Source organism: Nocardioides sp. 31GB23 (assembly GCF_040012395.1).
Classification (GTDB): domain Bacteria; phylum Actinomycetota; class Actinomycetes; order Propionibacteriales; family Nocardioidaceae; genus Nocardioides; species Nocardioides salarius.
Map to the genome: position 1 here is coordinate 56,800 of NZ_JBDYKJ010000005.1, position 45,035 is coordinate 101,834.

Genomic DNA, 45,035 nt, shown 5'->3' on the forward strand with positions numbered 1-45,035 from the left:
CGCGAGGCCAGGGCGTTGGCGTTGCCCAGGGCGTCGCCGGTGCCGCCACCGAGGCCGTAGGGCCGCGCGCCGCGGTCGCCGGCGACCTGGAGGCTGCCCCAGCGGGCGTCGAAGGCGATGCCGGCGTCGCGCACGGCATCGATCGCCGCCTGCATCGCCTCGACCACCTGCGGGTTGTCGGTGTCGAGGTCGCGCGGGGTGCTCAGCGGCTCCTCGGGGTCGAAGGGCGTGCGCCACACGGTCTCGACCAGGTCGAGGGGCACCGTCGGCAGCCGCGTCACGAACTCCTCGAAGAGGTGCACGCCGCGCGAGCCCTTGTCGGAGCGTCCGTCCCAGGCCGACAGGGCGGCGCAGGCCTCGGTCTCCCCCGTCTGCGCGCAGACGTCGTCGAGGGCACCGTCGGCGCGCATCACCTCGGCGGCCATCACCCGGTTCTCGTGCTGGTGGCCACGGAAGCTGCGCGGGGTCTCCTTGCGCCCGGCCGCCAGGCGGTCGGCGACGTAGGCGGAGACGACACGGGTGCGCATGGTCCGCTCGCAGCGCTCGCAGCCGATGATCGCGGCGTACCCCTCGAGGCGCACCTCGTCGTTGGGCAGCCAGTAGGAGTCGTTGGCGTTCATCACCCAGTCGCGGCGCACCACCGACGGCAGGTTCTCGGGCCCGAAGATGCCGGGGCGCTGCGCGTCGGCGTCGCTGCCCCACGCACAGGACGAGGAGGCGCGCGTGCCGTCGAGGCCGGGCAGGCCGGCCACCTGCTCGAGCACCCGGCCCACCGGGGTCATGCACTGCTGGGCGAGCGCGTCGGGCACGTTGGGCACCACCGAGTGGTCGGCGTAGAGCACCCGGCCGTCGCGGTCGGCGGCGGTGGTGTTGACCCACGGGATCCCGGCCCCTGCGTCCTGGCGGCGCAGCAGGTCGCGCACGCCGGCGGCCCTGCCCATGTCGAAGAAGGTGTCGATGGTGCGCAGGTGCTCGGCGTTGGCGTCGCGTATCGCCCAGACCGAGGCGGCGCCCCAGGGCATCAGGGTGTCGGGCGAGTCGACGACGTACCCCTCGGCGGTGCGGTAGAGGTCCTCGGTCACGGTGCTGACCCGGCCGTCCTCGCCGAGCACCTCGACCTCCACCTCGCGGCGCTCGATCGGCTGCGGGCCGGTGTCGGTGAGGTACGTCGACGGGCCGAGCGTGAGGTACTCGTAGGGCGTGAAGCGGTAGGCCGTCGAGACGGTGTGGCTCCACGCCACGTCCTTGTTGAAGCCGATGTTGACCGCCGGCGAGCCGACCAGGGAGGCGCCGGCGACGTCGTAGCGTCCCGGGATCGTGAGGTGCTGCTGGGTGAAGTGGTAGCGACCGCGCCACGGGAAGTGCGGGTTGCCCAGCAGCATCCCGCGACCCGTGGAGGTGGCGGCCGAGCCGGCGGCCGTGGCGTTGGAGCCGAACGGCGCCTCCGGGTCGCGGCCCAGCGCGGTGAGCAGCGCGTCGCGGTCGACGTCGGCGGCGCGCACCGGCAGCGAGGGCAGGCCGGGGTCGCCCGGGCCCGGCGGCGCGGCGTCGGCGATCTGCGGCACGAAGACGCCCGTGGAGGCGAGCAGGTTGGCCAGGTAGACGCCGTACCAGAGGTCGAGGGTGGTGACGTCGGGGCGCACGTACGCCGCACCACGGCAGGCCGCGTCGCGCACGTCGTTCTCGCGCACCCACTCGTTGACGCCCGCCACGTAGCCCTTCACCAGCGCCCGCGCCTCGCGGCCGGGGCCGCGCTCGTCGTCGGCCAGCAGGGTCTCGACGACCTTGCGGTCGCGCAGGTCGGTGACCAGCGTGTCGACCTGCAGGTTGGTGGCGTCGAGGGTCACCTGGTCGTCGTAGCGCGCCTCGGGGCCGAACCAGCGCGAGCGCTCGCCGCGGCCGGTGACCAGGGTGTCGAAGAGGGTGCAGGCGGTCATCTCGGTGGCGGCGTACCCGCTGCCGAAGCCGAGCGAGGTGACGTTGCGGGCCTCGATGTGCGGGATGCCGTGCTTGGTCCAGGTGATCTCGGCCCGCAGGCCGGCCCCGCCCCGCGCCTGCTGGGCTGCCTGGCCCCGCGCCTGCTGGGGCTCCTGCTGGGGCGCCTGCTGGGCGGCGCCGCTGAGGGAGACGGTGGCCAGCGGTGCGAGCACCGCGGCGGTGAGGGTGGCGACGAGCCGGGTGCGCCGGCGGGTGGGGGGCATGCCTGCCCTAACGCAGGGCAGTGACGTGCGTTACGCCGGCCCGCCTAGCGGGGGTCGATGTCCTGGTGCAGCCGCAGCTCGGCGTGCAGCGCGTAGGGCACCGGCAGCCGGCGCTGCTCGAGCTCGTGCACCAGCGCCTCCAGCGAGCGGCGCAGCTCGAGGTGCGCACGGCCAAGGTCGTCGCGCCGGCCGGGGTCCTGGCGTCGCAGGGCGACCTCGTCGCGTGCCGATCGCACCCGCTCCCGCAGCATGCTCAGCGCCAGGTCGTTGCCGGTCTCGTGCACGTGTCCCCCTGTCGGGCCGGCTCGGCCCTGTGGTCGTGCTGCCAGACTACGCGGCTCGCGTGGGCCCGGGGCCGGCTCACAGGTAGAGGCCGGTGGCCTGGTCGCCCACCCGCTCGGCGGCCACGGCGTGCACGTCGCGCTCGCGCATCACCACGTAGGTCTCGCCGTGCACCTCGACCTCGGCCTTGTCCTCGGGCCCGAAGAGCACCCGGTCACCGACCTCGACGGCACGGGCCTGCGGACCCACCCCGACGACGCGGGCCCACGCCAGGCGCTGGGCGCCCATCGCGGCGGTGGCGGGGATGACGATGCCGCCCGAGGATCGGCGCTCGCCGGCCTCGGCGTCGAGCTCGACCAGCACTCGGTCGTGCAGCATCTTGATGGGGGTCTTCTCGCTCATGCGCTGCCGGTCGCTCGGGGTGCTGGGGTGCCGGGTGTGCTGTGGCTGCTCAGGACGTGATCTTGCGGACCACGACGAACGCGGCGACGACGCCGACCACGGCCCCGACGGTCTTGAGGATGTTGTCGGTGCGCGGCTCGCCGGTCTGCGGGTCGACGTAGTGGGCCTTGAGGCTCCAGATCTCGCGGCCGACGATCGTCTTGGGGCTCGCGCGGTGCAGCAGCTGGTCGATGGTGCCCGCCAGTCGCTCGCGGGTCTCCTCGATCTCACGCTCGAGGGCGCTGGGGTCCGTGGTCACGTCGTCACGCTATCAACCCCGGGCCCGCCGCCGTGACCACCCCGGGAGGCGGCGGGCGGCGCACCGACCGTGCGGGGGTCGAAGCCGAAGGGCAGCTCGAGGCGGTGGGCCCGCATCAGCGCGTCGTCGGTGAGCACGTCGTAGGTGGCCCCGTCGGCGACCACCTGGCCGTCGTGCAGCACCACCGAGCGCGGGCACAGCTCGAGCGCGTAGGGCAGGTCGTGGGTGACCATCAGCACCGTCACGTCGAGCGAGCGCAGCACGTCGGCCAGCTCGCGGCGCGAGGCCGGGTCGAGGTTCGAGGACGGCTCGTCGAGCACCAGCACCTCGGGCTCCATCGCCAGCACGGTGGCCACCGCCACGCGCCGACGCTGGCCGAAGGAGAGGTGGTGCGGCGGCCGGTCGGCGTACGCCGCCATCCCGACCTGCTCGAGCGCGGTCATCACCCGGGCCTCGAGCGCCGCACCGCGCAGGCCGAGGTTGTGCGGGCCGAACGCGACGTCGGCGCGGACGCTGCCCATGAACAGCTGGTCGTCGGGGTCCTGGAAGACGATCCCGACCCGGCGGCGCACCTCCTGCAGGTGCTCCCTGCCGACCGGCAGGCCGCTGACGCTGACCGAGCCGGCCCCGGCGGTGTGGATGCCGTTGAGGTGCAGCACCAGCGTGGTCTTGCCCGCTCCGTTGGGCCCCAGCAGCGCCACCCGCTCGCCGCGGTGCACCTGCAGGTCGACGCCGTAGAGCGCCTGGTGGCCGTCGGGGTAGACGTAGGCGAGCCCGCGCACGTCGAGGACGGGCGGCTCCGGGTGGCCGGGGCTCACCGGTGCGCCCCCTGCTCCGGCATGGTGCCGGTGTAGCCGCGCGAGAGCATCGCGAGGTGCACCCGCTCGCCGCGCTCGTAGGAGCGGATGAACAGGGCACCGGTGGAGCGGGCGATGACCGGCCACTGGCGCGGGTCGCGGGCGCTGAACCCGCGCGACTCGCGCGCGACCCGCATCCGCTGCATCTCGCCGGTGACCACGTCGAGGTAGCGCACCATGAACGCCATGATCTGCACCAGCAGGCTCGGCACCCGCAGCCGCTGCAGGCCGGCGAGCAGCGCCTGGGGCTCGGTGGTGGCGGCCAGGGTCAGCGAGGCCAGCACGCCCAGGGTGGCGGTGGCGAGGATCCCGAAGGCGGCCAGCAGCCCGGGACGGCTCAGCGAGAGGCCCAGGACCTCGACCTGCTCGCCGTAGGCCACGAAGGGCAGCACCAGTGCGAAGACCACGAACGGCACCTCGACGACCATCCGCTTGAGCAGGTAGGTGGGCGGCACCTGCGAGAGCGCCACGACCGCGAGGAGCACCAGCAGGTAGGCGCCGAAGGCGGCGAACCAGTGGTCGGGGGTGGCCACGACGACCAGCATGAAGCCCAGCAGGCCCAGCAGCTTCAGGTGCGCCGGGGCGCGGTGCAGCGGCGAGTGCCCGTGGTAGTGCAGGCGGTGCCCGTGCCCGGCGCCCACCCCTCAGCCCCGCGGCTCGTCGGCGCCGGGGCGGCGGCGTACGACGGCGGTGAGGGCGGTGCCCAGCACCAGGACGACCAGCACCCCCGCGACCCCGGCGACGGCGCCGCCCAGGTCGCCGTCGAGGAACCCGGCGTCGTAGCCGGCGAACGGGCCGTCGCCCGCGCCGTGCTCGGTCTCGGTGTCGGCGAAGCCCTGCTCCTGCGAGACCTTGGTGAGCCCGTCGGGGGTGGAGGCGGCGTAGAGGCTCACGACCCCGGCCAGCAGCAGCGAGACCAGCAGGACGCCCACGACGACGGCGCGGGTGCTCACGGCACGGCGCCCGGCGCTCATGCGGGGGCTCCGGTGGTCTCGGTGCGGATCTCGAGGGTGCGCTCGGCCAGCACGGGGCGGGCGCCGCGCACCAGGTCGGGGCGCACCGCGATGATGCCGGCGACGGCCAGGAAGGTGATCAGGCCCTCGCCGACGCCGATGAGCGAGTGCACCCCCACCATCGCCGTGGTCAGGGTGTCGAGCGGCACCGGAGCGGCGCCGCCGACGGCGTACAGGGCCACGAAGAGCAGCGAGGCGACCGGAACCGAGACGAACGCACCGATGCCGGCCAGCACCGGCACCAGGGCCAGCCGCTTGGGCAGCACCGCCTGCAGGCCGCGGAAGACGCCGTAGCCGACGACGACGGTCGCCAGCCCCATCACGGTGATGTTGGTGCCGATCGCGGTGATGCCGCCGTCGGCGAACATCAGGGTCTGCACGACGAAGACGACGCTGGTGGCCAGCACGGCGGTCCACGGGCCGACGAGCACGGCCGCGACCGCACCGCCCATCAGGTGCCCGCTCGTGCCGGCCCCCACCGGGAAGTTGAGCATCTGCGCGGCGAAGACGAAGGCGGCCACCAGGCCGGCCATCGGCGCGGTGCGGTCGTCGAGCTCGCGGCGCGCCCCACGCAGCGAGACCCCGATGGCGGCGACGGCCACGACCCCGGTGGCGATGGAGGTGGGGGCGTCGAAGAACCCGTCGGGCACGTGCATGGCCGCTCCTGCTCAGGTCTCGGGGTGGGGCTAGGTTGGACGCCGGTCGGGCGTCCCCGCCCACCCTACGTTGTTGCAAACTGTTCGCAACAAGCCCCCGGACCGGATTGCCACCCAGGAGGATCCCCTTGAGCACGACGCCCGCCCCGCGCCTGTCCCCCGGCGACCCGGCCCCCGACTTCACCCTGCTCGACGACGCCGGCGCCGAGGTCTCGTTGTCGTCGCTGCGCGGGCGCAAGGTCGTCGTGTACTTCTACCCCGCCGCGATGACGCCCGGGTGCACCAAGCAGGCCTGCGACTTCACCGCCACCCAGGACGCCTTCCGCGAGGAGGGCTACGAGGTGCTGGGCATCTCGCCCGACAAGCCCGAGAAGCTGGCCCGCTTCCGCGACAAGGAGGCGCTGGGCATCCGGCTGCTCTCCGACCCCGACAAGGCCGTGATGAGCGCCTGGGGCGCCTTCGGCGAGAAGAAGATGTACGGCAAGGTCGTGCAGGGCGTGATCCGCTCCACCTTCGTCGTCGACGAGCAGGGCGTGGTCGAGGTGGCGCAGTACAACGTCAAGGCCACCGGCCACGTCGCCAAGCTGCGCCGCGACCTGTCGCTCTAGTCGTCGGTGACCAGCCGGGCGTGCAGGTGCTCGTCGTGGCGGCGGCCGTCGGCGTAGCGGAACGACTGGCGCAGCGTGCCCTCCAGCGCGAAGCCGGCGCGCCGCGCCACCGCGCACGACGCGGTGTTCTCCACGGCGTGGAAGAGGTAGGCGCGGTGCAGGCCCAGCCGCTCGAAGCCGTACGCCGCCGCTGCCGCGGCCGCCGCGGCGCCCACCCCGCGCCGCCGGGCCCAGGGCGCCACCCAGTAGCCGACCTCGGCGTCGCCCTGGTCGCGGTCGATCTTGTGCAGCGACACCGAGCCCAGCAGCCGTCCCGCCGGGCCCGGGCCGGCGCCCGCGTCGGTGACCGCCCACGAGGCGTGGGTGCCGGCGCTCCAGTCGTTGCGCTCGCGCATGAAGGCCAGCGCGCCCTCGGGCGGGCCGGGGTTCCAGGTCACGATCTCGGGGTCGGCGAAGACCTCCGCCAGGTCGGGCTCGTCGCTCCACTCGAAGGCGCGCAGCACGACGCCGGCACCGGTCCACGGCTCGGGCCCCGCCGACGCTGCCGGCCCCGGATCGGGGGTCACAGGCCGCAGCTCTCGCGCACGAACGCGACCGCCGAGGCGCTCACCCGGTCGTCCATGCGCACCAGCAGCTGACCCGGCTCGCCGTCGAGGCGCAGCCCGACCCGGAAGGCCGTCGACCCTCCGCCCTCCATGAAGACGTGGTCGTCGCAGCGGGCGGCCCGGGCCTCGAGCCGCACCCGCACCACCGGTCCGTCGCTGACCACCCGCACCCCGGGCGACCAGTGCGCGGCCCCGGCGGCGCCCAGGAGCGGCGTACCGCTGACGGAGTCGAGGTCCACCACGTGGCCGGGCGTGCCGCTGGGGCGGGCCTCGAGCACCATCGTGGCGGTGCTGCCCCGGCGGCCGTCGTGGCGCACCGCCAGCCAGCGCAGCTCGACGGCCCGGTCGACGGCGCGCTCGAGGCAGCGGGCGGCCAGGTGGCGCCCCAGCACGTCGGTCTCGTCGTCGACCGGCGCGCTCCACCGGCCCCCGTCGGCCCGCACCCGCACCTCCTGGCGTCCGAGCCGCGAGGCGGCCGGTCCGCAGCCGGGTCGCTGCGGCAGGGCCAGCACGAAGCCGAACCGCGCCCCGTCGGGGACCTCCCGCAGCCGCTCGCCCACCAGCGGCCCGGGGAGCCGGTCGTCGACGTAGCGCACCGACGTGGGCAGCAGCGCCGCCCCGGTGCGGTTCTCGACCCAGACCTGCATCTGCCCGCGCGCCACGTCGAGGGACGACTGGCGCAGCTCGGCCGCCAGCCCCGGCTCCCCTGGCTCCCGCGGTCCGGCGCTCGGCGAGGGGACGGGTGCAGGGGTGGGTGCAGCAGCGTCCTGCCCGGGTCCGGTGCAGCCGCCCCCGAGCAGCACCGGCGCGAGCAGCAGGCCCGCCAGACGCGTGCGCCCCATCGCCCTAGACTCCCACCTGCAGCCGGAGTGGTGGAACAGGCAGACACGCAGGTTTTAGGTACCTGTGCCCCAGGGCGTGCGGGTTCAAGTCCCGCCTCCGGCACGAGCAGTCACTTTCGCACCATCGACCGGTCGGTGAGGTCAGGCCGGGCCCTCCTCCTTGAGGCGGGGCTCGGTGGTCAGCTCGGGCTTGAGGCCGGTCTTGTCGGCGTAGAACTCGCGGATGCGGTCCATGTCGGCCGACACGTCGCCGCTGAGCGGGAAGGTCGGGCCCCAGCCGACGCGGCGGGTGGGCTTGTCGACGAAGGCCAGCGTGATCGGCAGCCCGGTCTGCTGGGAGATCCGGTAGAAGCCGGACTTCCAGTACTCCCCCTTGCTGCGGGTGCCCTCGGCGGCGATGCCGAGCAGGAACGTCTCGTCGGTCGCGGCGTCGGCGATCAGCTCGCGGATGGTGCCGCCGGGGTTGGCGCGGTCCAGCGGCACCGCGCCGGTCGAGCGCAGCACCCAGCCGATCGGGCCCTTGAAGAACTCCTTCTTGACCAGCAGCCGGATGGTGACCCTGCTGTCCCAGGCGAGGAGCAGGGTCAGCACCCAGTCCCAGTTGGAGGTGTGCGGCGCGCCGACGAGGACGCCCTTGCTGGGCACCTCCCCCACGGTGCGCCAGCGCACCAGGCGCAGCAGCAGTCGGGCGAGCGGGCGACGCAGCAGGAAGGGACGGGTCACGGGGGCAGCCTCTCAGACGGGTGCGTCGAGGCGGGCCGCGACGAGCGGGGCGATCTCGCGCAGCGCGCGACCGCGGTGGGAGACCCGGTCCTTCTCGGCCGGGTCGAGCTCGGCGCTGGTGCGCTCGGGCTCGCTGTGCTCGTCGGCCACGAAGAGCACGTCGTAGCCGAAGCCGCCCGCGCCGCGCAGCTCGTCGATCACGGTGCCGTCCATCCGGCCCTCGACGACGAGCTGGCCGCGCTCGCCCGGCCCGTCGACGTAGGCCACGGCGCAGGCGAAGTGGGCGCCGCGGCGCACCTCGGGGACGTCGGCGAGCTGGGCGAGCAGCAGCGCGTTGTTGGCCGCGTCGTCCTTGGCCGGCCCCGCCCAGCGCGCCGACAGCACGCCCGGCATGCCGTTGAGGGCGTCGACGCACAGACCCGAGTCGTCGGCCAGCGTCGGCAGGCCCGTGGCCTGGTGACCGGCGCGGGCCTTGAGCAGCGCGTTGCCGGCGAAGGTGGGCTGGTCCTCGACCGGCTCGTCGTACGCCGCCACGTCATCGAGGCCGACCACCTCGAGGTCGGGCGCGTGCTCGCGCAGGATGCGCTGCATCTCGGCGATCTTCTTGGCGTTGCGCGAGGCCAGGTGGATGCGTGGCCGCCCGGTGCTCATCGTGCCAGCGCCTCCTGCTGCATCCGGGTCAGGTCGACGCAGCCCTTGCCGGCCAGGTCGAGCAGCGCGTCGAGCTCGGCCCGGTCGAAGGCGGCGCCCTCGGCGGTGCCCTGCACCTCGACGAAGGAGCCGGCACCGGTCATCACGACGTTCATGTCGGTCTCGGCGCGCACGTCCTCGACGTAGGGCAGGTCCAGGCGCGGGGTGCCGTCGATGATGCCGACCGAGACCGCTGCCACCGAGCCGGTCAGCGGCTCGCCCTTGAGCGCGCCGGTGGAGCGCAGGTGGGAGACCGCGTCGGCCAGCGCGACGTACGCGCCGGTGATCGCGGCGGTGCGGGTGCCGCCGTCGGCCTGCAGCACGTCGCAGTCGAGCTGGATGGTGTTCTCGCCGAGCGCCTCGTAGTCGACCACCGCGCGCAGCGAGCGCCCGATGAGCCGGCTGATCTCGTGGGTGCGGCCGCCGATGCGGCCCTTGACCGACTCGCGGTCGGAGCGGGTGTTGGTCGCGGCGGGAAGCATCGCGTACTCGGCGGTCACCCAGCCCAGGCCCGAGCCCTTGCGCCAGCGCGGCACGCCCTCGGAGGCGGAGGCGGCGCAGAGCACCTTGGTGCGGCCGAACTCCACCAGCACCGAGCCGGCGGCGTGGTCGAGCCAGTGGCGGGTGATCGTGATCGGGCGGAGCTCGTCGTCGGCGCGGCCGTCCTCGCGTGCAGTCATGGCCGCGAGGCTACTGGCCGGCGCGCACGGGCAGCGCCCGGGCCTCGTGCCAGGCGGTGCGCACCGCCCACGGGCCCAGGTCGCGCGCGCGTCGTCCGATCCACGGCGCCCCCTCGGCCACGCACCAGCGCAGGTCGCTGCGCCACGATCCCGGCACCCCGCCCCCGGGCACCGTCGAGACCGGGGTGGAGACCAGGCCCTCGGCCGCGAGCAGGTCGCCGAAGCCGCGCGCCAGCACCCGGTGGCCCAGCTCGGAGGGGTGCAGCCGGTCGACCGACCAGAAGGAGCGGTCGAGCACCTCGGGGCGCAGCGCCAGGTCGACGCGCAGCCCGCCGTAGGTGGCGTGCACCTCGTCGTAGACGGTGTTGACCGCCGCGATCCGAGCGGCCAGCGGCCGGCGCAGCACCGCAGGCAGGCCCAGGACCCGTCCGTGGTCGTGGAAGCGGGCGGCGAGCAGCAGGGCCCCGGTGCCGTGCAGCGCCTCGGCGGCACCCATCAGGTCCTCGCGCAGCCGGACGGGATCCCACGTGGAGCGCATCGTGTCGTTGATGCCGACGACCAGCGAGGCCACGTCGGGCCGGTGCGCCACCGCGTCGTCGAGCTGGCCGGTCACCACGCAGCGCGAGGTCGAGCCGCTGACCGCCAGGTTGCAGAAGCTCACGTCGTACGACGTCGCGAGCGCATCGGCAAGGAGCCTGGCCCAGCCGCGCCACCCGGTGGGCGAGACGCTCGGGGCCACCGGGTCGCCCAGCCCGAAGGTCGAGCTGTCCCCCAGCGCCGCGAAGCGCAGGTAGCGGGTGCCGCAGCGGTCCGCGGACGGGGTGGGAGCAGCCACGGCCCCAGGCTCCCCGGACGGGGAACGCTGGGGCCGCGGCAGGTCGACGTGTCGGCGACGACCGGGTGAAGTCCCGGGTCGGCTACTTCGGCTCGGCGCGCAGCAGGCGCAGCAGCCCGAGCACGAACGGCAGCACCAGCCAGATCAGGCCCGAGGTGACCAGCTGGGCCGCCTCCTCGCCGGTCGGCACGTAGTCGCCCTCGAAGAGGGTCGCCTGGGCGGTGTTGAACTCGATCCACGGCGCCAGGTCGGCGAACCACTCCTGGAAGGCGCTGAGGATCGCGACGGCCGTCGGCAGCACCAGCGTGTAGATGAAGTAGGTGACGATCGCCGCGGGCGTGTTCATCAGCAGCATCGCGATGGCGAAGCCGAGCACGATGCCGATCAGGTTGGCCACCACGAAGCCGTTGACCAGCAGCCCCGTCTCGACGCTCCACTCGGCACCCGCCAGGACCGCGCCCAGGGCCGCGATCGCGGCGGCGAGCACGATCAGGGCGCCGCCGAGGACCAGGCCGGCCAGGAACTTGGCTCCGACCACGCGGGGCCGGTGCGGCTCGAGGGTGAAGGTGACCAGCCCGGTGCGCTGGCTCCACTCGCTGGTGACCATCAAGATGATCAGGATCGGCAGGAAGTAGCCGAGCACGCTGCCCGAGGCGAGCAGGAAGTCGCCGTAGGTGAGGCCGACGCCGTCGGCGACCAGCGCGAAGATCACCACGATGACCAGGCACAGGGCCACGATCGACCCGGTGAACCAGCGCCCGGCGCGGGTGTCGAGGCTCTTGCGCAGCTCGACCGAGACCAGGCGGCCCAGGGGGACGCGCGGGGTGGAGCTGATGTCGAGGGCGCCGGGGGTGCCGGGCGCGGGTGCGGTGGTGCTCATGCGGTGACTCCCTGCTGGCTGGACTGCTGGGTGGCGGCCTCGGGGTGGCCCTCGCGCTGGGTGCCGGCGGTGAGCTCGAGGAAGAGGTCCTCGAGCCCGGCCGAGCCGCTGCGCAGGTCGGTGAGCACGATGCCGTGCTCGGCGGCGGCGCGGCCCACGTCGACGGTGGCGCACTCCGCGCGCAGCCCCTCCCCCGACACCGTGACGCCGACGCCCTGGTCGCGCAGCACCTGGGCCAGGCGGTCGTTGTCGGTGGCGGTGACCAGGGCGGCGGCCGCCTGGCCCTGCAGCAGGGTCTTCTTGTCGCCCTGGGCGACCACGCGGCCGCGGCCGATGAGGATCATCTCGTCGGCGATCTGCTCGACCTCGTGCAGCAGGTGGCTGGAGAGCAGCACCGTGCCGCCGCGGTCGGCGTACCCCTTGAGCAGCCCGCGCATCCACCGGATGCCCGCGGGGTCGAGGCCGTTGGCGGGCTCGTCGAGGATCAGCACCGACGGGTCGCCCAGCAGCGCGTGGGCGATGCCGAGGCGCTGGCGCATGCCCAGCGAGTAGTTGCGGATCCGGCGCTTGGACTCCGCGCCGGTCAGCGAGACCAGCTCGAGCATCTCGTCGACGCGGCTGTCGGGCAGGCCCATGGTGCGCGCCCCGATGGTCAGCACCTCGCGGCCCGTCCGACCGGCGTGCTGCGCGGAGGCGTCGAGGAGCACGCCGACGTGGCGGCCCGGGTTGGGGATGTCCTGGTAGGCGTGGCCGCCGATCGTCACCGACCCGCTGGTGGCCGGGGTCAGCCCGACCATGACCCGCATGGTGGTGGTCTTGCCGGCGCCGTTGGGGCCGAGGAACCCGGTGACCCGGCCCGGCTGCGCGGTGAAGCTGACGTCGTCGACGGCGGCGAACGCGCCGTACTTCCTGGTGAGGTGATCCACGATGATCATGGCTCTCACCCTGCCCGACCGAGGGGCTGCTCCGCACGTCGACCCGGCGAAAGGTGCATGAATCCCCGGCCGGCCGGGGACTCCGTCGCTTGTCAGGTGTTGCAACCCCTGACAAGCGCATGAGTCCCCGGTCAGCCGGGGACTCATGCAGGCCGGCGGGTCAGAGCTCGTAGACCGCCCCGGCGACGGCCAGCTCGGTGGGGCCGTCGAAGACGGCGACGGCCTCGGCCAGGGCGTCGGCCGGGTCGAACCAGGGCGGGACGTGGGTCAGGACCAGGCGGCCCACGCCGGCGCGGGCGGCGGCCTCGCCGCAGTCGGTGCCGGTGAGGTGGATGTGGGGCGGGTTGTCGTCGCCGGCGCGGAACGACGCCTCGGCCAGCAGCAGGTCGACGCCGTCGGCGACCGCGTCGAGGCCGGCGCAGGGGGCGGTGTCGCCGGAGTAGCCGATGGTCACCCCGCCGACGGTGATCCGCACCCCGAAGGCGTCGACCGGGTGGTCGACGGGGATCGCCTCGACGTGGAAGGGGCCGATCCGCACCGGCTCGCCCCAGATCCGGAAGTCGAACTCCTCGCGCATCCCGGGGTCGGGGTCGAGGTCGTAGCCGCGCGCCAGCCGGTCGGCGGTCTCGGCCGGCCCGTGCACCGGCAGCAGCGGCTGCGGGCCGGAGGGGTGGTAGCGGCGCAGCACGTGGTAGCCGCACATGTCGAGGCAGTGGTCTGCGTGCAGGTGGCTGAGCAGCACCGCGTCGATGGACAGCGGGTCGGCGTAGCGCTGCAGCGCACCCAGCGCCCCGTTGCCGAGGTCGAGGACCACCCGCCAGGTGCGTGGGCCGGTGCCGTCGTCGTGCTCGGCCTCCAGCAGGTAGCAGGACGCCGGCGAGTCGGGCCCCGGGTAGGAGCCCGAGCAGCCGACCACGGTGAGCCGCAGCGACGTGCCGGTGCCCGGGTCCGTGCTCATGCGAGGCTCTCGAGGCGCGGGGCGAGGCTGGTGGCCGCCACCATCTCGGGACCCAGGAAGCGCCGCCCCACGGCGGCGAACTCCTCGGGCTCGCCGGTGGTCAGGAACGTGTGCCGCGGCTCGCCGCCCTCGCGCAGCAGGTCGTTGACCACGAGCATCTTGAAGACGTCCTTGGCGCACTCCTCCGCCGAGCTCACCAGGGTCACGCCGTCGCCCATCACGTAGGAGATGATGCCGGTCAGCAGCGGGTAGTGGGTGCAGCCGAGGATCAGGGTGTCGACACCGGTCTCGATCAGCGGGTCGAGGTAGTCGTGGGCCGCCGCGAGGAGGTCGTCGCCCGCGGTGACGCCGGCCTCGACGAAGTCGACGAAGCGCGGGCAGGCGCGGGTGCTCAGCTCGAGGTGCGGCGCCGCGGCGAAGGCGTCGTCGTAGGCCATCGACTCGGCCGTGGCCCGGGTGCAGATCACCCCGATCCGCCCGTTGCGGCTGGCGGCCACGGCCCGACGGGTGGCCGGGTAGATCACCTCCACCACGGGTACGTCGTAGCGCTCGCGGGCGTCGCGCAGCATCGCGGCACTGGCGGAGTTGCAGGCGATCACCAGTGCCTTCACACCGGTCTCGACCAGGTGGTCGAGGCACTCCAGCGCGTACTCGCGCACCTGCCCGATCGGCCGGGGGCCGTAGGGCTGGCGGGCGGTGTCGCCGAGGTAGACCACCGACTCGTGCGGCAGCTGGTCGATCACCGAGCGGGCCACGGTCAGGCCACCGAACCCGGAGTCGAAGATCCCGATCGGGGCGTCCTTCGACGCGGTGGTGGACTCTGGCGGCACGGGTGAAGGGTAGGCGCAGAATCCTGCGCCCGCACGCATGCGCGAGCCAGGTCACGCCGTGGGGCCGGCCACAGGGGGCGGGTCCGGACCCGGCATACGCTGCTGTCGTGCTCGTACGCCGCCTGCTCGCGCTCCCCGTCGCCCTCGTGCTCGCGCTCGCACCGGCCGCGGCCTGCTCGCGGGCCGAGCCGGTGCCGCTCGACGCGCCCACGACCGGGGCGGCCGGCTCGGCGACGGAGCCGGCCCCCCGGGTGCTGGCCGTCTCGGTCGACGGGCTGCGCCCCGACGTCGTCGAGCGGCTCGGGGCCGAGGGCACCCCGGTGCTGCACCGGCTCCTCGCCGAGGGGGCCGGCACCCTCAACGCCCGCACGGCCCGCGAGCGCACCGAGACCCTGCCCGGCCACACCACCGAGGTGACCGGGCGCCGGGTGGACGCGGGTCGCGGTGGGCACGGCGTGACCTGGAACGAGCACCGTGGCGGCACCACGGTGCAACGAGCCGCCGGAGGTCCGGTGCGCTCGGTGCTCAGCGAGGTCCGCCGCTCCGGTGGCGGCTCGGCACTGTTCGTCGGCAAGCAGAAGCTCTCGCTCCTGCGTCGGTCGTGGCCCCGGGCAGTGGACCGCTTCGTGCTCGCGAGCGACCCCCGACGAGTCGTCGCGCGGGCCCGCCGCGACCTGGCCCGCCACGAGCGCGCCTTCACCTTCGTGCACCTCGCGAGCCCCGACACGGCCGGCCACGACCACGGCTTCGGCTCGGCGGCCTACCGCGACGCGGTGCGCGAGGCCGACCGCCTCGTGGGCCGGCTGGTGGCCCGGGTGGAGTCGACGCCGCGGCTGGCGAGCAGCGTGCGGGTGGTGCTGACCTCCGACCACGGCGGCACCGGCACGCGGCACGACGACGCCCGCCTGCTGGTCAACCACACGGTCCCCTTCGTCGTGTGGGGCCCGGGCGTCAGCGCGGGCGACCTCTACGACCTCAACCCCGACTACCGCGACCCCGGCGACGCCCGTCCTGGCTACCGGCGGGCTCGCCAACCGGTGCGCAACGGCGACCTGGCCAACCTCTCGCTCGACCTGCTGGGGCTGCCCGCGGTGCCGGGCTCGCAGATGAACCACGAGCAGGACCTCGACGTCACCGCTCCCTGACGGCAGGCACCGCGCGGGCGACGGCAGCGGCCATCAGACGCGCCCGCGCTCGCCCGCGACCGGCCACGGGTTGAACCGGCAGCCGCCCAGCCCCTTCGACTGCTGCTGCATCACCGGCGCCGGCCGCCCTGCCCCCGGGCAGGAGCCGTGCCCCAGCCCCAGCCAGTGACCGGTCTCGTGGTTGACGACCATGTGGCGGTAGTCGCGCAGGCTCCCGCCGGCGGCGTTCCAGGGCGGGGTCGCGGTGCGCCAGCGGTCCTGGTTGATGACCACGTAGCGGCCCACCCGGCAGCTGTACTGCGTCGAGCAGATCGGGTGGAACGACGGCAGCGTCGACGCCTGCGCCAGCACCAGCGTGAACGCGCCGCCCTCGGCCACCCGGCGGAACCCGACGCCGGCGCCGCGCCAGCCGCGCGGGTCGTCGTACGTCTGCTGGGCCAGGCGCGCGAAGTCGCGCACCTTGGTCGTGGTGCGACCGCGGGTGGTGATGCTGTAGCTGACGGTGCGGCGCAGGTCGACACGGTGGCGGACCGGGGCCGTGACGCGCGAGGTCGCCCTCGCGGGGCGGTGGCCCGGGGCGTCCACCCGCACCTGCACGCGCAGCCGGTGCCCGACGTCGTCGGGGGCCACGGCGCGGGCGCGACCACGCGCCCCGGTGACGGGCTCGCCGTCACGCAGCCACCGCCAGCGCACCGTCGTCGGCCGGGTGCTCCAGCGCCCGGCGTCGCCCCGCAGGACGTGCCCGAAGCGCTGCGTGCCGAGCACCCGCGGCGCGCTGCGCGGCGCGAGGTCGGCCCGGCGCACCGGCTCGGTCGCCGCCGAGAACGCCGTGGCCCGGGCGCCCTCGTCGTCGTGGGCGGTGACCTCGACGGCCAGCCGGTGGCGCAGGTCGTCGAGGCCGGGGCGGTAGGTGCGCTCGCGGGCTCCCCGCACGCGCTCGCCGTCGCGCAGCCAGCGGTAGGTGAAGCTCAGCCCGGCCTCGGGGTCGGCCGTGGTCCAGCTGCCGTGCTTGGCCCGCAGCCGCTCGTCGAAGACGGCCTCCCCCACCACCCGCGGCGGGCTCGTGCTCACCACCGGCGCCGGCTCGGGGGCCGGCTCCGGCTCCTCGGTCACGCCCGCCGCCGGCAGCGGAGCCAGCAGCAGGACACCGGCCACCACTCCGGCCAGGACGCCGGTCAGGGCGTGCCGGTGCGGACGACGGAGCTGCGGGCTCATCGCCCCAGGGTAGGAGATGAACGCCACCTCGTACGCCGCTTCGCTCGCGGCGGGCGGGCCGCTAGGCCCAGAGCTGGCCCTCGAGCCGGTCCTCCGCGTCGTCGACGGTGCCCTCGTAGGCGCCGGTGGACAGGTACTTCCAGCCGCCGTCGCAGACGATGAAGGCGATGTCGGCGCTCTCCCCGGCCTTGACGGCCTTGGCGGCCTGGCCCAGCGCCGCGTGCAGGATCGCGCCGGTGGAGACCCCGGCGAAGATGCCCTCGAGCTCGAGCAGCTCGCGCACCCGGCGCACCGCGTCGCGGGGGCCGACGGAGAAGCGGGAGTCGATCAGGTCGGCGTCGTAGAGCTCGGGCACGAAGCCCTCGTCGAGGTTGCGCAGCCCGTAGACGAGCTCGCCGTAGCGCGGCTCGGCAGCCACGATGCGCACCTCGGGCTTGGCCCGGCGGAAGAAGCGGCTGGTGCCCATCAGGGTGCCGGTGGTGCCGAGCCCGGCGACGAAGTGGGTGATCTCGGGCAGGTCGGCCAGCAGCTCGGGGCCGGTGGTGTCCTCGTGCGAGAGCGCGTTGGCCTCGTTGCCGTACTGGTAGAGCATCACCCAGTCGGGGTGCTCCTGCGCGGTCAGCTTGGCCACCCGCACGGCCTCGTTGGAGCCGCCGGCGGCGGGTGAGGAGATGATCTCGGCCCCCCACATCCGCAGCAGCTGGCGCCGCTCCTCGGAGGTGTTCTCGGGCATCACGCACACGATCCGGTAGCCCTTGAGCTTGGCGGCCATCGCCAGGGAGATGCCGGTGTTGCCGCTGGTCGGCTCGAGGATCGTGCAGCCCGGGCGCAGCGTGCCGTCGCGCTCGGCCTCCTCGATCATCCGCAGCGCCGGGCGGTCCTTGACCGAGCCGGTGGGGTTGCGGTCCTCGAGCTTGGCCCACAGGCGCACGTCGGGGCTCGGCGAGAGGCGCGGCAGCCCGATGAGCGGGGTGCCGCCGACGGAGGCGAGCAGGTTGTCGTAGCGCATGGTGTGGCGAAGGCTCCTCAGCGAAGGAAGTAGGCCGGGTCGAACTCCTCGAGCGGGATGATCCGCACCCGCGGCAGCGGGGAGAGGAAGGCCGCGACGTCGTCCTCGAGGTCGTGCACCTCGAGGCCCAGGCCGGTCAGGGCGGTGCTCATGAACTCGCGCAGGCCCAGCAGACCCACGCGGTGACCGGCGTCGAGCAGCGCACCCGCCTGCGGCGCGAAGTCGCCGTCGTGGCTGCACAGCAGCACGTCGACGGGGGCGTCGTCGCCGCGCTGGGCGATCGCCTCCAGCGTGCGCTGGATGCCGACGTCGACGACCTTGACGTCGTGCCCGCCCGACAGCGGGACGGGGCGGTAGCCCATCGCCAGCAGCGCCTGCACGAACGGCGTGTGCAGCTGGCCGCTGGAGGCGTTGAGGAAGAACAGCCCCTGGGTGGGCTGGCCCCACAGCTGCTCGGCGTACGTCGTCACGCGCTCCCAGCGCGGGCGCTCCTCGGGGGTCGGTCGACGCCCCAGGAGCGAGTTGCCGAGCGTCGCGTCGATGTTCTCGCCGTCGACGATGACGAAGGTGCGACGCTCGGTCACGTCCGCGCCGCTCAGCAGCCGCCGGCGACGGCCGGCAGCACGACGACCTGGTCGCCGTCGCTGAGCGGAGCCTCGAGGCCGCCGATGAAGCGCACGTCCTCGTCGTTGACGTAGATGTTGACGAAGCGGCGCAGGTCGTCCTTGCCGTTCTTGTCCTCGACGAGGCGGTCCTTGATGCCGGGGTGGTTGGCCTCGAGGTCGTCGATGAGGGCGCTCAGGCTGGCACCGTCACCGTTCACGGCCTTCTCGCCTCCGGTGTAGGTGCGCAGGATGGTCGGGATACGGACCTCGATGGACACAGGTGCTCCTAGCTCGTTCGGGGCTGGTTCGGGAACTGGTTCGGGGTTCTGCTGGTGGTGGGACTCGTGCGGGGACCGGCGCCGCGCTCAGGGGAGCGCGTCGAGGACGGCGACGTCCTCCTCGCTGACCTCGCCGTCGACGATCCTGTAGGACCTGAACTCCACAGGCCCCTCGTTATTCCCGTGCTCGCGGGTGCTGACGAGCACGTAGTGCGCCCCGGGCTCGCTCGCGAGCCCGATGTCGGTGCGCGAGGGGTAGGCCTCGGTGGCGGTGTGCGAGTGGTAGATCACCACCGGCTCCTCGTCGTTGTCCCACATCTGCTTGTAGAGCTCGAGCAGCTCGGTGGGGTCGAACTCGTAGAACGTCGGGCTGCCCGCGGCGTTGACCATCTCGACGTGGCGCTCGGGGCGGTCGCTGCCCTCGGGGCCGGCCACGATGCCGCAGGCCTCGTCGGGGTGGTCGCGCTTGGCGTGCGCGACGATCGCGTCGTACGTCGTCCGGTCGATGCTCAGCACCGGACCAGCCTAGGGGGTCAGGTCAGGAAGGCCGCCGCGGTCTCGTCGCTGAGCCCCGCCTCGATGCGGCGCAGCAGCCAGGGCGCCATCTCGGGCAGCGCGTCGACGGGCCACCAGCGCACCTCGGTGTTCTCGTCGTCGCCGACCGCGGCCTCTCCCCCGGTCCAGGTGCAGGCGAAGGTCAGGTCGAGGTAGATGCCCCGGTCGCCGTTGGGGTGGGTGATCGGCGGGCTGACGCTGACCGAGGCCAGCCGCTGCACCTCGATGTCGACGCACGCCTCCTCGCGCGCCTCGCGCACCGCGGCGAGCGCCGGCTCCTCGCCGGGGTCGAGGATGCCCGTCACCGGCGCCCAGCGGCCGTTGTCGGCGCGCAGGGTCAGCAGCACCTCGCGGCCCCCGGCCCGCTCGCGCACGACCACCGCCGTGACGGCGGGCAGCCACAGCTGGTGGGCGCCGACCATGCGGCGCAGCTCTTCGACGAAGGGAGGGATGGGCACCACCCCATGGTGGCGCACCGGTCTCCTAGGGTGCGGGCATGACCTCCCTCGATCCGGTCCTCGACGAGCACTACCAGACGGTCCTGGCGCGCAACCCCGGCGAGCGCGAGTTCCACCAGGCCGTGCTGGAGGTCCTCGAGACCCTCTCCCCCGTCGTGCGCCGCCACCCCGAGTACGCCGACCAGTCGGTCATCGAGCGCATCTGCGAGCCCGAGCGGCAGCTGATCTTCCGGGTGCCGTGGGTCGACGACCAGGGCGTGGTGCAGGTCAACCGGGCCTTCCGCGTCGAGTTCAACTCCGCGCTGGGCCCCTACAAGGGCGGGCTGCGCTTCCACCCCTCGGTCTACCTGGGCATCGTGAAGTTCCTCGGCTTCGAGCAGGTCTTCAAGAACGCGCTGACCGGCATGCCGATCGGTGGCGGCAAGGGCGGCTCCGACTTCGACCCCAAGGGCCGCAGCGACGGCGAGGTGATGCGCTTCTGCCAGTCGCTGATGACCGAGCTCTACCGCCACCTCGGCGAGTACACCGATGTGCCGGCCGGCGACATCGGTGTCGGCGAGCGCGAGATCGGCTACCTCTTCGGGCAGTACAAGCGCATCACCAACCGCTACGAGTCCGGCGTGCTGACGGGCAAGGGCCTGGCCTACGGCGGCTCGCAGGTGCGCAAGGAGGCCACCGGCTACGGCACCGTCTTCTTCACCGAGCAGATGCTGGCCGCGGCCGGCAAGGGCATCTCGGGGCGCCGGGTGGTGGTCTCGGGCTCGGGCAACGTGGCGATCTACGCCGCCGCGAAGGCGGCCGAGATGGGCGCCCAGGTCGTGGCCTGCTCCGACTCCTCGGGCTACGTCGTCGACGAGGCCGGTCTCGACATCGACCTGCTGCGCCGGGTCAAGGAGGTCGACCGGGCCCGCATCTCGGCGTACGCCGAGGAGCGCGAGGGGGCCCGCTTCGTCGAGGGCGGCGACGTGTGGGAGGTGGCCTGCGAGGTGGCGCTGCCCTGCGCGACCCAGAACGAGCTCGACGCCGAGGCGGCGACCACGCTGGTCGAGAACGGCGTGCTCTCGGTGGCCGAGGGCGCCAACATGCCCTGCACCCCCGAGGCGGTCGACGTCTTCCAGAAGGGCGGGGTGCTCTTCGCGCCCGGCAAGGCCGCCAACGCCGGCGGCGTGGCCACCAGTGCGCTGGAGATGCAGCAGAACGCCTCGCGCGACTCCTGGACCGCCCAGCACACCGAGGAGCGCCTGCACCAGATCATGGCCGGCATCCACGAGAGCTGCGCGACCAGCGCGGAGGAGTACGGCGTGCCCGGCGACTACGTGGCCGGCGCCAACATCGCCGGCTTCCGCAGGGTCGCCGACGCGATGCTGGCCCTCGGGGTCGTCTGACCCGCCGCGGCGCCCTGGCCCGAGCAGCCCGACGGGCTCACCGGCTCAGCGGCTCAGTGGCTCAGGGCGTCGACCAGGGTCTCCTGCAGGTAGCCGACCCACTCGTAGATGTCGTGGGCCTGCGAGCGCGGGTCGTCCTCGGGCAGCGAGAGCCAGTAGTCCTCGTCGTCCTCCTGGACGTCGAGGCGGGTCGCCAGCGCGAGGCGCAGGTCGGCGAAGGAGCGCAGCCAGGCGGTGGCGGTGACCTGCTCGAGCTCGACGTCGATCATCAGGCCGTCCTCGTCGAGCTCGGGCGGCAGCCCGGCCTCCTCGAGGGTGTCGATGATCGAGCAGGCCGCGGCGGCCTTGCTGTCGCGCAGGGCGCCCTCGGTGAAGCGGCGGAACTCGCCGGCCGCCTCCTCGTCGTCGGGGTAGGCGGTCGGGAAGAGCCGCGCGAGGACCGGGTCGTCGGGCGCCGTCGTGGGCCCCGAGAAGTCCATCATCGCCTCGAGCGGGTCGCGGTCGTCGTCGGGCACGGCCGCCTCGTTGCGCAGCAGCTCGACCAGCTGCGAGGCCAGCGAGCGCAGCAGGTCGGCCTCGAAGCCGGTGAAGGTGGCGATCACGCGCTTGCTGCGACGGTGACGGGCGAAGGCGCTCACGGCTCAGTCGTCCTTCTGCATGGTGGCCCACAGGCCGTACTCGTGCATGGCCTGCACGTCGCGCTCCATCTCCTCGCGGCTGCCCGCCGAGACCACCGAGCGGCCCTCCTCGTGCACCTGCATCATCAGCTTCTCGGCCTTCTTCTTGGAGTAGCCGAAGTAGGAGCGGAAGACGTAGGCGACGTAGCTCATCAGGTTGACCGGGTCGTTCCACACGATGGTCACCCACGGGGTCGCGGGGCTGAGGAGCTCGTCGGGGGTCGTGGTCGGCTCGACCTCGACCGGGCTGGGCGCGGACACGCCACCATGCTTGCACAGCGACGAGGGGTGATCCCTAGGGTGGGCACGTGACCGGGTCGACCGCGCTGCTCACCGACCACTACGAGCTGACGATGCTGCAGGCCGCCCTGGCCGCCGGCACCGCCGAGAGGCGGTGCGTCTTCGAGCTGTTCTCGCGCTCCCTGCCCGACGGACGGCGCTACGGCGTGCTCGCCGGGGTCGGCAGGGCGCTCGAGGCGCTGGAGCGGTTCCGCTTCGAGGAGGAGTCGCTGGCCGCGCTCGAGGGCGTCGTCGACGACCGCACGCTGTCGTGGCTGGCCTCCTACCGCTTCTCCGGCGACGTGCGCGGCTACGGCGAGGGCGAGACCTACTTCCCGGGTTCCCCGCTGCTGCAGGTCGAGTCGAGCTTCGCCGAGGCCGTGCTGCTCGAGACCCTGCTGCTCTCGATCTACAACCACGACTCCGCCATCGCCGCGGCGGCCTCGCGGATGACCCGCGCCGCCGGCGAGCGCCCGTGCATCGAGATGGGCTCGCGGCGCACCCACGAGGAGGCGGCGGTGGCCGCGGCGAGGGCGGCGTACGTCGCGGGGTTCGAGGCGACCTCGAACCTCGCCGCGCGGCACCGCTGGGGAGTGCCCTCGACGGGCACCTCGGCGCACAGCTTCACGCTGCTGCACGACAGCGAGGACGACGCGTTCCGCGCCCAGGTCGACTCGCTGGGCGTCGGCACGACCCTGCTGGTCGACACCTACGACGTCGCCGAGGCGGTGCGCCTGGGCGTCGAGGTCGCCGGGCCCGGTCTCGGCGCGGTGCGCCTGGACTCCGGCGACCTCGCGGTGCTCGCCCACCAGGTGCGCGCCCAGCTCGACTCCCTCGGCGCGCACGAGACCCGCATCGTGGTGACCAGCGACCTCGACGAGTACGCGATCGCGGCGCTGGGCGCCGCGCCGGTCGACGGGTACGGCGTGGGCACCCAGCTGGTCACCGGCAGCGGGCACCCCACCTGCGGGATGGTCTACAAGCTCGTGGCCCGCGAGGACCGGCACGGCGACCTGGAGCCGGTGGCCAAGCGCAGCAGCAAGAAGGCCTCCTTCGGTGGCCGCAAGTGGGCCCGGCGCCGCCTCGGCCCCGACGGGCGGGCCGAGGCCGAGGTGGTCGGCACCGGGGAGGCACCGGCCACCGGCGCCGGGAGCCGTGACCTGCTGGTCGACCTGGTGCGCGGTGGCGAGGTGGTGGGCCGCGAGCCGCTCGCCCGGGCCCGGGAGCGCCACCACGCCTCGCGCGAGGAGCTGCCGCTGGCCGCGCAGTCGCTGGGCCGCGGCCAGCCGGTGCTGCCCACCGAGCGGGTGGATGCCGCCGCGCCGGCGCGTGGCTAGGGTCGCGCCATGACCCGAGCACTCATCGTCGTGGACGTGCAGAACGACTTCTGCGAGGGCGGCTCGCTGCCCGTGACCGGGGGCGGCCAGGTGGCGCGCGACGTCGACGCCCTCCTCCGGCAGTGGACGGCGGGCGGGCCAGAGGCGCCCGGCTGGGACCACGTGGTGGCCACCAAGGACCACCACGTCGACCCCGGCGACCACTGGTCGAGCGAGCCCGACTTCGCCACCTCGTGGCCGGTGCACTGCGAGGTCGGCACCGCCGGCGAGCAGTTCCACCCCGACCTCGACCCGGCGCCCTTCGAGGCCGTCTTCCTCAAGGGCCGCCACGAGGCGGCGTACTCGGGCTTCGAGGGCCACGACGACGACGGCGCCACGCTGGCCGACTGGCTGCGCCGGCGCGGGGTCACCGAGGTCGACGTCTGCGGGCTGGCCACCGACCACTGCGTGCGCGCGACCGCCCTCGACGCCGTCGCGGCCGGGTTCGGCACCCGACTGCTGAGCCGGCTGTGCGCCGGCGTCGCCCCCGAGACCACCACCGCCGCCCTCAGCGAGCTCGAGGCCCACGGGGTGCAGGTTGCCTGAGCAGGGGTCCACGCCGCCGGTGCCCGGCCTGGTGGTCGACCTGGCCGACGGGGTGCTGACCGCGCGCTTCGACCGCCCCGAGGTCTTCAACGCCGTCTCCGGGGAGATGATGCTGGGCCTGGCCGACCTGCTCGAGTCGGTGCCGGCGCGCGACGACGTGCGCGTGGTGGTGCTCACCGGCACCGGGCCCGCCTTCTGCACCGGCGCCGACATCAGCGGCGAGGCCGCCCACGAGCGCTTCGACGTGCGGGCCATGGACGTGACCAACCGGGTCGTGCGCGCGGTCGTGGCCTGCGACCGGCCGGTGCTGGCGGCGGTCAACGGCATCGCCGCCGGGGTCGGGTGCTCGCTCGCGCTGGCCGCCGACCTCAGTGTCGCGGCGGCCTCGTCGTCGTACCTGCTGGCCTTCACGCGCATCGGCTTCATGCCCGACGGCGGCGCCTCGGCCACCGTCGCGGCGTCGATCGGCCGGGCCCGCGCGATGCGGATGGCGCTGCTCGCCGAGCCGCTCTCGGCCCAGGAGGCCTACGACGCCGGCCTGGTCTCCCACCTGGCCGCCGACGACGAGTTCGCCGACCTGGTCGCCACCCTGGCCCGCCGCCTGGCCTCCGGGCCACCGCTGGCCCTGGCCGCCACCAAGAAGGCCGTCAACGCCGCCACCCTCCTCCCCCTCGAGGACGCCCTCGAGCGCGAGCGCAGCGGCCAGAGCGTGCTGATGCGCACCGCCGACGTCGCCGAGGGCATGGCTGCCTTCTCCGAGCGCCGCCGCCCGGCCTTCCGCGGCGAGTAGGCACGAGCAGTCACTTTCGCACCGGTGCAGAAGTGACTGCTCGTCCGCGACTCCCCAATAAGTGCTTGACAGTCAGGAACGGCGAGGCGTCTACTACTGTCCAAGACTTCTTGGAGGGTGAGATGACGGACGAGATCGCGGCGATGCGGGCCATCGCCCACCCGGTGCGGCTGCGGATCCTCTCGCTGCTGACCGGTACGGCGATGAGCGCGGCCGAGGTGGCGCGCGAGCTGGGCCTGACCCACGCCAACGCCAGCTACCACCTGCGGCTGCTGGCCGACGCCGACGAGCTGGTGGTCGACGGCGAGGAGAAGATCCGCGGGGGCGTGGCCAAGCGCTACCGCTACCCCCACGAGCGCGACCTGGTGCCGGGCGAGCCGGGGGCCCAGCGCAGGCCGGGCACCCCCTCGCCGTACCTGCGCGCCCTGGGCAAGGAGCTCGAGCGCCGCAGCCGGTCGCGCGCGGCCTCCACCCCGAGCCTGAGCAGCGACCTGGAGGGCTGGGTCGACGAGGAGACCTGGGACGAGGTGCTCGAGCTGCTGGTGCGCGCCTCGCGCCTGGTGCACGAGCGCAACCGCCCACCCCGCACCGAGGGCACCGTGCACATCAGCGCGACCGCGCTGGCCTTCCGGATGGACGACGGGACCGACGACGAGGCAGACGACGGGGCAGACGACGGGGCACACGACGAGGCAGGGCGATGAGCACCACCGGAGCGCTCGCGCCGCTGCGCGAGCGCAACTTCCGCCTCTACTTCTCCTCGCGCATCGTCAACCTGATGGGCGCCCTGATGGCGCCGGTCGCGCTGGCGTTCGCGGTGCTGCAGATCAGCGACTCCCCCACCGCGCTGGGGGTGGTGCTGGCCGCGCACAGCATCCCGATGGTCGTCTTCCTGCTCGTCGGGGGCGTGCTCGCCGACCGGTTCGGACGCACCCTGGTCATCCAGACCTCCAACGTCGTGGCCGGCCTCAGCCAGCTCGCCATCGCCACCCTCGTGATCACCGGCGAGGCCCAGATCTGGCACGTCGTGCTGCTGACCGCGGTCAACGGCGTCGCGGCCGCAGCGGCGCTGCCCGCGCTGGCCGGGGTGCTGCCCCAGCTGGTGCCGCGCGCCCAGCTGCAGCCGGCCAACGTGCTGGTCTCGATGGCCGGGGGTGCGCTGGCGGTCGCGGGTCCGACCGTCTCGAGCCTGCTGGTCGTGGGGGTCGGGCCCGGCTGGGCGCTCGGGGTCGACGGGGTGACCTACCTGGGCGCCGCGGCGCTGCTCTCCCGCATCGACCTGCCGCGGCCGGTGCGCGCCGCCGGCTCCTCGGCCGTCGCCGACCTGCGCGAGGGGTGGACCTACTTCCGCACCACGCCGTGGCTGTGGGTGGTCGTCCTGGCCTTCAGCATGATCTGCGCGGTCCACCAGGGCGGCTTCTTCACCCTCGGTCCGGCGCTGGCCAAGGGCTCCGCGCTCGGTGAGCGCGGCTGGGGCCTGGTCCTGTCGGCCGAGGCCCTGGGCCTCCTCGTGGCCGGGCTGGTGCTGCTGCGGGTGCGACTGGAGCGTCCGCTCTTCTGGGGCATGCTCGGCACCGCCGTGTACGGCGCCCCGCTCGTCGCGCTCGGCCTCACCGACGACCTGGGCATCGCCCTGCTGGCGGCGCTGGCCGCCGGCGCCGGGATCGGCGTCTTCGAGCTGGCGTGGAACCTGGCGATGCAGGAGAACGTGCCGCCCGACATGTTGTCGCGGGCCTTCTCCTACGACGCGCTCGGGTCGTTCGCGGCGATCCCCCTGGGTCAGCTGCTGGCCGGACCGCTCGCGGTCGCCTTCGGGCTGCAGCGGGTGATGCTGGCGGCCGGTCTGCTGCTCACGGCGGTCGCCCTGCTGACCCTGCTCTCGCGCAGCGTCCGTGACCTGCCGCGTGAGCCGCAGGCGCAGGGCGCACCCGTGGCCCCCGCCTGAGGCGGGCCCCGGTCGCCCGCGTCAGCACCAGCGCTCCACCAGCGTCCGCAGCACCGTGGGGTTGCGGGTGGTGGCGACCGTGCCGAGGACCTTCTCGACGAGGTTGTTGCTGAGCCGCGTGCCGTGCACGCCGTCGGCGCCGACGAGCAGGTGCACGGCGCGGCCGCCGAGGACCACCCGCTCCCCCTCGCCCGCCCGGGCCTGCAGGGCGGCGAGCGCCTCGGGGGCGGGCCGTTCGCGCAGGAGCGCGACGTAGTGGTGGCCGTCGTGCTCGATCGCCGTGGCGGCGGCGTCGACCTCGCGCAGCTCGTCGGGGGTGAGCACGAGCGTGGGGACCTCGAAGCCGCGGTCGGCCAGGAACGCCGCCTCCAGGGCGGCCTCGATGCGCGCCGCGGAGCGCATCGAGGTCTCCAGCCGCACGTTGCCGGTGTTGAGGTGGGTCAGCACGCCGGTGAAGCCGGCGCCCTCGACCGCGGCCACGACGTCGTCGCGCGGGAACTTCCGCCTGGCCCCGAGGTTGATGGCGCGCAGGAACGCGATGCGGGTGCTCATGCCCGCGATCCTGCCCGATGACCGCCCCGACGGCAGCCCTCAGCCGGACGCGGTGTTGACGGTGATCTTGGCGATGCCGACGAGCAGCTGGTCGGTGACGGCCTTGGTGCCGTAGGTGTCGTTGAGCAGCCCGGCGGCCACGTCGGAGATGAAGACCTTGGTGCCCTCGAGCACCGCGAGCCTGCCGTCCTTGATGGTGGCGAGGTCCTTCAGCGTGCGGCCGTCGAGCCGGAAGAGGTAGGCGCTGGTGACCGCGGTCTGGCCGTTGACCGCCACGTCGCCGTACACCCGGGACACGCCGGGGTCGACGTTGAAGTTGCTGAGCCGCACGGTCGTGCCGCCGGCGGCCAGGGTGAGCCCCGAGCCCTCGTGCTGCAGCTGGCCGATGACGTACGGCGAGACCTCGCCCGGCGTGAAGACCGAGACGTTGCCGCCGCTGATCGGGAAGACCAGCGAGCCCTTGGCCAGCTTGGCACCACCGGTCACGCCGGGGGTCAGACCCAGCGAGCCGAGCGCGTCGGTGAAGCCCTTGTCGAGCTTGATGGCGGTGTTCTTGCCCTTGACGGCGGTGATCTCGGCGACGGGCTGCGGCGGTGCGTCGCTGGAGGCGTCGGCGTCGTCGCCGCAGGCCGACAGCGGCAGGGCGAGGGCGAGCACGGCAGCGCCGGCGGCGAGGCGGCGCAGAGGACGGGAGGGCGGGCGCAGGGCCATGACGGGATCCGTTCGGAGGGAGCAAGGGGGACGGTGACAGTTCGTCACCGTCCCCCCTCCCGGATGGGTCGAGCCGCTCAGGCGGGCAGGTCGACCGTGATCTCCGCGATGCCGACGAGCAGGCCGGCCTTGACCGCGTCGGTGCCGAACGTGTCGTTCAGCAGCCCGGCGGCGGGCTCCGAGATCTTGACCTCGGTGCCCTCGAGGATCGCCTGGTCACCCTGGACCTCGAGGGGGTTGAGCGTGCGGCCGTCGAGCTGGAAGAGGAAGGCGCTCTCGACGGCGACCTTGCCGTTGACCAGCACGTCGCCGTAGACGCGGGAGACGCCCGGGTCGACGTTGAGGTTCTCGAGCTGCACGGTGGTGTCGCCGGCGCTCAGCGAGAGCCCGGAGGAGACGTGCTGCAGCTGGCCGATGACGTACGGCGACACGGTGCCCGGCTCGAAGACGGTCACGTTGCCGCCGGTGATCGGGAAGCTGAGCTCGGCGCCCTCGAGGGTCGCCTCCCCGATCGTGCCCGGCGCCAGCTCGAGCTGGGTCAGTGCGTCGAGGAAGCCCTGGTCGAGGGTGATCTGGGTGTCCTCACCGGTCAGCGACTCGATGGCCGCGACCGGCTCGGGAGCGCCGGCCTCGGAGGACTCGGAGGACTCGGAGCTGGTGGCGGCGGCTGCGGCGTCACCGGCGTCCTCCTCGGTGCCGCAGGCGCTGATCGGCAGGGCGACCAGCGCGGTCGCCGCGAGGCCCCCCACGACGCGACGGACGCGACGGGTGCCGGTGGTGCGGTGGGTGCTGGTGGTCGAGCGCATGAGTGCTCTCCCTGTCTGTGTAGAGATTGTTGCTTCGTGTGACAGGGGTTCGCAGGGACGACGAGGAACGGATGGGTGCCAGGGGTGGTGAGGTGGGTCACCACCCCTGGCCCGGGGCTCAGAGGTTGCCGCGCAGCTCCTGCTCGCGCTCGATCGCCTGGAAGAGCGCCTTGAAGTTGCCCTTGCCGAAGCCGAGCGAGCCGTGCCGCTCGATGAGCTCGTAGAAGACCGTCGGCCGGTCGCCGATCGGCTTGGTGAAGATCTGCAGGAGGTAGCCGTCCTCGTCGCGGTCGACCAGGATGCCGCGCTTCTTCAGCTCCTCGATCGGCACCCGCACCTCGCCGATCCGCTCGCGCAGGGCCGGGTCGTCGTAGTAGGAGTCGGGCGTGTCGAGGAAGGCGATCCCGTTGGCGCGCAGGATGTCGACCGAGCGCAGGATGTCGCCGGTGGCCAGCGCGATGTGCTGGCAGCCGGCGCCGTCGTAGAACTCCAGGTACTCGTCGATCTGCGACTTCTTCTTCGCGATCGCGGGCTCGTTGAGCGGGAACTTCACGCGGTGGTTGCCGCTGGCCACCACCTTCGACATCAGCGCGGAGTAGTCGGTGGCGATGTCGTCGCCGATGAACTCGGCCATGTTCGTGAAGCCCATGACCTTGTTGTAGAAGGTGACCCACTCGTCCATCCGGCCGAGCTCGACGTTGCCGACGCAGTGGTCGACGGCCTGGAAGAGCCGGCGCGGGTGGCCCTCGCGGCGCGTCACCGCGGTCGTGCGCGCCTCGAAGCCGGGCAGGTAGGGGCCGGTGTAGCGTGAGCGGTCGACCAGGCTGTGGCGGGTCTCGCCGTACGTCGCGATGGCCGCCATCCGCACGGTGCCGTGCTCGTCGGAGATGTCGTAGGGCTCGTCGAGGATGGTCGCGCCGACCGAGCGGGCGTGCTCGATGCAGCGGTCGACGTCGGGCACCTCCAGGGCCAGGTCGACGACGCCGTCGCCGTGCTTGCGGTGGTGCTCGAGCAGCGGGCTGTCGGGCGTGACCCCGCCGGCGAAGACGAAGCGCGCGCTGCCCGAGCGCAGCACGTAGACCTTGGCGTCGCGCAGCCCGGTCTCGGGGCCGCGGTAGGCCTCGAGGTCCATGCCGAAGGCCAGCTGGTAGAAGGTCGCGGTCTGGGTGGCGTTGCCCACCACGAAGCACACGGCGTCCATCGCGGTGACCGGGAAGGGGTCGCTGCTGGCGTCGTACTCGACCAGGCCGACGAGCTGGCGCAGCTGGTCGAGGGTCAGGTCGGCCTTGAGCTCGTCCTCGGTGAGGGCGCCGCCGGTGGTGGGGGTCTCGTGCGTGGTGGTCATGGGCTCAGCGTGGCCAGGCAGGACAGAGTGTGCAACAGTACGCCGACACGCTGGTCAGGTTGCACAGTCAGGAGTCGCCGCGTGGACGGTCTGGACGTCAGGTTGATCGACCTCTTCAGCGCGGAGCCGCGCATCGGCGTGCTCGAGGCGTCGCGCCGGCTCGGCGTCGCCCGGGGCACCGTGCAGGCGCGGCTCGACAGGCTGGTCGAGCGCGGGGTGGTGACCGGGTGGGGCCCGGACCTGTCCCCCGCCGCACTGGGCTACCCCGTCACCGCCTTCCTGACCCTCGAGATCCGCCAGGACGTCGGCACCCCGGTCGCCGGCGAGGCGCCGGGCGCCAGCGGCCACGACCTGGTCGGCGAGCACCTCGCCCGGATCGCCGAGGTGCTGGAGGTGCACACCATCACCGGGGCCGGCGACCTGTTCGCGCGGGTGGTGGCCTGCTCCAACGCCGACCTGCAGCGCGTCATCGACCGGGTGCTGGCGCACCCCGCGATCACCCGGTCCTCCACGGTCATCGCGCTGGCCACCCAGGTCGGCTACCGCACCCTGCCGCTGGCCCGGGTGGCCGCGGCGGTGGGAGGCTGACCGGGGCGGCGGCCTCAGCCCTCGCGCCCCGAGAGGAGCGCCGCGACCTCGTCGGCGGCGGCGATGACCGCCTGGCTGACCGCCCGCTCGTCGAGGCTGCCCAGGGTGACGATGCCGACGCTGGCCTCGAGCCCGTCGACGTCGCGCACGGGCGCGGCCAGGCCGCGCGCGCCGGTCTGCAGCTCCCCCTCCGTCACCGAGTACGCCGCGCCCGCGCGCCCCCGGCGCGCCAGCAGCACGGCCCGGCCGGCGGCGCCCTGGGCCAGCGGGTGCCGGGTGCCGACGCGGTAGCCGACGTGGAAGTCGGTCCACGACGGCTCCACGACGGCGACGGCGAGCGCCTCGGCGCCCTCGGCGACGGTCAGGTGGGCGGTGCAGCCCACGGTCTCGGCCAGGCGGCGCAGCACCGGCCCGGCCAGGTCGCGCAGCACCGGCTGCACGGCCGAGGCCAGGTGCAGCACGCCGAGCCCGACGTGCAGGCGGCCGCGGGCGTCGCGGCGTACGAGCGTGTGCTGCTCGAGGGTGGCCACGAGCCGGTAGACCACGGTGCGGTTGACCCCCAGCTTGGCGGCCAGCTCGGTGACGGTGAGCCCACCGGCCGAGCCGGCGAGCGTCTCGAGGACCAGCAGCCCGCGGTCGAGGGTCTGGGAGGTCTCGGCCGGCACGGGTGGAGTCTAGGGCGTGCGGCCGGCCGGGCTCAGCCCGACTTGCGGGCCGCCCACTCGCGCACCCGGTCGATGCGCGCGCGCAGCTGCTCGGCGTTGGCGATGGCCGCGGCCGGCCCGCCGCACTCCTTGCGCAGCGCGGCGTGGGTGATGCCGTGGGCCTGGCCGGTGCGGTGGAACCACGCGGCCACCAGTCCGTTGAGCTCGCGGCGAAGCACGGCCAGCTGCTCGTGGGTGGAGACCTGCTCCACGCTGGGGGCCGGCGTCGCGGCCGCGGGGGCGGGCTTCTGCTTGCGGGCGCGGTCGGACTGGCGCTGGCGCAGCAGGTCGCGCATCTGGCCGGGCTCGAGGAGGCCGGGGATGCCGAGGAAGTCCATCTCCTCCTCGGAGCCGACCTGCACCTCCCCCTCGTGGCCGAAGGTGGCGCCGTCGTAGAGCACGTGGTCGAAGCGGGCCTCGGAGCCGATCGCCTCGAAGGAGAGCGACTGCTCCTCCGAGGAGGCCGACTCGCTGGCGTTGGCCTGGGCCAGCAGGTCGTCCTCGGCGGCGAAGATGTCGTCCTCGTCGGTGACCTTGCGGCCCAGCACGTGGTCGCGCTCGACCTCCATCTCGGAGGCGAAGGAGAGCAGCCGCGGCACCGAGGGCAGGAAGATCGAGGCGATCTCGCCGCGGGTCCGGGCCCGCACGAAGCGCCCGACCGCCTGGGCGAAGAAGAGCGGGGTCGAGGTGGTCGTGGCCCACACGCCGACGGCCAGGCGGGGCACGTCGACGCCCTCGGAGACCATCCGCACCGCGACCATCCAGCGTGAGTCGTCGGCGGCGAAGGCGCTGATCTTCTTCGAGGCCGCCTTCTCGTCGGAGAGCACGACCGTGGCGGCCTCGCCGGTGATCTTGCGCAGCGTCTTGGCGTAGGAGCGGGCGCTGTCCTGGTCGGTGGCGATCACCAGGCCGCCGGCGTCGGGGACGTGGCGGCGCACCTCGGAGAGCCGCTTGTCGGCCGCGGCGAGCACCGAGGGGATCCACGAGCCCTCGGGGTCGAGCGCGGTGCGCAGCGCCTGGTTGGTCAGGTCCTTGGTCAGTGGCTCGCCCAGGCGCGCGGCGACCTCGTCGCCGGCGCGGGTGCGCCAGCTCATCTCCCCCGAGTAGGCCAGGAACAGCACCGGGCGCACCACGTGGTCGGCCAGGGCGTGGGAGTAGCCGTAGGTGAAGTCGGCCGCGGAGCGCGGGATGCCGTCGGGGCCGGGGGCGTAGCTGACGAACGGGATCGGGTTGACGTCGGAGCGGAACGGCGTGCCGGTCAGGGCCAGGCGCCGCGCGGCGGGCTCGAAGGCCTCGCGCACGCCCTCGCCCCACGAGAGCGCGTCACCGGCGTGGTGCACCTCGTCGAGGATGACCAGCGTCTTGAAGCGCTCGGTGCGGATCCGCATCGCCAGCGGGTTGACCGCCACGCCGGCGTACGTCACCGCGATGCCGACGTAGTCCTGCGCGGTGCGGCCCTTGCCGGCGGCGTACGTCGGGTCGATGGGGATGCCGGCGCGCTCCGCGGCCTGCGCCCACTGGGTCTTGAGGTGCTCGGTCGGCGCCACGACCGTGACCCGGTCGATGAGCCGGCGCCCGAGCAGCTCGGCGGCCACCGAGAGCGCGAACGTGGTCTTGCCGGCGCCGGGCGTGGCCACGGCGAGGAAGTCGCGGGGCTGCTCGGAGAAGTACTTCTCCATCGCCGCTTGCTGCCAGGCGCGCAGCAGGGGGGCCGTGCCCCACGCGGCGCGCTCGGGCCAGGCGGGGGGCAGCGCGGGCGTCAGCGAGGGGCCGGACCCGTCGTCGAGGGGAAGGTCCGGCTGGTGGGAACCCGTCACGCGTCGGAACCGCCGGAGCCGCCGGAGCCGCCGTCGTTGAAGGAGTCCCAGACTTCCTTGCAGTCGGGGCAGACCGGGAACTTCTCCGGGGAGCGGCTGGGCACCCAGACCTTGCCGCACAGGGCGATGACGGGCGTGCCCATCACCATCGCCTCGGTCAGCTTGTCCTTGTCGACGTAGTGCGAGAAGCGCTCGTGGTCACCATCGTCGGTCGGGACCGTGCGACGGTCCTCGCGGACGTCCTCCTCGACGGCGGTGCCGGTCCCGAATCCGAAGCTGCTCACGAGAGACCACCCTACGCGAGAAGGTCGCTCAGTTCAGGTCGGGATCGGCGGGACGGGTGGAGTGCCAGGCCAGCTCGCCGGGCTGGCGGCGCATCACCTCGCGGCGCAGCTCGGTGGTCTCCTCGCGGAACACGTCGTCGTCGTGCGCGGGCACGACGTACCAGCTGCCCTCGGCGATCTCGTCGTCGAGCTGGCCGGCGCCCCAGCCGGCGTACCCCGCGAAGATCCGCAGCGCGTCGAGGTGCCCGGCGAGCTGCTCGACGGGCGTGTCGAGGTCGACCAGGCCCAGGGTCGGGGTCAGCGGCCGGTAGCCGGGCGCAGCGACCGGCTCGGCGCCCGGCGCGGCACCGGCCAGGTGGGCCACCGCCAGCGCACCCTCGGTGCTGACCGGTCCGCCCTGGAAGAGCACGTCGGGCTCGGCGACCACCGGGCTCCAGTCGGCCAGCACCTCCGCGACCGGCACCGGGGTCGGCCGGTTGAGGACGACCCCGAGCGCACCCTCGTCGTCGGCGTCGAGCAGCAGGATCACGGTGTCGGCGAAGTTGGGGTCCAGCAGCGCCGGACTGGCCACCAGCAGCATCCCGGCGCGCACCTCGCTCGACATGGCCCCATCATGGCCGAGCAGTCACTTCTGCACCATCGACCAGTCAGTTTCGCACCACCGACCGGTCGCTTTTGCACCATCGACCAGTCGCTTACGAACCGGGTAGATCGTCTCGAAAAAAGTTTCGATCTGCCTGTGGAAAACGGCTTCTGACCTGGTGCTTTGTCGGTGGGCCCTGAGATACTTTACTCATGTCCACCACCGCGGCGCACCCCATCAACGGGGCGCTCGCGCGCATGCACTCGCTGCTCGACGAGCTCGCCGAGACACCCTTGTGGTCGATGAGCCAGAGCGCGACGGCGGAGGCGTTGGTCGACTTCTCGCAGCTCGAGGCGAGGGTGACCGAGCTGAAGTCGCGGACCCTCGCCCACGCCGAAACGGTGGCGGTGGCGGAGACGAACGCCTCGCCGTCGGTGGCGGTGTGGCACTCCAACGCGACGCGGTCGACGAAGCGCGAATCGTTCCGCCAGGTACGCCTCGCCGCGGGTCTCGACCGGTACGACCTGGTGCGGGAAGCGCTCGGTCGTGGCGATGTCATCGCGGAGCAGGCGTCGGTGATCTGCACAGCTCTGGACGAGCTGCCCGACGACCTCGACGCCGGCGTGCTGGAACAGGCCACCAAGGCGCTGGTCGCGTACGCGGAGGTCCACGACGCGAAGGCGCTGCGGGTGCTGGGCCGACGCATCCTCGAAGTGGTCGCACCCGAGGTCGCCGAGGCATGGGAGGCCGAACAGCTGGACCGCGAGGAGCGCGAGGCCGAGAAGTCGGCGGTGTTCCGGATGCGCGAGGACGGCCACGGCCGGATCAAGGGATCCTTCACGGTGCCGCTGCTGGTGGGTCAGATGCTGGAGCGAGCACTGCTCGCATTCGCGGCCCCTAAGCACCAGATAGCGAACCGCGCCGCCGACGACGAGGCGAACGAGCAGGACGAGCGCGAGGAGCAGAACGAGACGCCGGTGCCGGTACGCCGCCCCACCGCGGAACGGCTCGGTGCCGCGTTCGTGGAACTCGTCGAACGCCTGGACCCCAAGGAACTGCCGAAGGCCGGCGGCGTGAACGCCACAGTCGTGGTGACGATGACCCTCGACTCGCTCAAGGACGGCCTGGCGGCCGCCACCCTCGACACCGGCGACCGGATCAGCGCCGCCACCGCGAGGCGTCTGGCGTGCGAGGCCGGCGTCGTCCCGGTCGTGCTGGGCGGCAAGAGCCAGCCACTCGATGTAGGCCGTGCGAAGCGGTACTTCACCCCGGGCCAGCGGATCGCGTTGGGTATCCGTGACGGAGGCTGCACCGCCCGCGGATGTGACGCCCCACCGGCGATGTGCCACGCCCACCACGACGACCCGTGGTCGTGCCACGGCCACACCGACCTCGACCGCGGACGTTTGTTGTGTCCCTACCACCACCGCCGGATCCATGATCCGGAGTACGAGAGCGATGTCGGTGGCGACAACCAGGTCACCTTCCACCGACGAACCTAGGAGAGGTCTGCTCGGTTCTTGCGGGGTCTCGGCGTCGCTCGTCGCTGGCGCTCCTCCCTTCTCGACCAACGGTGCTGCCGCGCGCCGTTGGTTGAGCAGCGAGGGCCGAAGGCTCGAGCGACGCCGAAACCCGGTGAGCCCATGGCGTACGGAGAGTGGTTGCGCCGGGCGGTCACCTCGCGGGGTCTCGGCGTCGCTCGTCGCTGGCGCTCCTCCCTGCTCGACCTACGGTGCGCGCTCCTCGCTGGTCGACAACAGGCACAGCCAGGAAGGGGACAGCCCCCGGCGGCGCGTCAGGGAGGGAGGGAGACGCGCCGACGGGGGCCGTCGGACGGCCCGGTGGGAGGTCCGGGCCGGATCGGGGTCGACTCAGGCGGCGAGCGCCGCTCGGAGCCGGTGCAGCAGGGTAGGACGCTCGGGCTGCAGGCGGACCGGCTGGGGGCGCCAGTCGGCGCGGGCGGCGGCCTCGAGACGGGCACCGACCCGGGCGGCGCCCGCGTCGCTGGCGCTGGCACGTCCGGCCATCACCGCCAGGAAGGCCCGCTCCTTGACCTCCGCGCGGGTCATCGCGACGGCCATCCCCTCGTCGAGGGGGTGCTCGCGGTGCTGGTCGACGATCGCCCGCACACCGGGCAGCTCGTCGGCGGTGGCGCGCCAGGCGGCGATGACGGCCCGCTCGAGGTCCATCGGGTCCTCGACCAGCTCGCGCTCGATGCGGCCGGCGAGGCGGGTGTGCCAGCGCAGCTGCAGCGCACCGAGCAGGTCGAGCTCGGAGCCGAAGGCCTCGGAGACGCCCTCGAGGTCCATCGGCAGGCGGCCGTCGCGTCGGAGATCGGCGCTGGCGATCACACGGCGGAGGGTCTCCCCGCGGTGGCGATACGAGTTCCAGGTCATGGCTTCTCCTGTGTCGGTCAAGGTTCACATACCTTGAGTACGTACCGAGAGTACGGACCCGTACCGTCGGTATGCAACGGCCCGAGGGGTGGCAGCGCCGTGATCCTGACCACCGCACCGGCACGCCGACGTGACGGTCGGCACAGGCGGGTCCCTAGAGTGGTGCCATGCCGAAGTCCTCCGTCCACAAGCTGGTGCCGAAGGTGCCCAGCGTGCCCGGGGTGGGGGGCACCCGCCGCCAGCAGTACTCCGCCTCGACCAAGCGCGCCCTCGTGGACGTCGCCGAGGAGCTCTTCACCGAGCACGGCTACGCGGGCACCTCCCTCGACGCCATCGTCGGGGGCGCCGAGGTCACCAAGGGCGCGCTCTACCACCACTTCTCCGGCAAGCAGGCGCTCTTCGAGGCCGTCTTCGAGCGGGTCGAGGCCGAGGCCTCACGCGCCATCCAGAAGGCCCTGAAGGAGAACCGCGACCCGTGGACCAAGGCCCGCGCCGGCCTCGAGGCCTTCCTCGTCGTCGTCCAGGACCCGACCTACCGGCGCATCGTGATCCAGGAGGGTCCCTCGGTGCTGGGCTACGAGCGCTTCCGCGAGCAGGAGGAGCGCTCCACCTTCGCCAACGTGCTCGACATCGTGCGCGCGGTGCTGCACGCCGGGCCCTGGGACCTCGACGAGGACATGCAGCAGACCTTCGCCCGGATCTTCTTCGGTGCGATGTCGTCGGCGGGCGAGGCCGTGGCCGGCTCGGACGACGCGATCGCGGCCGCTGCCCGGGTCGAGACCGCGATCGGCTTCATCATCAGTGGCTTCCAGGCCCTGGCCGACGCCGGGGTCGAGCTGCCCGAGCCGCCCGAGCAGTCCCGCTGATCCGGCCGGCCCGCCCACTGGCCGGGCTCAGCGCGAGAAGCTGACCGCCCCGCTCGCCGCGGGCACCAGCTCGACCCAGGTGCGCCCGGCAGGGACCGTCAGCCGCTTGCCGCCCACCTTCAGCGCCAGCGGCGCCTCGAGCGTGGCCTTCGACCACTGCCCGCGCACCATCCGGCCGTCGTGGAAGAGCAGCGCCTCGCCCTTGCCCTCGAGCTTGGTCTCGGGCACGGGGTTGCCGGCCGGGTCCCGGTAGCCGGCGTCGCCGACCTGCACCCGCAGCACCAGCACCGTGTCGGCCGGGAACCGGTCGTCGGCGGCGGCGAAGGAGTTGGTGTTGGTCCAGCCCTTCGGGCCGTGACTCCAGCTCGTGGTGTGGCTGCCGAAGTCGGCCGACAGCGACGTGGCCGGCTTGCCCTTCGGCAGGTCCTCCGCCTCGCCCCAGGGCAGGTAGTCGTCGGGACGCTCCTCGGGGCCCTCGACCAGGGTGGTGGTGGCCTCGAGGTCGGTGAAGAGGTTGTACGGCGCCGAGCGGGCGTTGTCGCGGAAGAAGCCCTTGGAGCCCTCGGAGAAGAAGGTGATCCCGGCGCCGCGCACCCGCTGCAGGGTGACCGGGGCCGCGCCGCTGGTCACCACGGCGGCGTCGGCCGGCGCGACGATGCCGATGTCGCTGGCGCGCATCGAGCGCACCGGACCCACGGTGCCGGGGATGTCGGAGTAGTAGAAGGCCGCGAGCCGGGTGACCCCGCCCTCGACGAGCTCCTCGACGACCAGGTCGGCGGAGCCGAGCCCGCGCTGGGGCGCGCTCGAGGGCGTGTTGTCCATCTTGACCACCATCACGGGGTGGTCCTGGGCGGCCGACTGCGACCCGGTGACCGACAACCCGGTCAGCGGCCAGGTGGCGTCGAGCGTCGCGCCCTTGCTCACCTTCTGGCCGTCCGGGCCCTCGGCGGCCGGTTCGTCGCCCCCGCCCCCGTCGTCGGAGGAGCAGGCCGCCAGCGCCAGGCTCGCCACCAGGGCGAGCGCACCGACCCGGAGGGGACGGCGTCGCCCGTGGTGCGGGCGGCGGGGCGGCCGGGCGAGGCTGGTGCGGGCTGGGCGCACGGTGGCTCCGATCAGGGGGAAACGGCGGGGGTGGGGACGACGGGGGGGAGGGCGCGGCTCAGCCGAGCTTGGCGCCGCCGTCGACGTACAGGGTCTGGCCGGTGATGTACGACGCCTCGTCGCTGGCCAGGAAGGCCACGGCCGCGGCGATGTCCTCGGGGAAGCCGACCCGCTTGACCGGGTTGGCCTCGGCCGAGAGGGCGCGGAACTCGTCGACGTCCATCTTGAGCCGGGCCGCGGTGGCGTCGGTCATCTCGGTGGCGATGAAGCCGGGGGCCACGGCGTTGGCGTTGATGCCGAAGGGGCCCAGCTCGATGCCCAGGGTGCGGGTGAAGCCCTGGATGCCCATCTTGGCCGCGGAGTAGTTGGCCTGGCCGCGGTTGCCCAGCGCCGAGACGCTGGAGATGTTCACGATCTTGCCGTACTTCTGCTCCACGAAGTGCTTCTGGGCGGCCTTCGTCATCAAGAACGCGCCCTTGAGGTGCACGCCCATCACGAGGTCCCAGTCGTCCTCGGTCATCTTGAAGAGCAGGTTGTCGCGGGTGATGCCGGCGTTGTTGACCACCACGTGGATGCCGCCGAGCTCCTCGACGACCCGGGCGACCGCGGCCTCCACCGACTCGCCGTTGCTGACGTCGGCACCGATGCCGGCGGCCTTGGCGCCGTCGACGAGGGGCAGGCGGCCCGCGGCCTCGGAGGCAGCGGCCTCGTCGAGGTCGACGATGGCGACCGAGGCGCCCTCCTCGGCGAAACGGGTGGCGGTGCCGAAGCCGATGCCCCGCGCTCCCCCGGTGACCACGACGACGCGTCCGTCGAAACGACCCATCTGCTACCCAACTCCTTCGAAAGTCTGCGGTGCGCGCAGGGCGCGCTCGCGCGGTGCGGTCACCGCGCCGTCTGCACGATAGCCGCGACTCATCCCAGCGCCGCGCGCAGCCTCGCGGCGTACGCCGCCCGCTCGCCGTCGGCGTACTTCTGCCGCGGCCAGAAGAACCCGCGCAGCCCGTCGCCCTTGGTGCGCGGCACCACGTGCAGGTGCAGGTGGGGCACCGACTGGCTGACGGTGTTGTTGACCGCGACGAAGCTGCCCTGCGCGCCGAGCTCGTCGACGACCGCCCCGGCGATGCGCTGGGCGGCGGCCAGGAAGGGGTCGCGCAGCCGGGCCGGCAGGTCGGGCAGGGTCACGACGTGCTCGCGGGGCACCAGCAGCACGTGGCCCTTGAAGACCGGGCGCTGGTCGAGAAAGCCGACCAGGTCGTCGGTCTCGAGGACCAGGTCGGCCTCCAGGTCGCCGGCCACGATGCGGCAGAAGACGCACTCGCTCATGGGCGGCAGGCTAGCCCCGGCCGCGCCCGGCTCAGTGGCACACCTCGTGGTCGCAGACCGGCGGCAGGTGGGGCCGGTCGCCGCGACCAGCGGTGCGCCCGCCCCCGGCGGGTGCGTCGAAGTGGTGGGCGTCGGCGGTGCCGTAGGTCCAGCGCACCCCGTGCCCGCGCATCAGCGACACCACCGCGTGCGAGCCCGAGCGCCAGGCGACCCTGGGGTGGCTGCGCCCGACCCACCAGCCGGTGGGCAGCCAGCCCCCGGAGGTCCGGTAGGGGTTCTCCCACGGGTTCACGTCGAGCGAGCGTCCCCACGAGTGCGGCGAGCGCACCCCGGGACGGCCCACCACCTGGCGGCAGTTGAACGCCGAGGTGTTGCCGGCGGCCATGGAGGCGTGGTCGTCGGCGCCCTTGAGCCGCTTCGACCAGCCGAACCGGTCGACGCGGTACATCGAGCGGATCGGCAGCTCGCGGGCGTACATGTCGGCCAGGGCACGGCTCATCCGGCCCACGGCGTCGGCGTGCGCGACCAGCTCGCCGCGGTAGCGGTAGCCGTCGTAGCCCCAGTAGTTGATGCGCAGCAGCCGCAACGAGGCGCGGCCCACGGGGCAGCCGGCGTGCCAGCTGCGACCGGTCATCTGCTTCCAGACCCCGCCCGGGATCCGCGAGACCTTCGCGTTCGACCCCTCCCCCACCGCGCGCGGCTGCGCGGGCAGCGAGCGGCGCGGGCGCGGGGCGCCCTTCGGCAGCGCCACCGGCGTGCCGGGCGGGCGGTTGTCGAGGCGGTGCACGGTGCTCGTGCCGCTGTCCAGCCAGGGGCGGCGGGTGACCCGTGCCCGGTAGCGGGTGTCCTCGCGCGGGGCGACCCTGGTCGCGGCCCGCCCGCGCTGGTCGAGGCGCAGCCGCTCCTCCTCGACCCAGCGGCGCCCGGCCCGGCGCTCCAGCCGCACCGGTCCCTCGACGGGCTCGCCCGCCCCGGTGGTGACCCGCACGCGCAGCCGCACCGACTGCTCGTCGACCACGCTGCCCGGCCCGTCGAGCCGCACGTCGGCGTTGCGGCGGCGCAGCCGCAGGCGCACCAGCCCGGTGCCGGAGGGTGCGTGGGTCTCGTCGCCGTCGTACGACGCCCGCACCCGGTTGTCCTTGGGCGCTCGGGCGGCCTCGACCTCGGCGGTCGCGCTCCCGGTCTCGTCGGTCGGGCCGGCCGGCACCTCGCTCCACACGCCGTCGCGGCGCCGCTCGAGCCGCAGCGCCGCACCGGCGACCGGCTCACCGGCCTCGTCGGTGAGCAGCAGGCGCACCGGCACCCGGCTGCCGGCGTACCGGGCGGGTGCCTCGGCGGTGAGCACCGTGGCGACGGGCTCCGGCGCGGGATCGGGGCCGGGGCCCGGGTCGGGGTCGGCGGCCGCGGGGCCGGCGGCGGGCAGCACCAGCGCCAGGGCGAGCACCAGGGCCGGCAGCAGCCGGTGCGGCCGGTGACGGTGGCGCCGGTGGCCGGAGCGGGAGTGGCCGGAGAGGGAGTGGGCAGGGCGGCGGGGGGATCGTGCTGGTCCGAGAGGCACCCGCACAGTGTGCCCCCTGCGGGCCCGGCGCCGCGCCATGCTCAGCTCATGTCGCTGAAGCGCTCCACGTCCTGGCGGGAGCCGGACACGACGATCACGTCGCCGGCCGCCAGCACCGTCTCGGGGGTCGCGTAGGTGAAGGCCGCGCCGGGGCTCTTGACCCCGACGACGGTCACCCCCCAGCGGCGGCGTACGTCGGACTCGGCCAGCGAGGTGCCGTGCATGGCGGCCGGCGGGCTGGTCTTGACCATGGCGTAGCCCTCGTCGATCTCGATGTAGTCGAGCATCCGCCCGCGCACGAGGTGGGCGACCCGCTTGCCCATGTCGTGCTCGGGACGCACCACGTGGTGCACCCCGATCTGGGTCAGGATGCGGGCGTGTGCCTGGCTGATCGCCTTCGCCCAGACCATCGGCACGCCCAGGTTGAGCGCGACCGAGGCCGAGAGGATGCTCGCCTCGAGGTCGTTGCCGACCCCGACGACGGCCCGGTCGAAGTCGCCCACGGAGAGCTGGCGCATCGCCTCCTCGTTGGTCGTGTCGGCGGTGACGACGTGGGTCAGCCGGCCGCTGAGCGACTGCACGATGCGCGGGTCGGCGTCGACGCCGAGCACCTCGGTGCCCTCGGCGACCAGCTCGAGGGCCAGGCTCTTGCCGAAGCGCCCCAGCCCCAGCACGACGACCCCGCCGTCGGAGGCTCCGTGCCGGTGCGGGCGGCGGGAGCGGTGCTCCTCGGCCCGGTGCTTGTTCCTAGCCAATGATCGGCCTCTCCTCGGGGTGGCTGTAGGCGCGCCGCCGCTCGCGCAGGGCGAGGGCGGAGACGAGCGTGACCGGGCCCAGTCGGCCCACGAACATGAGCAGGGTCAGCACCAGGTGCCCGTGGGTGCCGACGTCGGCGGTGATGCCGGTCGAGAGCCCGACGGTGGCGAAGGCCGAGACGGCCTCGAAGAGGACCTGGTGGGTGGGCAGGCGGGTCATCTCGACCAGGGCGACGGTCGCCGCGGTGACCACGCCGACCGACAGCAGCGCCACGGTCAGCGCCTGGCGCGTCGCGCGGTCGTCGATGCGGCGTCCGAACGCCTCGACGTCCTGCTCGCCGCGCACCTCGGCCCAGATCACGAACCACAGCAGCACGAAGGTGGTGACCTTGATGCCCCCGGCGGTGCCCGCCGAGCCGCCGCCGATGAACATCAGCACCACCGTGCCGAGCAGGGTGCCCTCGTGCATCTGGGCGTGGTCGAGGGAGTTGAAGCCCGCGGTGCGCGGCATCACCGCCTGGAAGAAGCCGGCCAGCACCCGGCCCGGGCCGGCGTCGAGCGCGCCCAGCGTGGCCGGGTTGCGCCACTCGTTGGCGGTCACGAAGACGGTGCCGGCGACCAGCAGCACGAGCGTCGCCGAGACGGTGATCTTGGTGTGCAGGCTCCAGCGCCGCGGCCGGCGCAGCTGGCGGCGCAGCTCGAGCACCACCGGGAACCCCAGCCCGCCGAGGATCACGGCGGCCGCGATCGGCAGGCAGATCCACGGGTCGGTGACGTAGCGGGTCAGGCTGTCGGACCACAGCGCGAAGCCGGCGTTGTTGAAGGCGGAGACGGAGTGGAAGACGCCGAGGTACGCCGCCCGCCCGGGCGAGTAGTCGTAGGCCCACCAGAAGCGCAGGCCCAGCGGCACCGCGACCACGGCCTCGACCAGCAGGCTGACGCGCGCGACGCCGAGGACCACGCTGCGCACGTCGCCCAGGCCCAGCGCCTTGGTCTCGGCCATCGCGGTGATCCGGCTGCGCAGACCCATCCGCCGCCACACCAGCAGCCCGAGCAGCGAGGCCAGGGTCATGATCCCGAAGCCACCGACCTGGATCAGCGCCAGCACCACCGCCTGGCCGAAGCCCGACCAGTAGGTGCCGGTGTCGACGACGGCCAGCCCGGTGACGCACACGGCCGAGGTGGCGGTGAAGAGCGCAGTGACGAGGTCGGCTCCCGCGGTGCCGGTGCGCGAGACCGGCAGGAGCAGCAGCAGGGTGCCGACAGCGACGGCACCCGCGAAGCCCAGCACGACCAGCTGGGCGGGGTGCCGCAGGAACCGACGTGGTCGGGCTTCGTGCACCGCCGCAGCGTAGGCCACGACCCCGGTGGGCACACCCGGCCCCCGGCCTTTACTTCGCACCCCGCCCCTGCCAGCATCGGCGGATGACCGAGCTGGTGCTCTTCCACCACGTCCAGGGCCTCACCGACGGGGTCCGCGCGCTCGCCGACGACCTGCGCGAGGCCGGGCACACGGTGCACACGCCCGACGTCTTCGAGGGCCGGACCTTCGCCACCCTCGCGGAGGGCATGGCCTTCGCCCGCGAGAGCGGCTTCGACACGCTGACCGAGCGGGCGGTCGCGGCCGCCGAGACGCTGGGTCCCGACCTGGTCTACGCGGGCATCTCGTTCGGCGTGATGGCCGCCCAGCGGCTGGCCCAGACGCGCCCAGGGGCGCGCGGGGCGCTGCTGCTCGAGTCGTGCGTGCCCGTCACCGGCGACTGGGCCTTCGGGCCCTGGCCCGCGGGCGTCCCGGTGCAGGTGCACGGCATGGCCGAGGACCCCGAGTTCGCCGGCGGCGGCGACCTCGACGCGGCCCGCGAGCTCGTCGAGGTCGTGGGGGCCGGCGCCGAGCTCTTCACCTACCCCGGCGACCAGCACCTGTTCACCGACCGCTCGCTGGCGTCGTACGACGCGGCGGCGACGGCGCTGCTGCTCGAGCGGGCGCTCGCGTTCCTCGCCCGCACCTGACCCGCGAGCCGGCGCCAGTTCCGGCCGAACGGACTACCAGCCGAGCGTCTCCTGGCGGTGCCGGCGCCCGAAGGCACGCAGGTCGTCGGTGGTGTAGTCCTGCTGCTCCGAGCGGACCTCCGCGGCCGTGGCCTTGAACCTGCTGAAGGGCAGGAAGCCAGCCATCACCGCACGCGCCTGGGTGACCAGGAGGTCGCGGTGGCGCGACTCGTGCAGCTGGCCGTGCCACTGCTCGCCCTGCCAGCGGAACGAGAAGATCCAGTAGAAGAGCGAGCCGCCGGACTGCGGGAAGTGCAGGTGCGTCTGGTCGACGCGCAGCTCCGGACTGACCAGCAGGGTTTCCCGCTCGGCGCTGACCTCGTCGGGGAAGACGAGGTGGCTCAGGTCGGCGGTGAACTCGTGCGACGACCACGAGCCCCGGCTGGGGTCGGTGGCGTTGATGCTGCTCATGCGGCTCCTCGATCTGTTCGCGCGGGGCACCCCTTCACGGGTGACGGGGCGGGCGCGGCGCTGCCGCCGTCGCCGTGGCTCCCCCCGGCGCCACGACCACGACACCATCAGTTCTAGGCCCTGACCTGCGATTTCCACCACCCCCGGTTAAGTCCCGAACGAATCCGAACAACCCGGACGCGCCCTCGTACAGTGGGCGGCCGGAGGGTCGGCGCCACGGAGCGCCGCCCCAGCCCCGGAGGGAGGACCAGGTCGTGAGCGACACGCCGACCCAGTCGCCCCACGGCAGCGAGTGGGACCTCCTCGCGAACCGGTTGCAGCAGCTGCGGCTCGAGGCCGGCGAGCCGTCGTACGGCGAGATCGCTCGTCGCGTGGCCCGCCGCCGTCTCGACGCCGGGCTCGGCGAGCACGAGGCCCGCGTGGCGCGCACCACCGTCTACGACGTCTTCCGCACCGGTCGCGCCCGGGTCAACCTCGCGCTGGTCCGCGAGATCGTGGGCGTCCTGGGCGGCGAGGACCTCGACGTCGACCGCTGGGTGGCGCAGTGCCGCCGCGGCGTTGCGGGCGTGCCGCACCGGGATGACGTGGTCGTCGCGGCCCCACACCACGCACATCGGCATCGCCT

General features: G+C 73.6%; 55 protein-coding genes and 1 tRNA gene (1 of these 56 running past the window's edge). 14 read left to right on the top strand and 42 right to left on the bottom strand.

Features of this window, described 5'->3' with window-relative positions; all coding sequences use genetic code 11:
• From ABKW28_RS02600 to ABKW28_RS02635, 8 genes are all read right to left on the bottom strand, one after another.
• A protein-coding gene (locus tag ABKW28_RS02600) for a penicillin acylase family protein (protein ID WP_348606145.1) crosses the window boundary here: on the bottom strand, positions 1-2,201 show its 5' portion. The gene continues 253 nt to the left of window position 1, outside the view; 2,201 of the gene's 2,454 nt are visible here — the first part of the coding sequence; the start codon lies at positions 2,199-2,201; its stop codon lies beyond the left edge, outside the window.
• Positions 2,202-2,245: 44 nt separating this feature from the next.
• Positions 2,246-2,485, bottom strand: a complete 240-nt coding sequence (locus ABKW28_RS02605; protein WP_302705761.1) for a hypothetical protein — start codon at positions 2,483-2,485, stop codon at positions 2,246-2,248.
• Between the two features lie 76 nt (positions 2,486-2,561).
• Positions 2,562-2,885, bottom strand: a complete 324-nt coding sequence (locus ABKW28_RS02610; protein ID WP_193667755.1) for a co-chaperone GroES — start codon at positions 2,883-2,885, stop codon at positions 2,562-2,564.
• A gap of 49 nt (positions 2,886-2,934) precedes the next feature.
• A complete protein-coding gene (locus ABKW28_RS02615) occupies positions 2,935-3,183 on the bottom strand; it encodes a DUF3618 domain-containing protein (protein WP_348606147.1) in 249 nt (82 codons plus the stop codon).
• On the bottom strand, positions 3,180-4,001 hold the full coding sequence (locus tag ABKW28_RS02620; protein WP_348606149.1) for an ABC transporter ATP-binding protein: 822 nt from the start codon (positions 3,999-4,001) through the stop codon (positions 3,180-3,182). The genes ABKW28_RS02615 and ABKW28_RS02620 overlap by 4 nt, the downstream gene beginning before the upstream one ends.
• Positions 3,998-4,681 (bottom strand): cobalt ECF transporter T component CbiQ, encoded by a 684-nt coding sequence (gene cbiQ, locus ABKW28_RS02625; RefSeq protein WP_193667752.1) that lies wholly within the window; start codon positions 4,679-4,681, stop codon positions 3,998-4,000. Before cbiQ ends, ABKW28_RS02620 begins: the two co-directional genes overlap by 4 nt.
• Positions 4,682-4,684: 3 nt before the next feature.
• Complete coding sequence (locus ABKW28_RS02630) at positions 4,685-5,014, bottom strand: PDGLE domain-containing protein (protein ID WP_348606151.1); 330 nt, start codon at positions 5,012-5,014, stop codon at positions 4,685-4,687.
• Positions 5,011-5,709 carry an energy-coupling factor ABC transporter permease gene (locus ABKW28_RS02635; RefSeq protein ID WP_341231429.1) on the bottom strand — a complete coding sequence of 233 codons (699 nt, stop codon included), beginning with the start codon at positions 5,707-5,709 and terminating at the stop codon, positions 5,011-5,013. The genes ABKW28_RS02630 and ABKW28_RS02635 overlap by 4 nt, the downstream gene beginning before the upstream one ends.
• A gap of 128 nt (positions 5,710-5,837) precedes the next feature.
• Here ABKW28_RS02635 and bcp point away from each other — a divergent pair, with 128 nt between their 5' ends.
• A complete protein-coding gene (gene bcp, locus ABKW28_RS02640; protein WP_193667749.1) occupies positions 5,838-6,317 on the top strand; it encodes a thioredoxin-dependent thiol peroxidase in 480 nt (159 codons plus the stop codon).
• Here bcp and ABKW28_RS02645 read toward each other — a convergent pair.
• Complete coding sequence (locus ABKW28_RS02645; RefSeq protein WP_348606152.1) at positions 6,314-6,883, bottom strand: GNAT family N-acetyltransferase; 570 nt, start codon at positions 6,881-6,883, stop codon at positions 6,314-6,316. The two genes, bcp and ABKW28_RS02645, sit on opposite strands and share 4 nt — an antisense overlap.
• Positions 6,880-7,764, bottom strand: coding sequence for a hypothetical protein (locus ABKW28_RS02650; RefSeq protein WP_348606153.1), 885 nt, complete (start codon positions 7,762-7,764; stop codon positions 6,880-6,882). The genes ABKW28_RS02645 and ABKW28_RS02650 overlap by 4 nt, the downstream gene beginning before the upstream one ends.
• A 21-nt stretch (positions 7,765-7,785) precedes the next feature.
• Between ABKW28_RS02650 and ABKW28_RS02655 the strand changes: the two genes are divergently transcribed.
• Positions 7,786-7,867: transfer RNA gene (locus tag ABKW28_RS02655), tRNA-Leu, on the top strand.
• Positions 7,868-7,905: 38 nt separating this feature from the next.
• Here ABKW28_RS02655 and ABKW28_RS02660 read toward each other — a convergent pair.
• From ABKW28_RS02660 to murI, 8 genes are all read right to left on the bottom strand, one after another.
• The gene (locus ABKW28_RS02660; RefSeq protein WP_193667746.1) at positions 7,906-8,487 is read right to left on the bottom strand and encodes a 1-acyl-sn-glycerol-3-phosphate acyltransferase; all 582 of its coding nucleotides are present in this window, start codon (positions 8,485-8,487) and stop codon (positions 7,906-7,908) included.
• A 12-nt stretch (positions 8,488-8,499) separates the two neighbouring features.
• Entirely contained in the window at positions 8,500-9,138 is a 639-nt protein-coding gene (locus tag ABKW28_RS02665) for a non-canonical purine NTP pyrophosphatase (protein ID WP_348606155.1), read from the bottom strand.
• Positions 9,135-9,857 carry a ribonuclease PH gene (rph, locus tag ABKW28_RS02670; RefSeq protein WP_193667744.1) on the bottom strand — a complete coding sequence of 241 codons (723 nt, stop codon included), beginning with the start codon at positions 9,855-9,857 and terminating at the stop codon, positions 9,135-9,137. The genes ABKW28_RS02665 and rph overlap by 4 nt, the downstream gene beginning before the upstream one ends.
• A gap of 10 nt (positions 9,858-9,867) precedes the next feature.
• Positions 9,868-10,692 carry an SGNH/GDSL hydrolase family protein gene (locus ABKW28_RS02675; RefSeq protein WP_348606156.1) on the bottom strand — a complete coding sequence of 275 codons (825 nt, stop codon included), beginning with the start codon at positions 10,690-10,692 and terminating at the stop codon, positions 9,868-9,870.
• Positions 10,693-10,774: 82 nt separating this feature from the next.
• Entirely contained in the window at positions 10,775-11,572 is a 798-nt protein-coding gene (locus ABKW28_RS02680; RefSeq protein WP_348606158.1) for an ABC transporter permease, read from the bottom strand.
• Positions 11,569-12,507 carry an ATP-binding cassette domain-containing protein gene (locus tag ABKW28_RS02685; protein ID WP_348606160.1) on the bottom strand — a complete coding sequence of 313 codons (939 nt, stop codon included), beginning with the start codon at positions 12,505-12,507 and terminating at the stop codon, positions 11,569-11,571. Before ABKW28_RS02685 ends, ABKW28_RS02680 begins: the two co-directional genes overlap by 4 nt.
• A gap of 160 nt (positions 12,508-12,667) precedes the next feature.
• Positions 12,668-13,465 (bottom strand): MBL fold metallo-hydrolase, encoded by a 798-nt coding sequence (locus tag ABKW28_RS02690; protein WP_348606162.1) that lies wholly within the window; start codon positions 13,463-13,465, stop codon positions 12,668-12,670.
• A complete protein-coding gene (gene murI / locus ABKW28_RS02695) occupies positions 13,462-14,295 on the bottom strand; it encodes a glutamate racemase (protein WP_307822810.1) in 834 nt (277 codons plus the stop codon). Before murI ends, ABKW28_RS02690 begins: the two co-directional genes overlap by 4 nt.
• Before the next feature lie 107 nt (positions 14,296-14,402).
• On the opposite strand from murI, the gene ABKW28_RS02700 reads away from it, so the two are divergent.
• Positions 14,403-15,440, top strand: coding sequence for an alkaline phosphatase family protein (locus ABKW28_RS02700; RefSeq protein ID WP_348606163.1), 1,038 nt, complete (start codon positions 14,403-14,405; stop codon positions 15,438-15,440).
• A 33-nt stretch (positions 15,441-15,473) separates the two neighbouring features.
• Here the strand turns inward: ABKW28_RS02700 and ABKW28_RS02705 are convergent, their stop codons facing one another.
• The 6 genes from ABKW28_RS02705 to ABKW28_RS02730 form a co-directional block, all read right to left on the bottom strand.
• Positions 15,474-16,655, bottom strand: coding sequence for a DUF3152 domain-containing protein (locus tag ABKW28_RS02705; protein WP_348606165.1), 1,182 nt, complete (start codon positions 16,653-16,655; stop codon positions 15,474-15,476).
• Between the two features lie 61 nt (positions 16,656-16,716).
• Entirely contained in the window at positions 16,717-17,664 is a 948-nt protein-coding gene (locus ABKW28_RS02710; RefSeq protein WP_204797148.1) for a pyridoxal-phosphate dependent enzyme, read from the bottom strand.
• A 17-nt stretch (positions 17,665-17,681) separates the two neighbouring features.
• Positions 17,682-18,248, bottom strand: a complete 567-nt coding sequence (locus tag ABKW28_RS02715; protein ID WP_193667738.1) for an NYN domain-containing protein — start codon at positions 18,246-18,248, stop codon at positions 17,682-17,684.
• Between the two features lie 11 nt (positions 18,249-18,259).
• A complete protein-coding gene (locus tag ABKW28_RS02720; protein ID WP_193667737.1) occupies positions 18,260-18,547 on the bottom strand; it encodes a MoaD/ThiS family protein in 288 nt (95 codons plus the stop codon).
• An 87-nt stretch (positions 18,548-18,634) separates the two neighbouring features.
• Positions 18,635-19,063: a M67 family metallopeptidase gene (locus ABKW28_RS02725; protein WP_193667736.1), complete on the bottom strand. Its 429-nt coding sequence runs from the start codon at positions 19,061-19,063 to the stop codon at positions 18,635-18,637.
• Positions 19,064-19,080: 17 nt separating this feature from the next.
• Positions 19,081-19,560 (bottom strand): NUDIX domain-containing protein, encoded by a 480-nt coding sequence (locus tag ABKW28_RS02730; RefSeq protein ID WP_193667735.1) that lies wholly within the window; start codon positions 19,558-19,560, stop codon positions 19,081-19,083.
• Between the two features lie 38 nt (positions 19,561-19,598).
• Here ABKW28_RS02730 and gdhA point away from each other — a divergent pair, with 38 nt between their 5' ends.
• On the top strand, positions 19,599-20,945 hold the full coding sequence (gene gdhA, locus ABKW28_RS02735) for an NADP-specific glutamate dehydrogenase (protein WP_193667734.1): 1,347 nt from the start codon (positions 19,599-19,601) through the stop codon (positions 20,943-20,945).
• A gap of 53 nt (positions 20,946-20,998) precedes the next feature.
• On the opposite strand, the gene ABKW28_RS02740 is transcribed toward gdhA, so the two are convergent.
• The gene (locus ABKW28_RS02740) at positions 20,999-21,583 is read right to left on the bottom strand and encodes a DUF2017 domain-containing protein (protein WP_341230640.1); all 585 of its coding nucleotides are present in this window, start codon (positions 21,581-21,583) and stop codon (positions 20,999-21,001) included.
• 3 nt (positions 21,584-21,586) lie between these two features.
• Positions 21,587-21,883: an ATP-dependent Clp protease adapter ClpS gene (gene clpS / locus ABKW28_RS02745; protein ID WP_193667732.1), complete on the bottom strand. Its 297-nt coding sequence runs from the start codon at positions 21,881-21,883 to the stop codon at positions 21,587-21,589.
• A gap of 47 nt (positions 21,884-21,930) precedes the next feature.
• Between clpS and ABKW28_RS02750 the strand changes: the two genes are divergently transcribed.
• The 5 genes from ABKW28_RS02750 to ABKW28_RS02770 all read left to right on the top strand — a co-directional run bounded on the left by ABKW28_RS02750 (position 21,931) and on the right by ABKW28_RS02770 (position 26,558).
• A complete protein-coding gene (locus ABKW28_RS02750) occupies positions 21,931-23,238 on the top strand; it encodes a nicotinate phosphoribosyltransferase (RefSeq protein ID WP_348606167.1) in 1,308 nt (435 codons plus the stop codon).
• Between the two features lie 9 nt (positions 23,239-23,247).
• Positions 23,248-23,823 carry an isochorismatase family protein gene (locus tag ABKW28_RS02755; RefSeq protein ID WP_348606168.1) on the top strand — a complete coding sequence of 192 codons (576 nt, stop codon included), beginning with the start codon at positions 23,248-23,250 and terminating at the stop codon, positions 23,821-23,823.
• Complete coding sequence (locus ABKW28_RS02760; RefSeq protein WP_348606170.1) at positions 23,816-24,613, top strand: enoyl-CoA hydratase; 798 nt, start codon at positions 23,816-23,818, stop codon at positions 24,611-24,613. Before ABKW28_RS02755 ends, ABKW28_RS02760 begins: the two co-directional genes overlap by 8 nt.
• A 122-nt stretch (positions 24,614-24,735) precedes the next feature.
• Positions 24,736-25,317 (top strand): helix-turn-helix domain-containing protein, encoded by a 582-nt coding sequence (locus ABKW28_RS02765; RefSeq protein ID WP_348606172.1) that lies wholly within the window; start codon positions 24,736-24,738, stop codon positions 25,315-25,317.
• Positions 25,314-26,558, top strand: coding sequence for an MFS transporter (locus ABKW28_RS02770; RefSeq protein WP_348606174.1), 1,245 nt, complete (start codon positions 25,314-25,316; stop codon positions 26,556-26,558). The genes ABKW28_RS02765 and ABKW28_RS02770 overlap by 4 nt, the downstream gene beginning before the upstream one ends.
• Positions 26,559-26,579: 21 nt before the next feature.
• Here ABKW28_RS02770 and ABKW28_RS02775 read toward each other — a convergent pair whose 3' ends face one another.
• The 4 genes from ABKW28_RS02775 to hppD all read right to left on the bottom strand — a co-directional run bounded on the left by ABKW28_RS02775 (position 26,580) and on the right by hppD (position 29,972).
• A complete protein-coding gene (locus tag ABKW28_RS02775; protein WP_341231288.1) occupies positions 26,580-27,110 on the bottom strand; it encodes a DUF1697 domain-containing protein in 531 nt (176 codons plus the stop codon).
• A 39-nt stretch (positions 27,111-27,149) separates the two neighbouring features.
• On the bottom strand, positions 27,150-27,821 hold the full coding sequence (locus tag ABKW28_RS02780) for a hypothetical protein (protein WP_348606176.1): 672 nt from the start codon (positions 27,819-27,821) through the stop codon (positions 27,150-27,152).
• 77 nt (positions 27,822-27,898) lie between these two features.
• On the bottom strand, positions 27,899-28,627 hold the full coding sequence (locus ABKW28_RS02785; RefSeq protein ID WP_348606178.1) for a hypothetical protein: 729 nt from the start codon (positions 28,625-28,627) through the stop codon (positions 27,899-27,901).
• 118 nt (positions 28,628-28,745) lie between these two features.
• Positions 28,746-29,972 (bottom strand): 4-hydroxyphenylpyruvate dioxygenase, encoded by a 1,227-nt coding sequence (gene hppD / locus ABKW28_RS02790; protein ID WP_348606180.1) that lies wholly within the window; start codon positions 29,970-29,972, stop codon positions 28,746-28,748.
• A gap of 81 nt (positions 29,973-30,053) precedes the next feature.
• Between hppD and ABKW28_RS02795 the strand changes: the two genes are divergently transcribed.
• The gene (locus ABKW28_RS02795) at positions 30,054-30,560 is read left to right on the top strand and encodes an Lrp/AsnC family transcriptional regulator (protein ID WP_348606182.1); all 507 of its coding nucleotides are present in this window, start codon (positions 30,054-30,056) and stop codon (positions 30,558-30,560) included.
• 14 nt (positions 30,561-30,574) lie between these two features.
• Here ABKW28_RS02795 and ABKW28_RS02800 read toward each other — a convergent pair whose 3' ends face one another.
• The 4 genes from ABKW28_RS02800 to ABKW28_RS02815 are packed head-to-tail and all read right to left on the bottom strand — an operon-like array spanning position 30,575 to position 33,969.
• On the bottom strand, positions 30,575-31,225 hold the full coding sequence (locus ABKW28_RS02800) for a helix-turn-helix domain-containing protein (RefSeq protein ID WP_193667723.1): 651 nt from the start codon (positions 31,223-31,225) through the stop codon (positions 30,575-30,577).
• 32 nt (positions 31,226-31,257) lie between these two features.
• Positions 31,258-33,027, bottom strand: coding sequence for a DEAD/DEAH box helicase (locus tag ABKW28_RS02805; RefSeq protein WP_348606201.1), 1,770 nt, complete (start codon positions 33,025-33,027; stop codon positions 31,258-31,260).
• A gap of 50 nt (positions 33,028-33,077) precedes the next feature.
• Positions 33,078-33,365: a DUF3039 domain-containing protein gene (locus ABKW28_RS02810; protein ID WP_193667721.1), complete on the bottom strand. Its 288-nt coding sequence runs from the start codon at positions 33,363-33,365 to the stop codon at positions 33,078-33,080.
• 28 nt (positions 33,366-33,393) lie between these two features.
• Positions 33,394-33,969 carry a YqgE/AlgH family protein gene (locus tag ABKW28_RS02815; protein ID WP_341230977.1) on the bottom strand — a complete coding sequence of 192 codons (576 nt, stop codon included), beginning with the start codon at positions 33,967-33,969 and terminating at the stop codon, positions 33,394-33,396.
• 191 nt (positions 33,970-34,160) lie between these two features.
• Here ABKW28_RS02815 and ABKW28_RS02820 point away from each other — a divergent pair, with 191 nt between their 5' ends.
• Positions 34,161-35,450, top strand: coding sequence for a DUF222 domain-containing protein (locus ABKW28_RS02820; RefSeq protein ID WP_348606183.1), 1,290 nt, complete (start codon positions 34,161-34,163; stop codon positions 35,448-35,450).
• 369 nt (positions 35,451-35,819) lie between these two features.
• Here the strand turns inward: ABKW28_RS02820 and ABKW28_RS02825 are convergent, their stop codons facing one another.
• The gene (locus ABKW28_RS02825) at positions 35,820-36,344 is read right to left on the bottom strand and encodes a hypothetical protein (RefSeq protein ID WP_348606185.1); all 525 of its coding nucleotides are present in this window, start codon (positions 36,342-36,344) and stop codon (positions 35,820-35,822) included.
• Positions 36,345-36,511: 167 nt separating this feature from the next.
• Between ABKW28_RS02825 and ABKW28_RS02830 the strand changes: the two genes are divergently transcribed.
• Positions 36,512-37,210 carry a TetR/AcrR family transcriptional regulator gene (locus ABKW28_RS02830; RefSeq protein ID WP_193669154.1) on the top strand — a complete coding sequence of 233 codons (699 nt, stop codon included), beginning with the start codon at positions 36,512-36,514 and terminating at the stop codon, positions 37,208-37,210.
• A 27-nt stretch (positions 37,211-37,237) separates the two neighbouring features.
• Here ABKW28_RS02830 and ABKW28_RS02835 read toward each other — a convergent pair whose 3' ends face one another.
• The 6 genes from ABKW28_RS02835 to ABKW28_RS02860 all read right to left on the bottom strand — a co-directional run bounded on the left by ABKW28_RS02835 (position 37,238) and on the right by ABKW28_RS02860 (position 43,292).
• Entirely contained in the window at positions 37,238-38,311 is a 1,074-nt protein-coding gene (locus ABKW28_RS02835) for a DUF3048 domain-containing protein (RefSeq protein ID WP_348606187.1), read from the bottom strand.
• 58 nt (positions 38,312-38,369) lie between these two features.
• Positions 38,370-39,137 carry a 3-oxoacyl-ACP reductase FabG gene (gene fabG / locus ABKW28_RS02840; RefSeq protein ID WP_348606189.1) on the bottom strand — a complete coding sequence of 256 codons (768 nt, stop codon included), beginning with the start codon at positions 39,135-39,137 and terminating at the stop codon, positions 38,370-38,372.
• An 89-nt stretch (positions 39,138-39,226) separates the two neighbouring features.
• Entirely contained in the window at positions 39,227-39,637 is a 411-nt protein-coding gene (locus tag ABKW28_RS02845; protein ID WP_341231141.1) for an HIT family protein, read from the bottom strand.
• Positions 39,638-39,668: 31 nt separating this feature from the next.
• The gene (locus ABKW28_RS02850) at positions 39,669-41,195 is read right to left on the bottom strand and encodes a M15 family metallopeptidase (protein ID WP_348606191.1); all 1,527 of its coding nucleotides are present in this window, start codon (positions 41,193-41,195) and stop codon (positions 39,669-39,671) included.
• Between the two features lie 41 nt (positions 41,196-41,236).
• A complete protein-coding gene (locus ABKW28_RS02855) occupies positions 41,237-41,950 on the bottom strand; it encodes a TrkA family potassium uptake protein (RefSeq protein WP_227491740.1) in 714 nt (237 codons plus the stop codon).
• Positions 41,943-43,292 carry a potassium transporter TrkG gene (locus tag ABKW28_RS02860; RefSeq protein WP_348606193.1) on the bottom strand — a complete coding sequence of 450 codons (1,350 nt, stop codon included), beginning with the start codon at positions 43,290-43,292 and terminating at the stop codon, positions 41,943-41,945. The genes ABKW28_RS02855 and ABKW28_RS02860 overlap by 8 nt, the downstream gene beginning before the upstream one ends.
• Before the next feature lie 83 nt (positions 43,293-43,375).
• Here ABKW28_RS02860 and ABKW28_RS02865 point away from each other — a divergent pair, with 83 nt between their 5' ends.
• Positions 43,376-43,960: a dienelactone hydrolase family protein gene (locus tag ABKW28_RS02865; RefSeq protein WP_193669149.1), complete on the top strand. Its 585-nt coding sequence runs from the start codon at positions 43,376-43,378 to the stop codon at positions 43,958-43,960.
• 33 nt (positions 43,961-43,993) lie between these two features.
• Here ABKW28_RS02865 and ABKW28_RS02870 read toward each other — a convergent pair whose 3' ends face one another.
• Entirely contained in the window at positions 43,994-44,410 is a 417-nt protein-coding gene (locus ABKW28_RS02870) for a hypothetical protein (protein ID WP_348606195.1), read from the bottom strand.
• A 254-nt stretch (positions 44,411-44,664) separates the two neighbouring features.
• Here ABKW28_RS02870 and ABKW28_RS02875 point away from each other — a divergent pair.
• The coding region (locus tag ABKW28_RS02875; RefSeq protein ID WP_348606199.1) for a hypothetical protein at positions 44,665-45,035 on the top strand (371 nt) is incomplete at its 3' end.

Bases quoted from the DNA above. Each gene is read 5' to 3' on its own strand.
- ABKW28_RS02610 (WP_193667755.1), bottom strand. From the start codon at position 2,885: ATGAGCGAGAAGACCCCCATCAAGATGCTGCACGACCGAGTGCTGGTC.
- ABKW28_RS02630 (WP_348606151.1), bottom strand. From the start codon at position 5,014: ATGAGCGCCGGGCGCCGTGCCGTGAGCACCCGCGCCGTCGTCGTGGGC.
- ABKW28_RS02635 (WP_341231429.1), bottom strand. From the start codon at position 5,709: ATGCACGTGCCCGACGGGTTCTTCGACGCCCCCACCTCCATCGCCACC.
- ABKW28_RS02650 (WP_348606153.1), bottom strand. From the start codon at position 7,764: ATGGGGCGCACGCGTCTGGCGGGCCTGCTGCTCGCGCCGGTGCTGCTC.
- ABKW28_RS02665 (WP_348606155.1), bottom strand. From the start codon at position 9,138: ATGAGCACCGGGCGGCCACGCATCCACCTGGCCTCGCGCAACGCCAAG.
- rph (WP_193667744.1), bottom strand. From the start codon at position 9,857: ATGACTGCACGCGAGGACGGCCGCGCCGACGACGAGCTCCGCCCGATC.
- ABKW28_RS02680 (WP_348606158.1), bottom strand. From the start codon at position 11,572: ATGAGCACCACCGCACCCGCGCCCGGCACCCCCGGCGCCCTCGACATC.
- ABKW28_RS02685 (WP_348606160.1), bottom strand. From the start codon at position 12,507: ATGATCATCGTGGATCACCTCACCAGGAAGTACGGCGCGTTCGCCGCC.
- ABKW28_RS02690 (WP_348606162.1), bottom strand. From the start codon at position 13,465: ATGAGCACGGACCCGGGCACCGGCACGTCGCTGCGGCTCACCGTGGTC.
- ABKW28_RS02705 (WP_348606165.1), bottom strand. From the start codon at position 16,655: ATGAGCCCGCAGCTCCGTCGTCCGCACCGGCACGCCCTGACCGGCGTC.
- ABKW28_RS02710 (WP_204797148.1), bottom strand. From the start codon at position 17,664: ATGCGCTACGACAACCTGCTCGCCTCCGTCGGCGGCACCCCGCTCATC.
- gdhA (WP_193667734.1), top strand. From the start codon at position 19,599: ATGACCTCCCTCGATCCGGTCCTCGACGAGCACTACCAGACGGTCCTG.
- ABKW28_RS02755 (WP_348606168.1), top strand. From the start codon at position 23,248: ATGACCCGAGCACTCATCGTCGTGGACGTGCAGAACGACTTCTGCGAG.
- ABKW28_RS02765 (WP_348606172.1), top strand. From the start codon at position 24,736: ATGACGGACGAGATCGCGGCGATGCGGGCCATCGCCCACCCGGTGCGG.
- ABKW28_RS02770 (WP_348606174.1), top strand. From the start codon at position 25,314: ATGAGCACCACCGGAGCGCTCGCGCCGCTGCGCGAGCGCAACTTCCGC.
- ABKW28_RS02775 (WP_341231288.1), bottom strand. From the start codon at position 27,110: ATGAGCACCCGCATCGCGTTCCTGCGCGCCATCAACCTCGGGGCCAGG.
- ABKW28_RS02780 (WP_348606176.1), bottom strand. From the start codon at position 27,821: ATGGCCCTGCGCCCGCCCTCCCGTCCTCTGCGCCGCCTCGCCGCCGGC.
- ABKW28_RS02785 (WP_348606178.1), bottom strand. From the start codon at position 28,627: ATGCGCTCGACCACCAGCACCCACCGCACCACCGGCACCCGTCGCGTC.
- hppD (WP_348606180.1), bottom strand. From the start codon at position 29,972: ATGACCACCACGCACGAGACCCCCACCACCGGCGGCGCCCTCACCGAG.
- ABKW28_RS02815 (WP_341230977.1), bottom strand. From the start codon at position 33,969: ATGTCGAGCGAGGTGCGCGCCGGGATGCTGCTGGTGGCCAGTCCGGCG.
- ABKW28_RS02820 (WP_348606183.1), top strand. From the start codon at position 34,161: ATGTCCACCACCGCGGCGCACCCCATCAACGGGGCGCTCGCGCGCATG.
- ABKW28_RS02825 (WP_348606185.1), bottom strand. From the start codon at position 36,344: ATGACCTGGAACTCGTATCGCCACCGCGGGGAGACCCTCCGCCGTGTG.
- ABKW28_RS02830 (WP_193669154.1), top strand. From the start codon at position 36,512: ATGCCGAAGTCCTCCGTCCACAAGCTGGTGCCGAAGGTGCCCAGCGTG.
- fabG (WP_348606189.1), bottom strand. From the start codon at position 39,137: ATGGGTCGTTTCGACGGACGCGTCGTCGTGGTCACCGGGGGAGCGCGG.
- ABKW28_RS02845 (WP_341231141.1), bottom strand. From the start codon at position 39,637: ATGAGCGAGTGCGTCTTCTGCCGCATCGTGGCCGGCGACCTGGAGGCC.
- ABKW28_RS02865 (WP_193669149.1), top strand. From the start codon at position 43,376: ATGACCGAGCTGGTGCTCTTCCACCACGTCCAGGGCCTCACCGACGGG.
- ABKW28_RS02870 (WP_348606195.1), bottom strand. From the start codon at position 44,410: ATGAGCAGCATCAACGCCACCGACCCCAGCCGGGGCTCGTGGTCGTCG.